The sequence below is a fragment of the Mariniflexile ostreae genome (genome assembly GCF_042427585.1).
In the GTDB taxonomy this organism is placed as follows: domain Bacteria; phylum Bacteroidota; class Bacteroidia; order Flavobacteriales; family Flavobacteriaceae; genus Pseudalgibacter; species Pseudalgibacter ostreae.
The window spans coordinates 115,343-173,013 of record NZ_JBHMFC010000103.1 but is presented as its reverse complement, the minus strand read 5'-3'; the positions used below and the strand labels follow the sequence as shown (position 1 = coordinate 173,013).

The 57,671-nt window shown below is 34.4% G+C and carries 51 protein-coding genes (2 of these 51 running past the window's edge); 24 read left to right on the top strand and 27 right to left on the bottom strand.

From position 1 onward, the window contains the following. From creD to ACFFU9_RS14860, 8 genes are all read right to left on the bottom strand, one after another. On the bottom strand, positions 1 to 1,271 hold the 5' portion of the coding sequence (gene creD / locus ACFFU9_RS14895; protein WP_379862275.1) for a cell envelope integrity protein CreD. 103 nt of this gene lie to the left of the window's left edge; 1,271 of the gene's 1,374 nt are visible here — the first part of the coding sequence; its start codon is at positions 1,269 to 1,271; its stop codon lies beyond the left edge, outside the window. Between the two features lie 101 nt (positions 1,272 to 1,372). Next, positions 1,373 to 1,666 carry a winged helix-turn-helix domain-containing protein gene (locus tag ACFFU9_RS14890; protein WP_379862274.1) on the bottom strand — a complete coding sequence of 98 codons (294 nt, stop codon included), beginning with the start codon at positions 1,664 to 1,666 and terminating at the stop codon, positions 1,373 to 1,375. A 58-nt stretch (positions 1,667 to 1,724) separates the two neighbouring features. Continuing rightward, positions 1,725 to 2,336, bottom strand: a complete 612-nt coding sequence (locus ACFFU9_RS14885) for a hypothetical protein (RefSeq protein WP_379862273.1) — start codon at positions 2,334 to 2,336, stop codon at positions 1,725 to 1,727. Between the two features lie 243 nt (positions 2,337 to 2,579). Continuing rightward, entirely contained in the window at positions 2,580 to 4,139 is a 1,560-nt protein-coding gene (locus ACFFU9_RS14880; protein WP_379862272.1) for a PepSY-associated TM helix domain-containing protein, read from the bottom strand. 2 nt (positions 4,140 to 4,141) lie between these two features. Then, positions 4,142 to 4,441: a hypothetical protein gene (locus ACFFU9_RS14875; RefSeq protein WP_379862271.1), complete on the bottom strand. Its 300-nt coding sequence runs from the start codon at positions 4,439 to 4,441 to the stop codon at positions 4,142 to 4,144. 12 nt (positions 4,442 to 4,453) lie between these two features. Next, positions 4,454 to 4,786, bottom strand: coding sequence for a hypothetical protein (locus ACFFU9_RS14870; protein ID WP_379862270.1), 333 nt, complete (start codon positions 4,784 to 4,786; stop codon positions 4,454 to 4,456). Positions 4,787 to 4,790: 4 nt separating this feature from the next. Beyond that, positions 4,791 to 5,507 (bottom strand): DUF4198 domain-containing protein, encoded by a 717-nt coding sequence (locus ACFFU9_RS14865; protein WP_379862269.1) that lies wholly within the window; start codon positions 5,505 to 5,507, stop codon positions 4,791 to 4,793. Between the two features lie 104 nt (positions 5,508 to 5,611). Continuing rightward, positions 5,612 to 7,951, bottom strand: coding sequence for a TonB-dependent siderophore receptor (locus tag ACFFU9_RS14860; protein WP_379862268.1), 2,340 nt, complete (start codon positions 7,949 to 7,951; stop codon positions 5,612 to 5,614). A gap of 78 nt (positions 7,952 to 8,029) precedes the next feature. Here ACFFU9_RS14860 and ACFFU9_RS14855 point away from each other — a divergent pair, with 78 nt between their 5' ends. Next, the gene (locus tag ACFFU9_RS14855; RefSeq protein WP_379862267.1) at positions 8,030 to 9,019 is read left to right on the top strand and encodes a helix-turn-helix transcriptional regulator; all 990 of its coding nucleotides are present in this window, start codon (positions 8,030 to 8,032) and stop codon (positions 9,017 to 9,019) included. A gap of 135 nt (positions 9,020 to 9,154) precedes the next feature. Here the strand turns inward: ACFFU9_RS14855 and ACFFU9_RS14850 are convergent, their stop codons facing one another. Then, positions 9,155 to 10,015: a hypothetical protein gene (locus tag ACFFU9_RS14850; protein ID WP_379862266.1), complete on the bottom strand. Its 861-nt coding sequence runs from the start codon at positions 10,013 to 10,015 to the stop codon at positions 9,155 to 9,157. Between the two features lie 88 nt (positions 10,016 to 10,103). Beyond that, the gene (gene kdsA / locus ACFFU9_RS14845) at positions 10,104 to 10,922 is read right to left on the bottom strand and encodes a 3-deoxy-8-phosphooctulonate synthase (protein WP_379862265.1); all 819 of its coding nucleotides are present in this window, start codon (positions 10,920 to 10,922) and stop codon (positions 10,104 to 10,106) included. Between the two features lie 332 nt (positions 10,923 to 11,254). Here kdsA and typA point away from each other — a divergent pair, with 332 nt between their 5' ends. The 5 genes from typA (at position 11,255) to ACFFU9_RS14820 (ending at position 18,549) form a co-directional block, all read left to right on the top strand. Beyond that, positions 11,255 to 13,054, top strand: coding sequence for a translational GTPase TypA (gene typA, locus ACFFU9_RS14840; protein ID WP_379862264.1), 1,800 nt, complete (start codon positions 11,255 to 11,257; stop codon positions 13,052 to 13,054). 305 nt (positions 13,055 to 13,359) lie between these two features. Beyond that, positions 13,360 to 14,664 carry an O-antigen translocase gene (locus ACFFU9_RS14835; RefSeq protein ID WP_379862263.1) on the top strand — a complete coding sequence of 435 codons (1,305 nt, stop codon included), beginning with the start codon at positions 13,360 to 13,362 and terminating at the stop codon, positions 14,662 to 14,664. Next, entirely contained in the window at positions 14,664 to 15,965 is a 1,302-nt protein-coding gene (locus ACFFU9_RS14830; RefSeq protein ID WP_379862262.1) for an O-antigen translocase, read from the top strand. The genes ACFFU9_RS14835 and ACFFU9_RS14830 overlap by 1 nt, the downstream gene beginning before the upstream one ends. Then, a complete protein-coding gene (locus ACFFU9_RS14825) occupies positions 15,958 to 17,475 on the top strand; it encodes a phosphoethanolamine transferase (RefSeq protein WP_379862261.1) in 1,518 nt (505 codons plus the stop codon). Before ACFFU9_RS14830 ends, ACFFU9_RS14825 begins: the two co-directional genes overlap by 8 nt. 6 nt (positions 17,476 to 17,481) lie before the next feature. Next, positions 17,482 to 18,549: a glycosyltransferase gene (locus ACFFU9_RS14820; protein WP_379862260.1), complete on the top strand. Its 1,068-nt coding sequence runs from the start codon at positions 17,482 to 17,484 to the stop codon at positions 18,547 to 18,549. On the opposite strand, the gene ACFFU9_RS14815 is transcribed toward ACFFU9_RS14820, so the two are convergent. From ACFFU9_RS14815 to ACFFU9_RS14800, 4 genes are all read right to left on the bottom strand, one after another. Beyond that, entirely contained in the window at positions 18,516 to 19,430 is a 915-nt protein-coding gene (locus tag ACFFU9_RS14815) for a glycosyltransferase family 2 protein (protein ID WP_379862259.1), read from the bottom strand. The genes ACFFU9_RS14820 and ACFFU9_RS14815 overlap by 34 nt on opposite strands. Next, the gene (locus ACFFU9_RS14810) at positions 19,431 to 20,282 is read right to left on the bottom strand and encodes a glycosyltransferase family 2 protein (protein ID WP_379862258.1); all 852 of its coding nucleotides are present in this window, start codon (positions 20,280 to 20,282) and stop codon (positions 19,431 to 19,433) included. Continuing rightward, complete coding sequence (locus ACFFU9_RS14805; RefSeq protein ID WP_379862257.1) at positions 20,282 to 20,905, bottom strand: class I SAM-dependent methyltransferase; 624 nt, start codon at positions 20,903 to 20,905, stop codon at positions 20,282 to 20,284. The genes ACFFU9_RS14810 and ACFFU9_RS14805 overlap by 1 nt, the downstream gene beginning before the upstream one ends. 116 nt (positions 20,906 to 21,021) lie before the next feature. Beyond that, positions 21,022 to 21,705 (bottom strand): cell division ATP-binding protein FtsE, encoded by a 684-nt coding sequence (locus tag ACFFU9_RS14800; protein WP_379862256.1) that lies wholly within the window; start codon positions 21,703 to 21,705, stop codon positions 21,022 to 21,024. Positions 21,706 to 21,914: 209 nt separating this feature from the next. Here ACFFU9_RS14800 and ACFFU9_RS14795 point away from each other — a divergent pair, with 209 nt between their 5' ends. Next, positions 21,915 to 24,932: a tetratricopeptide repeat protein gene (locus tag ACFFU9_RS14795; RefSeq protein ID WP_379862255.1), complete on the top strand. Its 3,018-nt coding sequence runs from the start codon at positions 21,915 to 21,917 to the stop codon at positions 24,930 to 24,932. 118 nt (positions 24,933 to 25,050) lie between these two features. After that, entirely contained in the window at positions 25,051 to 26,778 is a 1,728-nt protein-coding gene (locus ACFFU9_RS14790; RefSeq protein ID WP_379862254.1) for a TonB-dependent receptor, read from the top strand. A gap of 40 nt (positions 26,779 to 26,818) precedes the next feature. On the opposite strand, the gene ACFFU9_RS14785 is transcribed toward ACFFU9_RS14790, so the two are convergent. The 3 genes from ACFFU9_RS14785 to ACFFU9_RS14775 form a co-directional block, all read right to left on the bottom strand. Beyond that, on the bottom strand, positions 26,819 to 27,610 hold the full coding sequence (locus tag ACFFU9_RS14785; protein WP_379862253.1) for a class I SAM-dependent methyltransferase: 792 nt from the start codon (positions 27,608 to 27,610) through the stop codon (positions 26,819 to 26,821). A gap of 400 nt (positions 27,611 to 28,010) precedes the next feature. Continuing rightward, positions 28,011 to 29,075, bottom strand: a complete 1,065-nt coding sequence (locus ACFFU9_RS14780) for a serine hydrolase domain-containing protein (protein ID WP_379862252.1) — start codon at positions 29,073 to 29,075, stop codon at positions 28,011 to 28,013. Positions 29,076 to 29,203: 128 nt separating this feature from the next. Continuing rightward, positions 29,204 to 30,466 (bottom strand): exo-beta-N-acetylmuramidase NamZ family protein, encoded by a 1,263-nt coding sequence (locus tag ACFFU9_RS14775; protein ID WP_379862251.1) that lies wholly within the window; start codon positions 30,464 to 30,466, stop codon positions 29,204 to 29,206. A gap of 8 nt (positions 30,467 to 30,474) precedes the next feature. Between ACFFU9_RS14775 and ACFFU9_RS14770 the strand changes: the two genes are divergently transcribed. Continuing rightward, positions 30,475 to 31,710, top strand: coding sequence for an ABC transporter permease (locus tag ACFFU9_RS14770; RefSeq protein WP_379862250.1), 1,236 nt, complete (start codon positions 30,475 to 30,477; stop codon positions 31,708 to 31,710). Between the two features lie 214 nt (positions 31,711 to 31,924). Here the strand turns inward: ACFFU9_RS14770 and ACFFU9_RS14765 are convergent, their stop codons facing one another. The 4 genes from ACFFU9_RS14765 to ACFFU9_RS14750 form a co-directional block, all read right to left on the bottom strand. Beyond that, positions 31,925 to 32,698: an O-methyltransferase gene (locus ACFFU9_RS14765; protein WP_379862249.1), complete on the bottom strand. Its 774-nt coding sequence runs from the start codon at positions 32,696 to 32,698 to the stop codon at positions 31,925 to 31,927. A 103-nt stretch (positions 32,699 to 32,801) separates the two neighbouring features. After that, a complete protein-coding gene (locus tag ACFFU9_RS14760; protein WP_379862248.1) occupies positions 32,802 to 34,664 on the bottom strand; it encodes an ABC-F family ATP-binding cassette domain-containing protein in 1,863 nt (620 codons plus the stop codon). Between the two features lie 224 nt (positions 34,665 to 34,888). Continuing rightward, a complete protein-coding gene (locus ACFFU9_RS14755; protein WP_379862247.1) occupies positions 34,889 to 36,067 on the bottom strand; it encodes a lipoprotein N-acyltransferase Lnb domain-containing protein in 1,179 nt (392 codons plus the stop codon). 6 nt (positions 36,068 to 36,073) lie between these two features. After that, positions 36,074 to 37,141 carry a putative type IX sorting system protein PorV2 gene (locus tag ACFFU9_RS14750; protein ID WP_446685836.1) on the bottom strand — a complete coding sequence of 356 codons (1,068 nt, stop codon included), beginning with the start codon at positions 37,139 to 37,141 and terminating at the stop codon, positions 36,074 to 36,076. 126 nt (positions 37,142 to 37,267) lie between these two features. Here ACFFU9_RS14750 and ACFFU9_RS14745 point away from each other — a divergent pair, with 126 nt between their 5' ends. After that, on the top strand, positions 37,268 to 38,005 hold the full coding sequence (locus ACFFU9_RS14745; protein WP_379862245.1) for a CDP-alcohol phosphatidyltransferase family protein: 738 nt from the start codon (positions 37,268 to 37,270) through the stop codon (positions 38,003 to 38,005). Between the two features lie 12 nt (positions 38,006 to 38,017). Beyond that, positions 38,018 to 38,893: a DUF808 domain-containing protein gene (locus ACFFU9_RS14740; protein WP_379862244.1), complete on the top strand. Its 876-nt coding sequence runs from the start codon at positions 38,018 to 38,020 to the stop codon at positions 38,891 to 38,893. A gap of 1,408 nt (positions 38,894 to 40,301) precedes the next feature. Here the strand turns inward: ACFFU9_RS14740 and lptB are convergent. From lptB to ACFFU9_RS14725, 3 genes are read right to left on the bottom strand one after another with little or no spacing between them, the layout of a single operon-like run. Continuing rightward, positions 40,302 to 41,042: an LPS export ABC transporter ATP-binding protein gene (gene lptB, locus ACFFU9_RS14735; protein WP_379862243.1), complete on the bottom strand. Its 741-nt coding sequence runs from the start codon at positions 41,040 to 41,042 to the stop codon at positions 40,302 to 40,304. 59 nt (positions 41,043 to 41,101) lie between these two features. Then, complete coding sequence (gene tatC, locus ACFFU9_RS14730; protein WP_379862242.1) at positions 41,102 to 41,941, bottom strand: twin-arginine translocase subunit TatC; 840 nt, start codon at positions 41,939 to 41,941, stop codon at positions 41,102 to 41,104. Beyond that, the gene (locus tag ACFFU9_RS14725; RefSeq protein WP_379862362.1) at positions 41,941 to 42,858 is read right to left on the bottom strand and encodes a KpsF/GutQ family sugar-phosphate isomerase; all 918 of its coding nucleotides are present in this window, start codon (positions 42,856 to 42,858) and stop codon (positions 41,941 to 41,943) included. Before ACFFU9_RS14725 ends, tatC begins: the two co-directional genes overlap by 1 nt. A gap of 250 nt (positions 42,859 to 43,108) precedes the next feature. Here ACFFU9_RS14725 and recQ point away from each other — a divergent pair, with 250 nt between their 5' ends. The 3 genes from recQ (at position 43,109) to ACFFU9_RS14710 (ending at position 47,033) form a co-directional block, all read left to right on the top strand. Further along, positions 43,109 to 45,313, top strand: a complete 2,205-nt coding sequence (gene recQ, locus ACFFU9_RS14720; RefSeq protein WP_379862241.1) for a DNA helicase RecQ — start codon at positions 43,109 to 43,111, stop codon at positions 45,311 to 45,313. A gap of 100 nt (positions 45,314 to 45,413) precedes the next feature. Further along, entirely contained in the window at positions 45,414 to 46,346 is a 933-nt protein-coding gene (locus ACFFU9_RS14715) for a peptidylprolyl isomerase (protein WP_379862240.1), read from the top strand. Between the two features lie 264 nt (positions 46,347 to 46,610). Beyond that, positions 46,611 to 47,033, top strand: coding sequence for a hypothetical protein (locus ACFFU9_RS14710; RefSeq protein ID WP_379862239.1), 423 nt, complete (start codon positions 46,611 to 46,613; stop codon positions 47,031 to 47,033). A gap of 40 nt (positions 47,034 to 47,073) precedes the next feature. Here ACFFU9_RS14710 and ACFFU9_RS14705 read toward each other — a convergent pair whose 3' ends face one another. After that, positions 47,074 to 47,628: a thioredoxin family protein gene (locus ACFFU9_RS14705; RefSeq protein WP_379862238.1), complete on the bottom strand. Its 555-nt coding sequence runs from the start codon at positions 47,626 to 47,628 to the stop codon at positions 47,074 to 47,076. A 46-nt stretch (positions 47,629 to 47,674) separates the two neighbouring features. Here ACFFU9_RS14705 and ACFFU9_RS14700 point away from each other — a divergent pair, with 46 nt between their 5' ends. Beyond that, positions 47,675 to 48,010: a tRNA-binding protein gene (locus tag ACFFU9_RS14700; RefSeq protein ID WP_379862237.1), complete on the top strand. Its 336-nt coding sequence runs from the start codon at positions 47,675 to 47,677 to the stop codon at positions 48,008 to 48,010. A gap of 64 nt (positions 48,011 to 48,074) precedes the next feature. On the opposite strand, the gene ACFFU9_RS14695 is transcribed toward ACFFU9_RS14700, so the two are convergent. Both ACFFU9_RS14695 and ACFFU9_RS14690 read right to left on the bottom strand, forming a co-directional pair. After that, complete coding sequence (locus tag ACFFU9_RS14695) at positions 48,075 to 48,464, bottom strand: PUR family DNA/RNA-binding protein (RefSeq protein ID WP_379862236.1); 390 nt, start codon at positions 48,462 to 48,464, stop codon at positions 48,075 to 48,077. Positions 48,465 to 48,595: 131 nt separating this feature from the next. Continuing rightward, complete coding sequence (locus ACFFU9_RS14690; RefSeq protein WP_379862235.1) at positions 48,596 to 50,359, bottom strand: ABC transporter ATP-binding protein; 1,764 nt, start codon at positions 50,357 to 50,359, stop codon at positions 48,596 to 48,598. Positions 50,360 to 50,596: 237 nt separating this feature from the next. On the opposite strand from ACFFU9_RS14690, the gene nusB reads away from it, so the two are divergent. The 9 genes from nusB to def all read left to right on the top strand — a co-directional run. After that, a complete protein-coding gene (gene nusB / locus ACFFU9_RS14685; RefSeq protein WP_379862234.1) occupies positions 50,597 to 51,541 on the top strand; it encodes a transcription antitermination factor NusB in 945 nt (314 codons plus the stop codon). 160 nt (positions 51,542 to 51,701) lie between these two features. After that, positions 51,702 to 52,157 (top strand): DUF1573 domain-containing protein, encoded by a 456-nt coding sequence (locus ACFFU9_RS14680; RefSeq protein WP_379862233.1) that lies wholly within the window; start codon positions 51,702 to 51,704, stop codon positions 52,155 to 52,157. A 46-nt stretch (positions 52,158 to 52,203) separates the two neighbouring features. Then, a complete protein-coding gene (gene yajC / locus ACFFU9_RS14675; protein WP_379862232.1) occupies positions 52,204 to 52,488 on the top strand; it encodes a preprotein translocase subunit YajC in 285 nt (94 codons plus the stop codon). A gap of 465 nt (positions 52,489 to 52,953) precedes the next feature. Next, positions 52,954 to 53,322 (top strand): GNAT family N-acetyltransferase, encoded by a 369-nt coding sequence (locus tag ACFFU9_RS14670; RefSeq protein ID WP_379862231.1) that lies wholly within the window; start codon positions 52,954 to 52,956, stop codon positions 53,320 to 53,322. A 293-nt stretch (positions 53,323 to 53,615) separates the two neighbouring features. Then, positions 53,616 to 54,419 carry a pyrroline-5-carboxylate reductase gene (proC, locus tag ACFFU9_RS14665; protein WP_379862230.1) on the top strand — a complete coding sequence of 268 codons (804 nt, stop codon included), beginning with the start codon at positions 53,616 to 53,618 and terminating at the stop codon, positions 54,417 to 54,419. Positions 54,420 to 54,423: 4 nt separating this feature from the next. Continuing rightward, positions 54,424 to 55,194, top strand: coding sequence for a glutamate 5-kinase (proB, locus tag ACFFU9_RS14660; protein ID WP_379862229.1), 771 nt, complete (start codon positions 54,424 to 54,426; stop codon positions 55,192 to 55,194). Between the two features lie 15 nt (positions 55,195 to 55,209). Continuing rightward, positions 55,210 to 56,409, top strand: coding sequence for a glutamate-5-semialdehyde dehydrogenase (locus ACFFU9_RS14655; protein WP_379862228.1), 1,200 nt, complete (start codon positions 55,210 to 55,212; stop codon positions 56,407 to 56,409). Positions 56,410 to 56,634: 225 nt separating this feature from the next. Further along, complete coding sequence (ruvX, locus tag ACFFU9_RS14650) at positions 56,635 to 57,045, top strand: Holliday junction resolvase RuvX (protein WP_379862361.1); 411 nt, start codon at positions 56,635 to 56,637, stop codon at positions 57,043 to 57,045. Between the two features lie 73 nt (positions 57,046 to 57,118). Beyond that, positions 57,119 to 57,671, top strand: the 5' portion of a protein-coding gene (def, locus tag ACFFU9_RS14645) for a peptide deformylase (protein ID WP_379862227.1). The gene runs 38 nt beyond the window's last position; 553 of the gene's 591 nt are visible here — the first part of the coding sequence; the start codon lies at positions 57,119 to 57,121; the stop codon falls past the right edge of the window.

Here is a 57,671-nt window from a genome sequence, read left to right as displayed (position 1 = left end):
ATAATAACATAAATAAAAGTGTAGAGTGCCGAGAGTGATGCACCTATAAATAAGGGGAACTTAAAAGTTTTTAGTATGGATTTAGAATACAGGGTGATGAGCGTAATTACCGAAACGCTGGCAATGAGATAGGCTTTTAGAAAGTTGCTGTGTTCTGAAATGGAAACTAAAAGGGTGTAAAACATGGTAAGGGCCACTCCAATCATTAAATATTGAAAGGGGTGGATGTTTATTTTGCTAAGGGTTTGGATTAGGAAAAATATTAAAAAGGTTAGGGCAATTACCAAGAAACCATATTTTGCAGAACGTTCACTTTTTTGATACTCGTCTACCATTACCATAAATTTTGTTCCAAAAGCAAAGGGCTTAAGGTTGGGTACGGTATTTAAATGCTGTTGAGAAAAGGCGCGGTTAACATGCAGGATTTTCCAGTCGGCTTTAAAACCGTCTTTAGATATGGTTTTGGTATCATCATTGGGTAAATAATTGCCCATAAAGCTTGGGTCTGCCCAATTGGATGCCATATGCATGGTGGTGGTTTTTCCTATGGGGATGAGTTCTATTTGTTGGCTACCGTTAAAAGCGATAGATATGTTGAATGCTGCATTTTTGTGGGCTGAAAGGTCTTCGGTTTTTATAAAGCTAGTTTCTAGCACATCCAGATAATCATTGCTGGTATTGGACTCGTTAAAGTTGGTTTGAAATGCATAATGGTTGTTATTAAGCATTAAAACCAAATGGCTTTTAATGCCTTTTATATTGGAGGTTTTAATAATAACAGTGGTCTGGTCCCAAAGCATATCTTGGTGCTTGATTCCTTTTGCGCTTAAATCTGTTGGGATATAATGTCCGGAAAAATCCATGATAGTTGAAAAAACAGCAGATTCGAAATTACCTCGATTTAAAGTTTTTGAATTTACGTTTACATGAGCCTGAAGCAGTTCTGGGAAAATGTAGGCATGTGCAATTTGGGTTTCTGTTTGGGTAAAATAAGTTTTTGTTTTTTCATTGTAGGTTTTGGTTTCGAGATATGTTTTATACGGAATTTTTAATATGGGGCCGTAAACGAGTACGTGGTTGCCCCATTTTTCGTTAATTTCATTGGCAACATCGGTTTGTCTGTAAGTACGTTCTTTTATTAACCTGTTGATATACGATAGCGGAATGAGTAAGATGATTGCTAAAAAGCCTACCATAAGCATACGGGCTGTGATAGAGGTTTTTAACCAGTTTGAGAATTTGTTTGTCTGTGGTTTGTGCTGTATGTCCATGTGTGTTTTTTTTGTAAAGTACTTTGTTTTTCAAAGTAGATGGATGAAAAAGATTTATTGTGGTTTCGAGGTCTCTCGATAATTATCGGGAGGAACCCAAATTAGTGTTTGTTAATTAATTTTTCCAGGGCTTCGATATGCTTTTTAAATTCCAGTTCTCCTAATGTTGTGGTGCTATAGCGTGTGTTGGGCTTTCGTCCAATAAATTGTTTTTCAACTTTAATATATGCGACATTTTCCAGTGCTTTAGTATGGCTTGCCAAATTGCCATCTGTGGCTCCTAATAAGTCTTTAAGCATATTAAAATCGGCATATTCATTTACCATTAGAATAGACATGATACCTAGTCTAATGCGATGATCGAATGCTTTATTTATATTAGTTAAAATGCCCAATTTTTAAATGTAAGTAGTCATTAATATTTTTTTTGGTTATAAGTGGTTTTGCGATAGCCTAGTTTTTAACATCGTACTTAAAATGCATCCAAGTGCCGTAAATAATGTGCATAATACCAAAACCTAAAACCCAAAGCCAAAACCCGTATCCTGGAAGTAGAGTAGCGATTAGCCCTAGAGTAATTTCAATACACCCTAAATACCGTATATCGCCTATACTGTATTTAGAAGCATTTATTAATGCTAGACCATAAAAAACAAGCATTAAACCCCCAGTTTGCCCATACTTACCATGGCTTAAAATAATTAAAATATAGAGGCCGCCAGCTACCAAAGGGATTAAAAAATTGATGATTAGGCGTTTAGATGTGCTGTCCCACATTTTCATGCCATTTTTATTTGCTTTTTGGATGGTTAAAGTAACAGCTGTTAAAATACTTAACAAAGCAACACCTGCTAAAACCAGCATGACGAGCCTAAATATGCGTCCGTCTAAAATTAAAGTACCATTGCTATAAGTGTTTACAAGCCAGTAAACTACAGCTGCACCTATTAAGGCATAAGTACCCGCTAATATTCCTGATAACCCACTTAATGAAATAAAGCGGGAAGATTTGTTCATGAGCGTTTTAATCTCATTGATGTCTTTTAAATAATCTTTTGCATCCATATTAAAGTACTTTGAAATGCAAAGTAAATAAATTTATTTTAACTCTGCATCATCATAAACGATAAAATTTTATTTATCTGGAACATGGTGCAAACTATAAAAGCATGATTAAAGCACAATACTATTAAGAACATAGAAAGTATTAAACCTGTAATGCCTTTACAGCTTATCTAATTTGAGAAGTTAAAAGCAGGGGGCTTAAATGATGAAGGAATATAGAGATTGCAGTGTTTTTAATGCTATTTATAGCTGTTTTCGTACTTCTGTTTTTTTGTTTAATTTAAAATAAACACATAAAGTGGTTATTGCGAATACCAACCAAAAAGCATCTATAAAAAAGATTTGAAATTGCGTATTTAGAAACGCGTTCCAAATCCAGTTGTTAGTAGTCCATCCATTAGCAATGGGTACCAATATACCTAAAATACTACCAGAGAGCAGGGTGTACTTATTTATAAAGTTCAAGTCTTTTTTTATGGTAAAAAAGATAGAAAGGCATAACCATCCTATAAAATAAAACCGATAAATAAAAGATTGGCTTACGGGCTGTAACACTTTTACAGCAATAAATGCAGCAGCTGTAATGGGATACATGCTTAAACAGATAGCTAAATATACACGAACGACCCTTTGGTTAAAACGTCTTTTCTTTTCGGGCATGTTTTTTTTATCGCGGGCCACGAGCCAAATCATAACGCCAGATAGAATAACAAAACAGGAGATGAGGCCCAGTAAAAAACTGATTATTTTTAAAGGATAGCCGCCATAATCTCCAAAATGTAAGCGGTAAAGCGTGTTTTTTACAACATCTAAATAGGAAGTATTTTGAATAGGGTCTTTCTGGAACACTAATGCCCCAGTAGCCACTTTATAGATAGCTTCGCCAACACCTGTAAACTTATTTTTATATGCTACATGTCCGCTAATCGAAACATGCATATTGGCATCTCCGTAGTTAAAAACATGCATCTCTGTGACTTTAAAATCGTCCCAAAGGACTTTGGTTTTTTCAACATAAGCATTGGCATTAAAATATGTGGTTAATGGGCTGGAATCTAGTTTGTAGTTGGGGTGGCTATATTCTAGGTCGTCATAAAATTTAGCTTTATTGCCATCATATAAAATTAAGATGTTTGGTCCTACGAACAATAGGTTTATCATAAAAAAGGCGCCTGTTACGGCATACACAAACTGAAAAGGCAACCCCAGCATACCCAGTGCGGTATGGGCATCGGTCCAGAGTGTTTTTAACTTTGTAAACGGACGAAAAATAAAAAAGTTGGATACAATTTTTTTCCAATGGACCAAAACCCCTGTCATAATCGCAAATAGAAAAAAGAAGGCCACCAAACCTGATAAATAATAGCCGACAGGGTAGGGGATTTGTGCGAAAAAATGCAATCGGTATAAAAATTCACCTAAAGAATAGGAGTCTGAGTAGGACTGTTGCGCATAATTTTCCGTATCTAAATAGAAAAACTTAGAAGTTTTAGCACCATCTTGTGCAAGGCTGTCTTTTGAAGCACTTATAGTTATGCCCACACGGCGTTCTTGATAGTTCTTTTTGATTTCAATATCTCTACCATATAAAATGTATTGGGTATGTAATGAATCTAAAGCGGTATTAAAATCCATTTGGATAGCATCGGTAACGGCAACAGATTCGTTGCGTTCCCAGTTTACGATCTCATCTCTAAAAAACGAAAACGAACCAGCAAAAAAAATCACATAAAGTGCAACACTTATAACAATACCACTAACGGTGTGGGTGTGAAAAAGGATGTTGTACGTTCTGTTTTTCATGATTAAAGCGGTATAGGATGATACATTTTACTGAAATAGATAAAAATTGAAAACAAAAGGCTTAAGCCTAGGTAAATAGCCCAAATTCGCCATCCATCTTTTGCCAAAAAAGCTACAATCATTAAAACGGCCCAAAGTATAAAACCTGTAAATGTTGCCGTAATGATAACATAAATATGGTTTACCCAATACGATAATGCCATATGACTAGTTAAGCTTACTAAAAAGCCCCCCAAGAAACCCGCAGATATCTTAGCAAAACGTTGATTAGTAGAGGTTAAATATTTTGGGTTAGCAGGCATCTTGTTTGATTTTTAAAAAATGAAAACCTCTATATAAACTACCAACACAAATAAAATACCTAAAGGGGTTGGCTTTAATAGTTTTAATGGATTTAAAATTACGATTAAGCTTCCAAGGGTCATTAAGTATATGAAAAACACGAGAAGACCAGCACCAAAACCAAACGTGATGTAACTGAGTACTATAGTGATAAGGAATAAGCTTAAGGCTAGTTTTTTTCCTTTTTCAGGATGCTTGTCTGTCCAAGTTTCAAAACCAAAGTGGCTATAGGTAACCGTTTTTTTAGAACTACAATACGCCACATAAAACGCCATAAAAAGTATTAAAAATGTTATTGAAATCATACAACTATAAAATAGAGTAGGTTGCACAGTGCCAAATAAACTCATAAGGCTCGTCTTTATATATGCCTGGAACGTCTTCTTTAATAGTGGTTTCTATAATGTATTTGGTTTCCCATGGCAACAGGAAAGCTACCATGCCGTTGTGATCGGTTTTTAATGTTTTGGTCCATAGATCAGATACAAAAACCTTCAATTCGTTTTCGGCAAGTGGTTCGTTTTTGTATAACACCTGAAGGTTTATCCCTTCTTTATTTCTAGAGATTTCTTTCACGAGAAGGCCATCGGCGTTTATAGCAGCGGTTTCATTTAGTGGTTTTCCAACTTGTACCTTTGTAGTAGCATGATAGTGAGTTTTAAAAATACCAAAATCATATTTGGTATAATCGATCACATCAATGGCATCGTTATTTAAGGCAATGGTGTAAGTGCCGTTAGTTTTTGGGGTGAATGTTGCCACATAATAATCTGCTTTTGCCTGTGTTTCTAGTGCCGTTTTATTTCCTTTGCTATCAATAAGCCAAAGCTTAAAGTTTTTTACTTTGGGGAACGCTTCACCCTGTACTTGTTCTATAGCGCCATAGGTATATTCTCCAAAATAAATGTTTACATGATGTTCTAAGCCTATTGTGCCTACTGGCTTTGTTTCGATCCATAAATAATGAGCAAAGGATTGAACGGTTGCACAAATGGTAAATACGAGTGTTAAGATGGTTTTTTTCATTTTTTTTGTGTTTAAATTGATAAAAAACAGCCCTCTCTATTACAAGAGGACTGCCAAAACTAAATAAAACAGAATATGGTCTTATTAAACGACTTGTTATGTTTTTAAAAAGTGTAGGTCATTGTAACCCGACCATTGATGCCAGGCTCGGATTGCCAGTATATATAGCTACCATAATTTGAGCCTGAGTACAGGTATTCGTCAAGAATGTTGTTCACGTTTAGTTGAATACGAAGCGTGTCGTTTCTCCAAGAGAGTCCGCCATCCAACCTAAAGTAATCTGGTAAATCGGTTTGGTTGTCTGCCCCCCAAGACCACGCAGAGCGATCTATTTGATACTGATAACCTATAGAAGCGCCAAAACCTTTTAATTTGGAGCTGTTGGGGATCTTGTAGTTTAGCCAACCGTTTGTAAGATGTTTGGCATGGCCTGCTATTTTTTTTCCAATATTTGCAGGGTTGGTGTCTTTTGTAATTTCTACAGTGGTGTTCGCATAGTTGAATACAACGTTTAATTGAGGTGTGATTTCTCCTTGTAAATCAAACTCAATCCCTTTGGACTGTATTTCCCCCAGTTGAATAGAGAAATTCGTGTTTGCCGGATCGGTTACCAATACATTTTCTTTGGTAATTTGATACACGCCTAACGCTGTTTTTAATCGACCATCCAATAAGGCTGTTTTAATACCACCTTCCACATCATGGGCTTCAACAGGGTCAAAATAGGCTCCAGATTCGCTAAGTCCTGTTTGTCCTAAAAACGATTGGTCGTACAAGGCATAAGCGGTTAAATTTGGAAGAATATCGGCACTTAAACCAAATCTTGGTGTAAATTTTTTGTCGGTTGTCGTTTTGCCAATAGTAGCCAGTTCGGTGTGTCTGGCAGCAAGTGTTAGTCTAATCTTGTTTTGCATAACACCTATTTCATCTTGAGCATAAAACGCCCTAACGGTAAAGCCTCTATTGTAAACGTTTGCTCTGCTTTTTACATCGCTAGAACGGTCGAATACTGGGGTCTCGGTTTGGCCATAAACGGGATTAAAGATATTAAAGGGCTCTAGCGTGTCTATCGCTACAGATTGATTAAAATCGGCCCAATACTCTTTTTGGCTGTAATCAAATCCACCTAAAATCTTATGGCTAATACCTAAGGTTTGAAAGTTTCCGAATACGTAGGTTTGAAAATATTGTCCTAGAGACAATGCATCCCAAACGCTTATGTACCGATGGGCGTCGCCATTATCTGCAATATCCTGAAGCCATATCGAGTTCCCTTCTTGTTCATATCTTAAATATGCGAATTGGGTTTCAAAGCCCCAGTTCTCCGAAAAATCATGTTTTAAATTGGTGAATAAGGTGAGTTCTTGTATGTCGGTTGCAGGATAATTGGTGTCTGTATATTTGAAATCACGATCTAAGCTTCCATAACCGCCTTCGGTTGGAGCAAATACATAGGCGCTACCCAAATAACTTTCGGCTTGTTGTATATTAAGCTCTGTTGTTATGGCAGTTTTATCTGAAACCATATAAGTTAGGGCAGGAGCAATGCCATAGCGCTCGCCCACCTCATTCCTTCTATGGGTGTCTGCCGTTTGGTACATGCCATTAAAACGATATAATAGCTTCCCGTTATCTGTTAATTTCCCCCCTAGGTCTACGGTACCGCGATAAGAATCGAAACTACCACCAGCGAGAGATACTTGGGCCACTTTATGGTCCGTTGGTTTTTTAGTAACCACATTGTAGAAACCACCAGGTTCGCCAGCAGACATCATAAAGCCAGCAGGCCCTTTTACAAATTCAATACGCTCTACGGTATTCATATCTTCAGAAAGTGGCCCCCAGGCATCCTGTACATTTACACCATTTTTAAAGGCAGGTAACCTAAAACCTCGCATGTTTACCCGTGCAAAATGCCCCCAATGTTCTAGCATGGTAACGCCACTTACATTGCGAATGGCACCATCCATAATATTCGTTACCTGTTGGTCTATTAATAGGTCCCTGCTAATAACCTGGATGTTTTGGGGCAATTTAACAAGTTCGGTTTTTAAACGCAAAAAGGTAGAGGGCTGTCGTTGTGTGTATTTATTAAGTCTGGAGCCATTAACCAGAACCTCTTCCAGCTGTGCTTCGTCTTCCCATAACGTTATGGTTGGTATGTTTATAGTTTCATTGTTCTGTATGCTTATTGAAATTTCTTGAGTTTTGTAACCCACATAAGACACATGAAGAAGGTAGGTGTTGGGCTTTATGTTTTTTAAAATGTAATGTCCCGAGCTATTTGTAAAACTGCCATGCGCCGTGTTTTTTAAAGAAACGTTTACAAATTCTAAAGGCGTTCCTTGGCTGGAAATCACATTACCCTTAAGTGCCCCTTTTTGTCCGAACATGAAAGACGAAAAAAAGAGAATGGTTGTTAGGATAATTAATTTTTTTATCATTGTTTTGTTATTTGTAATTGGTCTAAATAAATATAACTGCAAAAGTAGTCTCTGTTTTACAATAAATAATGACGTGATTTGGAAAATAAAAGACGTGAAATAGAAAGTTTTAAAGAGGTCGATTTAAGAAAAAAAAACCTGAGTTTAGAATTGTATTTAAGTAGGGAAGTAAGGCGTTGTGAGCATTGTGGATTAATAAAAGTTGATTATCAGGTGCTTCCCGAGTACGGTAAAGGAACGATTACAACGTTTTATTTGGATGGCGTTATGATTACCGTTAATGATTTTATTTTTCATCAAAATTTTATTTTTCATAAAGCTTTAACTATTCAAGCATTGTATTTGTCTTTTATGCTTAAAGGTGAAATGCTTATTAAGTTTCATAATACAAGCGAAGAGGTTGCTTATGAAGAAAGCGACTCTTTTATGGCTTATATCGAAGCCTTTGATAGTGTACTTAAAATTTATGGAAATACAGCTTTTAAGGAGGTTAATCTTATTATTACCAGCGATTTTTTAAAAAAATATGGTTTAAACGAAGCGGCATCATTTAAAAAGCTAACAGATCAAAATCTTATTTTGCCCATAGGGGATACGATGTTTCCTGTAGTTGGTGCTTTGGAATTAGATTATGGAAAAGGTTTGGTACAACGTCTTTTTTTAGAAGCCAAGGTATTGGAGATTGTTGCGATGCAATTGGAGAACTATAAAAAGCCACCTCTAAGTAATATGAGGCTTTCCATTTCGAAACCTATAAAAAAGTTATATCATTTAAAGCAATTTTTAAAAGACAATTTAGATAAAAATTACTCACAACATGAATTGGCAGAAAAAATAGGGTTAAGTGAGTATATTTTAAAATTAGAGTTTAAACGCCTATTCAACTGTACGGTAAATCAGTACTATTATTCAGAAAAAATGGAGAAGGCCAAATACTTGTTACAACATACAGATTGGCCTATTTATCAAATAGCAGAAGCTGTAGGGTATAAAAACGCAACACATTTTAGTGCGGCATTTAAACGATTCTACAAGGATACGCCTAAAGCCTGTAGAGTTAACGTCTGATTTCTAGTATTACTAAAATTCGATTATTAGGGAGGTAGCCCTGCTATACGAATGTGTTTTACGAGTTTCTTTTAACCTTTTAATTATGGATTAAAACCGGTTAAGTGTTGGGGGCTTGTAGTGGTCACGTACTCTTTATATGTTAAAAATACCACCAAATTCTATCACTCTTTCTAAAAAGAAGAAATGCTGTGAAGCACTATCAGCCTTACTGTTTGTGGTTTTTATGTTAGGCATGTTAATAAAACCGCCCTTCATATTGAGCTGCATAAAAAAGTGTTTAAAAAAAGTAAGATTCAAACCCGCATTCAAAGACACGCCGTAACCCGATAGATGAAATTCATCATACCTATCTTTTTGCATTAAGGTGGTGTTGGTTTTGGGAAGTAAAAAGCCGCCACCAATACCCTCAGTAAGGTTTAATTGAAATTTATCTGTATTTCGGATATTGAAAATAGAGGAGATATCATCAAATCTCGACACATCTAAATAAACATAATTCAAACCATCGGTATGTTCAAAAAGGAGAAAGTCTTCATTAATAAAGATGGTGTCATCAGTATACATTCCATTATAAATAGCTCCAGCATCAGTAGCATTAAGATTGATATTTCCATTAATATGAACGGTTTGTAATTGGCTTACCACATACTTCATATGGTCCAGTCCTATGGCTATTTTATAGTGATCGGATATGAAATAACCAATCTTAAAATTGGTTTGCGGAATAGTAAGCCTTTCTGGGTTTATATAATCGATATGCCATCCTTTGGGCTTGTCATGGGCCTTTACGTTGAGAAGCCTAAAGTTATAGTCGCTGCCTTTAAAATCTATATTGGATTTTGAAAAAGAGGCTCTGTTTCCACCCCAACTAACACTAAATTTGCCTTTATTGGAAGCCGTGTACTTTAGGGCTTCTTGTTCTTGACCAAAGCTCTGTAAGCCTAATAAAACAGTGATACAAAACAGGGTCTGTTTTGCTATAGTAATCTTCATTAAACAAGTATTAAATGTCTTTAAAACGGAATTATTACGTTATAGCCAGATCATTTTAAGGACATCAGGTTTACCGAAAAGGTTAGCCCTATAAGGCGATTATGGTTTTTCTAATAGCAACCAAATTTGTTAAAAGTTTTTCCAAATTATCCAAATGTAGCATGTTGGCACCATCACTTTTAGCATTTGCAGGATCGAAATGGGTTTCAATAAAAAGGCCATCCACGTTATTAACAATACCGGCACGAGCAATGGTTTCGATCATATCGGGTCTGCCACCAGTTACACCAATGCTTTGGTTAGGTTGCTGTAACGAGTGCGTGACATCTAAAATTGTAGGTGCGTATTGGCGCATGGTAGGGATGCCGCGAAAATCTACAATCATGTCCTGGTAGCCAAACATGGTGCCCCTATCGGTAATCCAGGCCTTGTTATTTCCTGCATCTTTTACCTTTTGCACAGCGTGTTTCATGGCTTCAGGGCTCATAAACTGTCCTTTTTTTAAATTTATTATTTTTCCCGTTTTAGCGGCAGCCACCACCAAATCGGTTTGACGAACCAGAAATGCAGGAATTTGTAATACATCAACATACTCTGCCGCTAGTGCCGCATCCGATATTTCATGGATATCGGTAACAGTAGGAACATCAAAAGTATCGGATACTTTTTTTAGGATTTTTAAAGCTTTTTCATCCCCTATACCAGTGAAACTATCCACTCTACTTCGGTTTGCTTTTTTAAAACTGCCCTTAAATATAAAAGGTATTTCTAATTTGTTAGTGATACCGATTACTTTCTCTGCGATTCGAAGGGCCATATCTTCACCTTCAATGGCGCAAGGACCACATAAAAGAAAAAAGTTATTGGAAGTACTATGTTTTATTTTTGGAATATCCTGAAGCGTCATAAGTTCGAAAATTTAAGCTGCAAAGTTACGAATTTAATACCTGAATGATCTTCTAAATAATATCACATAATTAGTAACAATTTGTTAATAATAAAGAAATCCATTGTGTAGATATCCGTTAAACGTAATAAAAAACAAATTTGATAACGATTTCTATTTAAATGTTGAAAAGCCGAATTGTATCACGTTGTTTTTATTTATAAAACGAAAACAATACGGTTAATGTGTTGTTTAATAGTTTATTATGGCTATAATTGAACTTAAGAATAAAAAAAAAACTATGTTTTTTAAAATATACGTACATTTGCACGCTAAAAAACAAAGCACCATATATGGCTAATATTAAAAACATTGCAATTATTGCTCACGTAGATCACGGTAAAACTACTTTGGTCGACAAGATTATGTACCACTGTCATTTATTCCGTGAAAACGAGAATACGGGCGACTTGATACTTGACAATAATGATTTGGAGCGTGAACGAGGCATTACAATAACATCAAAGAATGTTTCCGTTATATATAAGGATACCAAAATAAATATTATTGATACCCCTGGTCACGCCGATTTTGGAGGAGAAGTAGAGCGTGTTTTAAACATGGCAGATGGCGTTCTGTTACTAGTAGACGCTTTTGAAGGGCCTATGCCACAAACGCGTTTTGTATTACAAAAAGCGATTGATTTAGGTTTAAAACCTTGCGTTGTTATCAATAAAGTTGATAAAGAAAACTGTACACCAGAGGAAGTACATGAAAAGGTTTTTGATTTGATGTTTGAGTTGGGCGCAGAAGAGTGGCAGCTGGATTTTCCAGCCGTTTATGGATCTGCGAAAAACAATTGGATGAGTGAAGATTGGAAAAAACCAACCCAAAACCTAGAGCCTTTATTGGACATGGTGATTGAACATATTCCAGCACCAAAAATTGAGGAGGGTACTACCCAAATGCTAATTACATCTTTAGATTTTTCTTCTTTTACAGGTCGTATCGCGATTGGGCGTTTAACGCGTGGAGAACTAAAAGTTGGACAAAACATTTCCTTAGTAAAAAGAGATGGAAGCATTGTAAAATCTAAAATAAAAGAACTTCATACTTTTGAAGGAGTAGGACGTAAAAAAGTTGAAGAAATACAAACAGGTGATATCTGTGCGATTGTTGGATTGGAAGGTTTTGAAATTGGTGATACCGTTGCCGATTGGGAAAATCCAGAAGGTTTAAAAACCATAGCTATTGATGAGCCAACCATGAGTATGTTGTTTACAATTAATGATTCGCCTTTCTTTGGTAAAGATGGTAAATTCGTAACATCTCGACATATTAAAGATCGTTTGGCCAAAGAGTTGGAAAAAAACTTAGCACTTCGTGTTGGAGAGACCGGAAGTGCAGATAAATTCATGGTTTTTGGTCGTGGTGTATTGCATTTATCTGTTTTAATAGAAACCATGCGTCGTGAAGGTTATGAATTACAAATAGGGCAGCCACAAGTAATCATTAAAGAAATTGATGGTGTTAAATGTGAACCTATAGAAGAATTAAGAATCGATCTTCCAGAAAGTGTATCGGGTAGAGCTGTAGAGTTTGTAACCTTACGTAAAGGTGAAATGCTTTCTATGGAAGCAAAAGGAGACCGTATGGTGATCGAGTTTATGATTCCTTCTCGTGGTATTATCGGCTTACGTAATCAACTATTAACCGCAACTGCGGGTGAAGCCATTATGGCGCACCGTTTTAAAGAATATCAGCCATTAAAAGGAGATATTCCTGGCCGTGTATCGGGGTCTTTAGTTTCTATGGAAAATGGTACAGCCATTCCTTATTCTATAGATAAGCTACAAGATAGAGGTAAGTTTTTTATAGAACCAGGTGAAAGTATTTATGAGGGTCAGGTTATTGGCGAGAATTCTCGTCAAGATGATATGGCTGTCAATATTACTAAAATGAAAAAGCAAAGTAACGTGCGCTCTTCTGGAGCCGATGATAAAGCTAAAATTGTACCTGCTATTAAGTTTTCTTTAGAAGAAGCTTTGGAGTATATCCAAAAAGATGAATACGTAGAAGTGACACCAAAACATTTGCGTATACGTAAAATTCACTTAACAGAGGTAGAACGTAAGCGAAACAAATCAAATTAAGAGGTTTTGTTTATGAGTTTTTATAGAACCAATAAAAAGGTTTTCTAAAATATATAAATTATTATTAAAATAACAAATAGTAAACTCTTTTAGGGTTTACTATTTGTGTTTTAAGCATATTTGTTATTAATTAAACAATTTTGGTCTGTACCTATACCTATCTTGATTATGTTTTAGCAATCTATTTTAATAAGATTATAAAATCTTCATGCGTTTAATAGTTTGTAAATGTGTGATGATGTGTATATTTGATGGGTTTTCAAAATGATAAATAGTGTTCAGCATAAAAGCATTAACTTCTACTATTGAAAAAGCTATTAAATTATATCAATAACCATGTGTTGGTTAAATTGGCATCCTTAAAAATGGCAGCTGTTATAATACGGATCATTGGTGGTTTATTAACATCAAAAGCCATTGCTGTTTTAATTGGTGCAGAGGGTATGGCGCTTATAGGTAACCTGCGTAACTTCACAAAAGCTTTTCAAGCTATAACAGTACTTGGCCTATATGAGGTCTCTGTAAAACATATAGCCTCCTTTAAGGACGATTTAGTAAAGCTAAGTAAGACAGTGTCCACGATTTTTTATGTCGGATTTATGTCTACCGTTCTACTTTCTATCTTTTGTTATTTTGGAGCTACGCTTATCAACGATATTATTTTTCCAACGTATAACGATTATGCACATATTATAAGGATTTTTGCTATTGCGCTTCCTTTTTATGCTTTGAATATGTTTTCGTTTTCAATAATGAATGGTTTTTCAAAGTATAAAACCCTGATTATTATCAATATTATTGGTCAGATATTAGGGGTGTCGATTACTCTACTTCTTATTTATCAGAATAAAATTGAAGGTGCGTTAGTTTCCGTTGTAATTGCAGAGGCTTTAATGTTTTTAATTACTTTAATAGGCATTATAAATAGACGCAGCTTGATACCATTAATAAAAGTGTCTAGAATTAGCTGGGGCTATTTAAAAAGCATGAAGACCTACTCTGTAATGGCGCTTTTTTCGGCCGTTATACTGCCTTTAGTGGCCTTGGCCATACGGTCTTATATAATTGAAAATGTAGGGTATAAAGATGCTGGTTTTTGGGAGGCGATGACTCGAATATCCCATTACTATTTAATGTTGGTAACCGCTTTAATTGCACTTTATATTTTACCTCGCTTTACAGAGATTGAAACGGTACAAGAATTTAAAAAAGAGGTGTTTGGTTTTTATAAAACCGTAATTCCTTTTTTTGCAATGGGTCTGGTTATTATTTATTTATTAAAATCTTTTATAGTACCTGTTGTGTTTTCAAGTGAATTTCAACCTGTTGAAGCGTTATTCTTTTGGCAACTTTTAGGCGATTTTGTTAAGATATTGTCCTTAGTGATCGCGTATCAGTTTTTGGCTAAAAAAATGTTTTGGCATTATGTGGTTACCGAAATATTTTTAGTTATTATTTTATACTTAACCAGTATTTTCTTTATTGATTTGTATGGAGTAGAAGGGGCGGTTATGGGGCATTTTGTGAGTTACTTGATGTATTTTGCGGTTATATTGCTCATTTTTGGAAGTTCACTATTTGGGGTAGATGTTAATAAGAATCGGGAGTGATGTTAAAAACATGGTTTAACAAGCTATTTCAGAATCCGTTATTGAAAATCTTTTCTTATAATGGTGTTGTCGTTTTTGTTAAGCTCTTCACTTCATTTGCTGTTTCTAAAGTAAGTGCCATATATCTAGGCCCTTCGGGCTATGCTATTGTAGGAAATTTTAAAAATTTATTGCAAAGTATTTTAGGGATTACTTCCAGTGGTTTTGAAAGTGGGGTTATTAGATATATAGCCGAGAACAAACAAGATGAGAAACGATTAAATACTGTGGTTTCCTCGGTTATCGCACTTAGTATGACCTTGTCTTTAGTTGTAGCGTTGATCTTGATTGTTTTTGCAAGTCCATTGGCAGATATGGTTCTAAAAGATCAATCGTTAGCTTTTGTCTTTAGATATTTGGCTTTGTTAATACCGCTTATCTCTTTAAGTTTTTTGTTTATCTACATTCTTAATGGATTACAAAAATTTAAAGCGTACACGTTACTTATCACTATAAGTAATATTTTAAATGCCATTGCATCTTTTTTGTTGATTTACTTTTACACTTTAGAAGGGGCGTTAATGGCCAGTATTTTGGTGCCCGTTTTAACACTTGGGGCTAGCGTTTTTATAACGGAGATAAGGCTGGTTTTAAAAAGAGCCATATTTAACATCAAAGTTATTTCTTTAAGTTTTTTAAAATCGATATCTACTTATCTTGTAATGGCAATTTACTCAACCATATTAATAAGTCTCAGTTACTTGTTAATAAGAAATAGGGTGATCTCCAGCTTGGATATGCATACGGCAGGATTATGGGAAGCCATGAATAAACTGTCCACTTTTTATATGATGTTTTTTTCATCTTTGTTAACCTTATACTTGTTACCCCAATTGGCTTTAAACACATCGATTAAGGGGTATAACAAGATAATGAAAACCTATTTTAAATATTTAATCCCTTTTATGCTGGTATTATTTATAGGCATTTATTTTTCTAGAATACTATTGATAAAACTGTTTTTAACAGATCAATTTAAAAGTATAGAGCACTTTTTCTATTTGCAATTAACGGGAGATTTCGTTAAGGTTGTGGCATTCTCACTGGCTTATCAGTTTCATGCAAAAAAAATGACCATTTCTTATTTTATATCCGATGCGATACTTTATTTGTCTTTTTATGGGTTTAGTGTCTACTTAATCAATAGTTTTCAACTCTATGGCGTCTTTTATGCCTATGTGGTAAGTACCATATTATATCTAACTTCCGTATCTCTATTTGTGTTTTTAAAACGGACAAAATATTTAAAATCAGATGTTTAAAAACTACATTGTTTTCTGTCTTCCACTTGTATTTAAGTACTTGTTTATATTATTATTTAGTAATTTATATCTTGTTGAAATAGGAGATGTTGCAGAAGACGTTTTTTTTACAGTTGCCATAATATTGCTTCTGGCGCTCTTTATAAAGCCGTTTTTTAGACACGCCATATTTCTGCTTTTTACACTTTACTTTGTCTTGGAAACAGCTTCTTATTTAGCTGTTTCGTCAAATTTTTCATCTTCTTTTATGTATTTGCTTATTGAGTCGAACCCTCAAGAGTTAAGGGAGTTTGGGGGAGCTTATATAAGTGTTCCTATCTTGATTTTTATCGTTTTAGCTGTTTTTTGGTATAGTATTGTAGAAAAGAATCGATTGTGTTTTAATTTACAAAAATATTGGGGTGTTCTTATTTTAAGTTTCTTAGGGCTTATTGGTGTTTTAAAGTTTACAGGCCTTATCGAGAACAATGCTTATCATAATGTGGTTAGAGGCTTATATGGTTATTATCAGTTACAAAATGATTTTAATTTAAACCAGTTAATTGATAAGAACAAATTGGAATTAATTAAGGATAATGATGCATTGGTTATAATATTAGGGGAGTCCACAGTAAGGGATCATATGGGGTTATATGGTTATTCAAGAAAAACAACGCCAAGTCTGAGTAATTTTAAAGATAGTCTGTATGTTTATAAGGATGTGATATCGACAGACATCATCACCACCAAATCGCTTCCTAAAATTTTAACATCATTATCAAACGGTTACACAGGTGAAACGCAAACAAATATTATCGATGTTTTTAAAGGAGCTGGTTATAAAACTTACTGGTTATCAAACCAAAGACCTATTGGGTATTTTGATAATCGAATAAGTGAAATAGCTTCAAAATCTGATTTTTTAAAGTTTTTTAATTTTACAGATGAGGTGAATACTTTGAGTTATGATGAAGTGCTTCTACCTATGTATAAGGCAGTTTTAGAGGAACCTGGAAAAAAAGTTGTTTTTTTAAGACTTATAGGAACTCATTTTGATTACCAGAATAGATATCCGCTTAATTTTGAAAAATTTAAAAGTGATGGCTCATCAAATAAACAAACTATAATTGATCATTATGATAACGCTGTGCTTTACAACGATTTTGTCGTAAACTCTATGTTAGAAACCTTGAAAAATATAAGGGGTAAAAATGCATTAGTCTATTTATCAGATCATGGCGAAAATGTGTTTGGAGAAGGCCATTTTTTTGGAAGAACTGAGGCTAATTTGAAGAAAAATATGTTCAATATCCCTTTTTTGTTTTGGAAATCAAATAGTTTCGAGTTGCCTGATGATTTTGAATATGAATCTAACAGGAAATTTATGGCAGACCACTTCTATGAAAGTGTAGCACATTTATTGGGAGTGAAATATAAAGATATGGATTTTAATAAAAGTATATTTAGTAAAAATTATAAAGAGCGAAAAAGAATTGTTGTAAATGGATTAGATTATGATAAACACTTTTAGGTCGTTATGAAAAAATACATATGCTTATTAACAGATAGTCTTGATTCTGGGGGTGCCGAAAAAATGGCAGCAAACATGTCTATTTCATTAACTGGTAAAGGATATGATGTTGTCGTGGTATCGATGATAGATGCCATAGCCTATTCTTTTAAAGGCACCTTGTATAACTTTGGAAAAGTAAAAAAGGAATGTAATACGCTGCAAGCTTTTTTAAAGTTCAGACAGTTTTTCAAGACGCAAAATTTTGATGTGGTTATAGACCATAGAGTACGGAATCATTTTATTAAAGAGCTTTTGTTTTCTAAAGTTATTTTTAATAGAAGTAAGGTCATTTATTGTGTGCATTCTTACTGCCTCGATTTATACTTTCCAGCAGTTCGTTTTCCACAATTTGTAAAATTTACTTTGGTTAAAAACCGGAAGATTGTTTCTGTAAGCAAAACTATTAAAAAGCGTATAGACCAAAGTTTAAGGATGGAGAATCAAGTGATTTATAATTATACTTTAAGAAGGGCTTCAACTCAAGAGCTTAAAAGTGAGTCTGATTTTATTATGGCGGTGGGACGGCTAGTGGAGGTAAAACAATTCGATGTTTTGATCAAGAGCTATAAAACCTCCAAATTACCAGAAAAAAACATTAAGCTTTTTATTTTTGGACAAGGTGAACAGTATGAATCATTAACGAAATTAATTCAAGATCTAAATTTAAGTGAACATGTTGTATTAAAGGGTTTTAAAAGTAATATTGATACCTATATTAAAAAAGCAAAAGCTTTGGTCATGTCTAGTAAATCGGAAGGCTTCCCCATGGTACTGATAGAAGCTTTAGCATTAAAAACACCCCTTATATCTTTTGATTGTAAAAGTGGTCCTAATGAAATTATAGTCCATGGAGAAAATGGGTTATTAGTAGAAGATCAAAATGAGGAGGCTTTAACCGATGCTTTAAATAAATTGATACTGGATGAGGCCTTCTACAATAGTATCAAAGAAAATCTTGAAAAAGATTTAAATGTTTTTTCTGAAGAAAAAATAATGACTCATTGGATAAACCTTTTAAATAACCAATTATAAAAGGTTTTTGAAATATAAAACAAATCTGTAGGTAAATAGTATTTTATTTTTTGAATTGCTGTTAGATTTTTAACTAATATTTTGTTTTTATATAAAGCAACTTGATTGTAGTTTCTTTCCATTTTAAAAAGAACAACCCATTTAAAATGAACAAAATCAATATATTTTTTTAAATATAAGTTGGTGTTGTTCTGTAAGTTTATTTCATAATCAGGTATAACACGTTTTATAATTTTATTAGGCTTCGTCATCTGGTTTGGATGTTGCAGATAAAAGACTTTTTGTTTTTTGGAATAAACCAATTTATATTTTGAAAAACACCTAATGCTAAAGTCTTCTTCTTCACCAAAGTTTATATTTTCATCAAAATAACCAATAGTATTAAATACTGACTTATGAAAGACTATTGAACTATAAGAGAATAGGTTTTTGGCTAACTCAAAATAGTTGAAAATCAATGCAATGTCATTTCTATTAAAGTTTACTGAAGTGTTTAACTCAGGAAGATTTTTTTTGAACCACAGCGTGTTCCTTGTGGCAAATATACAGGCGTCTTTATAGTTAGTAATCATAAAGTGCATATATTCTAAATAGTCATGAACCCATAAGTCATCAGCATCTAATAGTGCAATATAATTAGATTTAACTTTTTTTATACCGGCATTTCTAGCCGCAGAAAGTCCTTGGTTTTTTTGGCTATAAATACTAATCCGTGAATCTTGGAATGCGTTTACTTTTTGCAAACTATTATCGGTACTCCCATCATTGATTATAATTATTTCGAAATCCTTAAAGGTTTGATTTATTACGCTGTTTAGCGTAGCTACAATATAGTGTTGTTTATTATAAAGCGGTATTACAACAGAAAAAAAAGGAAACATTTAATTATGTTTTAGAGAGCAAAAGTAGCCTATTCTATATAAATCGAAAAGCACTATAGAAGGGTAGAATGAATTGAAATTTTTTAGAAGAAAAGGTTTTACTAATGTAAAGCATCTATACGTTATATAATCCAACTTTAATGTTTTAAGAACTCGGTAAACTTTATAGATTTTTTGCTTTCTAGGGTTAAGTTTTTTCGAATGTATCAAAAATAATAAATTTTCAAGAGCTTGATCTGTTTTTTCTATAAATGTGGAAGCATCATCATCCGCACTATGAATTACAGGATTGTCAAAAAATAATATTGGTATTTTTTTCTCTAATAAAATATCAAAAAAAAGCACATCTTCATATCCATACTTTTTTAAGGATTCATCAAATAAGTTTATAATAAAAAGTTTTTTTTTAATCATAAAATTTGATGAGCATAACGTTTTAAACTCTCTTTTTTTTGTGTATAACCATCTTAACTTATATGGTTTTTTAGGTGATTTTTTAAGATATGTCATACCACCAGACATTATTTTTTCTTTATCAATAGCTATATAGTTTTTTATAAAGTCATCTGATTTAGGAAACGTTCCAGCATCGATAAACAGCAAATATTCGTATTGCGCATCTTTACCTAGTAAGTTTCTAATGGCGCTTCTTCCAAGGTTATACGGCAATGCTTTAAAAGTAGTATGTTTTAATGAACTTATTGTTTTGTTTATTGCATTTAAAGGCGACTTCGAACCATCATCATACACTAATATTTCAAACGCGATATCACATGATGTACATTGTTTGTGCAGTTCTTTTACCAGCAATGTAATGTTATAGTTGTACGTTGGTATTAATACAGAAAGCATTATTTAGTAGCTATTAAAATCGTTTCGGGAGATTGGAGTCCCAAATAAAAATCGTCCTTTTGTGCAGGATACGTTTTGACCGATACTTTAAAACCATGATGTTCTAATCTGTTTTTTAAACCATCCACTGAATAAATCCTAACGTGGTCGTGTTGCCCAAAATGTTTCAACCTTTCTTCAGGTGAGGTGATGGCATCATCCTCATAAGTATCTCCTGCTTTAAATGGCGTTTGTATATAAAGTGTTCCTTTAGGTTTTAAAACCCTGTGAAGTTCTGCCATGGCTTTTTTGTCCTCTTTAATATGCTCTAAGATATGATAACAAATAATAGTATCAAACTTATTGTCTACTTGGTTAATGTTGGTAATGTCAAATTTATAATCAGCTAGAAATTCATTTTCAAAATCCGTGCTGAAATATTTAAGGTTCTTTTTGATTTTTAATTTACGATAAATACTTCGAGAAGGTGAGAAATGTAGCATAGTTCCTGTAAAATCGTTATTGGAATGCAATAAGCTCCAAAGCCGCCTATTTCGCGATAGACTTCCGCAAGACGGGCAAATTAGACTTTCATTATTCAATGAGATAAAGGTTCTTGTTTTTTTTGAGCAAATGTTGCACATCTGGTTTTTGCCTATATAAAACAAGCTATAAAACCATCTAAAAAACAACTCATTTTTAAATAGAATTTTTTTAGGAACGATTGCCTTTATGTTTTTTTTTATCGCATGATACATAATCAACCTTTACGCTGCACCACCTCATAAACCTGGTTTTCATCACACTTAAGCGTTTTGCTAGGGTACTTTATTAAAAGAGCGTAATCGTGTGTAGCCATTAAAATGGTATTGCCGTTTTTGTTTATCTGTTGTAGCACTTCCATAACCTCTATACTGGTTTGCGGATCAAGGTTTCCGGTAGGCTCATCGGCAAGGATCAGTTCGGGGTCGTTAAGCAAAGCTCTTGCAATGGCAATACGTTGTTGTTCGCCTCCCGATAGTTCGTGTGGATATTTAAAACCCTTGGTTTTCATACCTACCTTGGTTAACACGCTTTCTACTCGGGCATTCATTTCTTTTTTGTCTTTCCAGCCAGTAGCTTCTAGTACAAAAAGTAAGTTATTATTTATAGTTCTGTCAATCAGTAATTTAAAATCTTGAAACACAATGCCAAGCTTTCGTCTTAAAAACGGAATGTCTTTTTCTTTTAAAGTTTTCAAATCATAATCTACAATATGCCCTTCGCCCTGGGTCAATGGTAAGTCACCATACAAAATCTTCATTAAACTACTTTTTCCAGAGCCTGTTTTTCCTATTAAATATACAAAATCACCTTTGTTAACTTCAATATTAACATTGGAGAGCACCAAACTGTCGCCTTGATAAATAGAGGCATCTTTTAATTGTAAAATAGGAGTCGACATAAATTAGAATACGTTTTTAAGTGTTGTAAAAGTATTGTTTAAAAGTTAAAAGTAAAAGTTAAGCGTTAAAAGTTTTTTATGGTTTGCTTTTTCTTTGGTTTTATTTTTTAAATTTTTAATAACCTTGTTTATAATTATAATAGGATTGTTGCGTTATAAGATTTAGTTTGAATTACCTTTGATTTTTTAAAATTAAAAACAAATCATTTATGATTTTCAAAAATATAATTTATTTCTTGTTAGTAGTGGGTTTTAGTACCCCAGTTTTAGCACAGCAATCTGCCACTTATACGAATGATTTAGTAGACTACCAGCGGGCATTGTCTTTATATAACAATCAGCAATACAGGGCATCTCAAACCTTGTTTGCTAAGGTTAAAAAAACAGCCAAAGAAGATGTTCTGTTATCAGATTGCGATTATTATATAGCCAATTGTGCGGTAAGATTGAATCAACAAAATGCAGATAAGTTGGTTACGGATTTTGTGGAAAATTACCCCACAAGTACTAAAAGGAATACGGCCTATGTAGATGTGGCAGATTACTATTTTGCCAATGGAAAATATGCCTATGCAAGAAAGTGGTATGACAAGGTAGACGATAGTGCTTTAAACAGAAACGAACTTAATAAATTTTATTTCAATAACGGATACTCGGCATTTTCAACCAAACAGTATGATGTTGCTAAAAAGTATTTAAGTCGGGTTGAAAGAACCAAAGAGTACGGGCCACAAGCTAAATATTATATTGGTTTTATGGCTTATGAAGGCGATGATTATAATGCGGCAAATGCTTATTTTGAGCAAGTAAACGATCAAGAGCGCTATAAAGAGAAACTGTCTTATTATCAAGCCGATTTAAATTTTAAACTCGGTAAATTTGAAAAAGCCATCGAACTGGCTAAAGCGCGATTAAACACCAGGGATCCTAACGAGATATCCGAACTTTCGAAAATCATTGGAGAGAGTTATTTTAATTTAAATCAGTATGCAGAAGCCATTCCGTATTTAACCAAGTATAAAGGTAAAAAAGGAAAGTGGAACAATACCGATTTTTACCAATTAGGCTATGCGTACTACAAACAGGGGGATTATGAAAAAGCCATATCAGAATTCAATAAAATTATTGGAGGAAATGATGCAACAGCCCAAAATGCTTATTACCACTTAGGGGAGAGCTATATAAATTCTGGAAAAAAGCAAGAAGCTTTAAATGCGTTTAGAAATGCATCTCAAATGGATTTCGATTTGAAAATTCAAGAAGATGCTTGGTTGAATTATGCTAAAATTAGTTATGAAATCGGGAATCCATATCAATCTGTTCCTCAGGTTTTAACCTCGTATTTAGAAAAATACGCTAATAGTAGTTATAAAAATGAAGTTGAAACGCTTTTAATAGACTCTTATATCACATCAAAAAACTACAAAGAAGCTTTAAGACTTTTAGAAGGGAAAAATAGTTTCGAGAATAAAGTGGCTTATCAAAAAGTGACCTTTTATAGAGGTTTGGAGCTTTATAATGAAAATAACTTTCATGAAGCTGCAGACTTGTTTAATAAGTCCTTAAAAGAATCAAAAGACCCAAAATTTACTACCAGAGCGATTTTTTGGAAAGCAGAAAGCGATTATAACCAAGGCAATTATGGAGAGGCTTTAATTGGTTTTAAACAATTTCAGCAACAAGCTTCAGCTGCTGTAACTCCAGAATTTGAAAATATAGATTATAATATAGCTTACACTTACTTTAAGCAGAAAAACTATTCAAAAGCCATAGAGCATTTTAATCAGTTTATAAAAAATAAAAAGGCAGAAGGCGTAAGGTTGAATGATGCTTATTTACGTTTGGCCGATGCGAATTTTGTAATCAGCGATTATAAAAACGCCATCACAGCTTATGAGAGTGCTATTAAAGTGGGCGAAATTGATGCCGATTATGCGTTTTTCCAAAAGGCCATAAGTGTTGGGTATTTGGGAAGTGGATCTAAAAAAATATCGGAACTGGAACAATTTATCATAAAATATCCAAAATCTAAACTCCGGGATGATGCTATGTATGAGTTGGCAAATTCTTATGTAAAAGAAAACAACAGCCAAAAAGCCTTGCAAATGTACGACCGGTTGAATGCCGAATACAAAATGAGTTCTTTTGTGCAAAAATCTTTACTGCGCCAAGGGTTAGTGTATTATAATAACAGTAATAATGAGCAGGCTCTAATAAAGTTTAAAAAGGTGGCTAGCGATTATGGGGGAACTCCAGAAGCTGCACAAGCGGTATCTACAGCACGATTGATTTATATTGATTTAGGCAGGGTTAATGAATATGCTTCTTGGGTTAAAACCTTGGATTACGTAGATGTAACCGATGCCGATTTAGACAATGCAACCTATGAAGCGGCAGAAAAACAATATTTAGATAACAATACGGATAAGGCCATTACTCAGTTTAATGGTTATTTGAGCCAGTTTGCAAATGGCCTTCATAAATTGTCTGCCCATTTTTATCTAGCAAAAATGTATAGCAAAAAAGGCTTGAGTGGAAATGCAGCACCACACTATAAGTATGTGGTAGAAGCTTCTAGAAATGAATTTACCGAGGAAGCCTTATTAAACTTAACGCAATACCATTTGGTCAATAAAGAGTGGGCCACAGTCGTTTCGCTTTTAAAACGATTGGAAGAAGAGGCTAATTTTCCGCAGAATGTATTATTTGCACAGTCTAACTTAATGAAAGCCCATTATCAATTAGATAATTATAATGAGGCGGTAGCTTACGCAGAAAAAGTACTGGCTCATTCTAAAGTTGATAATAAAATAAAAAGCGATGCCAATATTATTATTGCGCGTTCTGCTATGAAAACCAAAAATGAAGAAAAGGCCAGAAAAGCTTATGTGGAAGTTGAAAAAACAGCCACGGGTGAAACTGCTGCAGAAGCCTTGTATTTTGATGCCTATTTTAAAAATAAGGACAGCAAATTTGAAGCTTCTAATATATCTGTACAGAAACTAGCAAAAGACTATTCTGGTTATAAATATTATAGCGCTAAAGGCTTGGTGCTAATGGCCAAGAATTTTTATGCACTTAAAGATGCGTTTCAAGCGACTTATATTTTAGAAAGCGTTATGGATAATTTTAAGGAATTTGACGAGGTTGTTGCCGAAGCTAAAGCAGAGTTGGGCAAAATTAAAGCTCAAGAAGCTAAAACAAACGCCTCTATTAGAGAAGAGTAATAAAAAACAAAGACGCTGGTGTAGTTAAAAGCATTATGCTTAAGGCTTTCCACAGCTTTTATAGCCAAAGTGTTTTCAATAATTAGAAAAAAAAAATCGTAAATCAAAAATATTAAATATGCGCAAGCACATAAAACATATCCTATTAGCCGTTTTTGCATTATGCGTAACCCAATCTTTTTCTCAAGAAAGAAATAGTGATACCATTAGAACGGGTGTTATTAACGTGGTTAAACCTTATGCGCCTACTATTTCCGACGCTTTTAAAGTCAAGGAAGTTCCATCGCTGGAAGATGAAGATACAGAACATAAAAAAGAGATAACATATAACATCTTTTCGTTTCCTGTAGCGTCTACGTTTACTCCTGCTAAAGGTAAAGCAGCAACAGTAGAAAAAGCAGCACCTGTAAAATTATTCGATAATTATGCCACCTTGGGCGTAGGAACATATACCAGTATTTTAGGGGAAGTCTATTTGAATCATGCCATTAATAGAAGTGAAAGTATTGGCGGTTATGTGAGCCACCATTCCTCTCAAGGGGGTATTGAAGATTTGGCTTTCGACGATAATTTTTCAAATTCAAAACTGAACGTCAATTACGCTACAAGATTACGCGATCTATCTTGGAATATTGAAGGAGGCTTACACCATCAAATGTACAATTGGTATGGTGTTCCACAATCTCAAATTGCTGCAGCACAGACCAATGGCATTAATACAGATCATACCTATTACGGCGCACACCTTGGTGGCGATATTAATTTTGAAAACACTTATATAAACGCTCTAAGCGTATTGTATAGGCACTTTGGCGATAACCAAGAGTCTGGAGAAAATAGAATCTCTATAAAGGGTGTTGTAGATATTCCTATTCGTGATGAAGAACTATCTACGGAGCTTACTATCGATTTTTTAAATGGTGGTTTTGAGAAAGGATATGGTTCTGCAACGGCGTTAAACTATGGTAATTTTCAAATTGGGCTTTCATCAACTTATGAACTCAAACAAGACGATTTAACAGTAAACCTCGGAGCCTCTGTTTTTTATTTAAAAGATACAGAAGCGAGTGATAGTAAATTGTTTCTTTACCCGAATGTTACCGCATCTTATAGATTAGTAAATGAAATTTTAATTGCTTACGGCGGTATACAAGGGGATTTAATTCAAAATTCGTATTATGATTTTGCTTCCGAAAACCCATTTGTGTCCCCAACGTTGTTTGTGGTACCCACAGACCGACTTTACAACGCTTATGTAGGCTTAAAAGGAAAAGTGTCTAGTGCGGTGAGTTATAATATAAGCGCACATTATATCTCTGATAGAAATAAAGCTTTATTTAAGAATAATGAAATAACTTTAACGGCTCAGGATTATACCTATGGAAATTCCTTCGGAATGGTTTATGACGATGTAAAGACTTTTAGTGCAGCGGGAGAGTTAAATGTAGATGTTAATAGAAATTTTTCTTTAGGATTAAAAGGGGAATATTTTGGGTATACTTCGGATAGTGAAACCGAAGCTTGGAATTTACCAGAATTTGAAGGTTCTTTATTTATGGATTACCAAATAAGTAAAAAATGGTTTGCTGGTGCCAATTTATTTTTTGTGGGCGAGCGCAAGGATCAGTATTTCCTAAATGATGGGTTTAGTGTTGCGCCACCAACTACCGTAACCTTGGAGAGCTATTTTGATGCGAATGCACATGTAGGCTATAATATTAATGAGCAATTTTCTATTTTTGCTAAATCGAATAATATCGCTAATAACGCCTATCAACGCTGGCAAAATTTTCCGGTACAAAGCATTCAGTTTTTAGCGGGTGCCACGTATAAATTTGATTTTTAATACTTGTTGGTGTTTGCCTCAAGCTTTAAATAAAAAACTATTACATACCTCGTGCCGTTGTGCGGGGTATTTTGTTTTTCAAACTTAGCTCCACACTATAAAAACCAGATGGTGCTTGGTTTTTTTTTGTTTCTGCAAGAACAAGTCTAGCCAAATAATCGAAATGATCGCCTTCTAAAACCAATTCACAATGTAAGCCTATTGTCTCGCAAGCTAGTTTTAGAGTGTCAAAATCTAAATACAACCACTTCATCGGGTTTTCTTCTTCTCCTTTGTAAAACAAGAAGTAATCCAGTTCGCCGTAATAGTTAGCATTGGCATCCATCCAAAAACCGCCATCTTCATCTTCATACATGTATTTGATGTCGGAAGAATCGATTAAAATCTGTCCGCCCGAATTCAACAAGCTTTTTAAATGTTTTAAATAGATAGAAATTTGTGAGAGCTCTTGAAAGATTCCAGTACCATTCATCAATAACAAAATAGTGTCGAAGGTTTCTGTTTCGTTTAAAATGGCTTCAACTTTAGTATGGGATACGCCGCGTTTTGTAGCAACTTCAATAGCGCCTTTAGAAATATCGATAGCTTTTACTTTTAATCCTTGCTTTTGTAAATACAAGCTATGGCTTCCTGCCCCACAACCTACATCTAAAACAGAACCTTTTGCTAATTTTAAAGCTTTTTTTTCAAGCTTGGGCATGGTTTTAAAATCGCGAAATAAATAGGGCAGGGGCAAGATATCGTCATCGGATATGTTGGTAGCTGTAACCAGGTCTTCTGTGTAATTTCCGTTTTGATAGTCGCGCAATGCGTTTCCGAAAAGGTCTTTCATGTTTGTGCTATTTTAAATAACATTTCGTGGTGTGTAATCTATTGGTTTCCATTTTTAAGACAACATATGTTATGCTTTATCCACTATAACGAAAATGATTCGAGTGCCGTTAAAAACAGGCTTTATAAGCGCAGCAAAGATACACATAACGAAGCTGAAAAATATTTTCCAGATTTAAAAAAGAAACCCATCAAAATTTTTAAATCAGGTCTTATAAGAACGGTTCAGTTTTGAGTATAGATGAAAGCTGCTTATGTTTAGTAGCTACAATAAAGCCAATACGCATACATTTTAGATTGCAGGGGTTGGTTTGCAAGTTCGCTTTGGAAAAGCTTTTTATTGATTCCTATTTAAAGCGGATAAAAACTAATCGGGTATAAGAGGAGGTTTTTTGCGCGTTCTAATCTATAAAGATGCCCTCCAGTTCATTGCCAAATTCATGCATGCTTACACCTGTAAGATTAGTTAAAACTGTAATAACAAGGTCTTCTTTAGGATATATTAATAGAATGCTAGAAGCGCCCACACCGCCGCCCGTATGAAAGAATTTGGGGGTCCCTTTTTTTGTCTTTCTTACAGAAAAGCCAATGCCATATCCCGTGCGACGGCCCGAATTTAGTCTTTGGGAAGTTGTGATTTCCGACAAAGATGCTTCTGAAATTATTTTTGGAGAAATCAATTCGTGGCCAAATTTTGTGATGTCCTCAGATGTGGATAAAAAACCGCCGCCAGCAAGCTTATACTCATTAGAAACTGGTGTGGAAAAAACGCGTTCCCTTTTATAGAATTTGGTTCTATTGGGTATTTCCGAATCTGAGGCATCTGGCATGGTGTTAAGCATGTGTAAAGGTTTTAAAACCGTTTCGTTTACTAAATTGTTAAAGCCCTTATGGGATGCTTTTTGCATGATATTACTCAGTAAAACATAACCTAAAGAGTTGTATAGGTATTGGCTTGAGGGCTCAAAGACTAGCGGGTCGTTTTTAAATAAATCTAAGCCTTGTGTTATGGTCATTTTTTTATTTAAAACAAATTCATTCCCTTTATAGCTCCTAATCCCTGCCAAATGTCCGCCCAGTTCCCTAACGGTAAAATCATATTTTTTCTTCGGATAATTGGGAAGATACTCGTAAATGCTTTTATCTAAATCGATTTGATGGTTATCTACTAGTTTTGCGAGCGTTACAGCAGTAATGGATTTGGATATACTCGCAATTCTGAAAAGGGTTTCGTTGGGTTTTACCTTTACTTTAAGTTTGCGATTGGCATATCCAAAACCTTCAGACCAAATAAGGTTGCCGTGTTCTGATACCGAAATGGCCATGCCTTGGATTTTATTGGTTTTTTGAAACTTTTTAGCAAGTTTTCTAGCGATTTTAATTTTCTCCTCTACCAAAGGTACCGGATTTTGGCTAAAACCTATATATGCAAGCAACAGTATGAGGGTAGTGATGATGCGTTTCATTGGGATGTGAAAACTTTGGGATGTATTTCTGGGACTTTGGTAATGTTTCAGTTTTTATGGTTTTTTTAAAGTAAGTATTTAAAGTTTAAAACGAAAAGAACATGTTATTATTTTATATATAAACGCGTTTATTTATAAATAAGATAAGGACTGCGCATCTTTTTAAAAGTGTCTAAGTCTTTTTGCCAAGTGGCTTTAATTTGAATGTCGGTGAGTCCTTTTTCTATTTGTTCTTGCAGTTTTTTTGTACCCGCAAGTTTTGTAAAAAAACTATTAAAGAATTCAGTTTTGTTCTCTGTGTTTTTATAAGCTTCGATAAGCCAATTCAAATGGAGTGCGTTTAAGGTTTTAGAAGTAGTTAAATCTTCACCATAACAAACTTTATTCTCGTGTTTTGGGTGTTTAGCTCCTTCATTGGATTGTGGTGTGAATTTAAAAGGATAAATGTTTGGGTTTAAAAATGGGCTACCATATATTTGGAATTGTGTATTTGTACCACGGCCCGCATTTATGTTGGTGCCTTCAAATAAACAGATACTAGGGTAGAGGTTGATGGCTTTGGCGTTTGGTAAATTCGGACTTGGTTTTATAGGCAAATCATATTCTACATTACGATTGTAGTTTTTAACAGGAATTACGGTAATCGCACATGGCTTGCCGTTTGTTAGCCATTTTTCACCATTTATCATTTGTGCATATTCACCAATGGTCATGCCATGTACTACAGGAATTGGGTGCATGCCCACAAAGCTTTTATGTGCAGACTCTAAAACAGGGCCATCTATATAATGGCCATTAGGGTTTGGCCTGTCTAAAATTAGAACAGGAATGTTGTTTTCCGCACAAGCCTCCATAACATAATGTAAACTGGAAATATAGGTGTAAAACCGTGCGCCTACATCTTGAATATCAAAAATGAGCAAATCTATGTCATTAAGCTGCTCTTTAGAAGGTTTTTTATTAGTGCCATAAAGCGAGATTAAGGGTAAGCCTGTTTTGGTATCAATACCGTCTTTTATAACTTCGCCAGCATCGGCAGTACCCCTAAAGCCATGTTCGGGTGCAAAAACCTTGGTAACATTTACTTGCAACGCTAATAAGGAGTCGACTAAGTGGGTATAGTGGCCATCATTTTTAAAAATAACAGAGGTTTGGTTTGCTACAATGCCTATTTTTTTTTCTTTTAAAAGCGGAAGATAATGCTCGGTTTGATTACTGCCTACAATAATTTTTTTATTGTGTTTGTTGGGTAATGGAGTAGGAGCACTTACTTTTATAGCATCTTGATTATGAATCGGAAGTCTTCCGTCTTTTTCAGTAGAATTACTTCTACAAGAAATCATAACCAGAACCGAGAATAAAACAGTATTTTTGAAAACATTAAATCGCATAAGTAAATTTGAATTACGAGTTTTTTATAGCAAAACGCATTATTGGTAGTAAAGCGTATAAAAGTAGTGTATCGGCACCAATAATAAAAATTGGAATTGCTGCTATCGCCATTGGTATTGTCGTGATGATGATCGCTATAGCCACAGGTATTGGTCTGCAACAAAAAATAAGAGATAAAGTGGTGGCCTTTAACGGGCACGTAACCATTACTAATTACGATAGCAATGCTTCGCAAGAAAGCATCGTGCCTATATCTAGCAATCAAGAATTTTATCCAGAATTTAAGACGGTAGAAGGGATTAAGCATATCCAGGCCGTAGCGACCAAATTTGGAGTGATTCGAACGGAAACTGATTTTGAAGGCGCCGTTTTAAAAGGTGTGGGTGGTGACTATAATTGGGACTATTTTAAGGAGTTTCTACTAGAAGGTAGAGTTCCAAACTATGAGGGTGCGCGGAATGAAGAGGTTTTGATTTCGCAATATTTGGCCAATAGGTTGAAGTTTAAATTGCAGGATAAATTGCAAATGGTTTTTGCTAAAGAGGACCCCAATAAAATGCCGAATATAATTACTTACACTATTGTTGGTATTTATAGTTCGGGGTATCAAGATTTTGATGCTACTTATTTAATTGGTGATATCAGGCATTTACAGCGTATTAATGGTTGGAAACCTGATCAAGTGGGGAACTTTGAAGTGTTTATTGATAATTATAATGATTTGGATCAAAAAGGGGTGGAGATTTTTAAAAACACTCCTTCTACTTTAAACTCCCAAACGATTACAGAAAAATATTACTCCGTTTTTGAGTGGATTAAAATTTTTGACAATAATATTTATGGTATTATCGGCATTATGATATTGGTAGCAGGTATTAATATGGTGACTGCTCTATTGGTGCTTATTTTGGAACGTACGCAAATGATTGGCATTTTAAAAGCCTTAGGAAGCAATAATTGGAGCATTCGTAAATTGTTTCTGTATAATGCTGCGTATTTAATTATCCTGGGTTTGTTTTGGGGGAATGTTATAGGTTTAAGCTTACTGTTTGCGCAAAAGTTTTTAAAACTGATTCCGTTAGATCCTAGTGTGTATTATGTAACGGAAGCACCGGTTTATATCAATTTAGGCTATATTTTGGCTTTAAATATAGGGACGCTTGTGCTGTGTTTGGTAATGCTTTTGGTGCCTTCTTATATTATTACAAAAATATCACCGGTAAAAGCTATGCGGTTTGATTAGTTTTTTGGTGCGATTATCATAAACACGTCATTATAAAGAGATGCTTCTCTTCGTTCTGTATGACATAGAAATGTAATACTTTTTTCAACTTCACTGGTCATTTCGACGATAGGAGCAACCTAAACAGTTTTTGTTATTATCATAAATAGGTTATTATAAAGGGACGCCTCGTCGTTCATGCTTCACGCTGTCGGCATGGTGAAGAGCGGGTTTTTTACACCCGAATTACAAAGTCTTCTTTGCGCTGTTCTTTCCTAAAAAAAACGATTCCCCAATAAAACGTATCAATGGTCACGCTAACATCTGGGTGTTTTTTTATGGTGTTCCATGCTTTTGTCATGTTTTTAGACCAATGGATATCATCAAATATAAAAACGGAATCATTATGTGCCGTTTTCAAAAGGGTTTCAAAATAAAATAAAGTTGCTTCTTTAGCGTGGTTACCATCAAAAAAGATAAAATCGTAAGAGTTTGCAGTTAGGGCTTGAATTTCATCATTAAAATCACCATTGATAATAGCTGCATTTTTTATCTGATGTTTTTCAAAATGTTTTTTAGAGAAATTAGAAATCTGTGGGCAGCCTTCAATAGTCGAGATCTGGGATTCTGGATTCCCTAAGCTTAGCGCATGTGTAGCAATACCCAACGAAGTGCCTAGCTCGAGTATGGTTTTAGGTTTAAAATAAACCGCTAAGCGATATAAGAGCTTTGCCCTTTTTAACGATGTGCCAGCATGTTTGGCCATGTTTGATATGCTACGGGTCTCATCTTTCATCTGTTGTGAGCCAGCGCCTAAATCTGTAACTCTAATGTTGGTGTTGTTTTTTAGAAGCGCATTTTTATAATCTAGAATATTTTTATAGCTCTCGTAATGTTTTTTATCATAAAAACATTTGGTAACCAAATTAAAAACAAAAGGGGAGTGTACCCCATGATGGTTGGTCGATTTTAATAAAAACCTGATGTATTGTGAAACTTGAAATAGCATTTTATAAATCAATAAAAGTTATACCACAGAGATTTGTAGTGTTAAAGTACATAATAAAGCCTGTAAAAAGCGATATGAATCTCTGTGACATAGCAATTTAGCCTTATTCTTCCAATTTAGAAGACAGCTCAAACCAGCGTCCTTCTTTTTCTGAAATGGCGTCTATAATTTTTTGCAATTTTTCAGAAAGCTTATTAATTTCGTCTTGCGATAGTTCAGGATTGTTGAACTTGGTTTCCATTTCTTTTTTATCAAAAGCTAAGGAATTTAATTTGCTTTCAATATTCTTAAGCTCTTTTTCTTCATTATAACTAAGCTTTTTGGCTTCTTTTTCTTTCCAAGATTGTTTTTCCTTTTTCTCTTCGGAAACAGGAACAGCATCGGCTTGGCTATCTTCATAAACCCGATAATCTGTATAATTCCCAGGGAAATCTTCAATAACACCATCACCTTTAAATACGAAAAGATGATCGACCACTTTGTCCATAAAATAGCGGTCGTGAGATACAACGAGCACACAGCCTGGAAAATCCAAAAGGAAACTTTCCAATACGTTAAGGGTTACGATATCTAAATCGTTTGTGGGTTCATCCAGAATTAAAAAATTGGGATTCTGAATTAAAACGGTACATAAATACAAACGTTTGCGTTCGCCACCACTCAGTTTTTCTACAAAGTCATATTGTTTTTTGCGGCTAAACAAAAAGCGTTCTAAAAGTTGTTGTGCGCTAATTTGCCGTCCTTTTTTTAAAGGTATAAAATCCCCAAATTCCCGAATAACATCAATCACTTTTTGCTGTGGCTTTATTTTAATGCCATCTTGGGTATAATATCCGAATTTAATGGTTTCACCCACCGTTACCTTACCAGAATCTGCTGCTGCCGTTTCGGTTAAAATATTTAAGAACGTGGTTTTTCCCGTTCCATTTTTACCAATAATCCCGGCACGCTCTCCTTTTATAAAATTATAGTCAAACCCATCTAAAATCACCTTGTCTTTAAATGATTTTGATACTTTATGAAATTCTACAACCTTACTTCCCATTCGTTCCATATTGAGTTCTAGCTGAACCTCATGGTCGTTTCTGCGTTGATGGGCGCGGTGTTTGATATCTTGAAAATCATCAATACGAGATTTAGATTTTGTGGTTCGGGCTTTGGGCTGGCGGCGCATCCAATCCAATTCTTTTTTAAAGAGTTGCTTGGCCTTACCCGTTTCTACAGCTTCTTGTTCAATTCGGGCATCCCGTTTTTCAAGGTAGTAGGAATAGTTTCCTTTATAACTATAAAGTTGCCCTTCGTCCAGTTCAATAATTTCGTTACATACACGTTCTAGAAAATAGCGGTCGTGCGTTACCATAAAAAGGGTAATGTTTTCTTTAGCAAAGAAAGCCTCTAGCCACTCAATCATTTCTAGATCCAAATGGTTGGTGGGCTCGTCTAGAATAAGAAGGTCTGGTTTGTTTATAAGCGCATTGGCTAATGCCAGACGTTTTTTCTGGCCTCCAGAAAGCGTTCCTACTTTTTGGTGCAGCGTTTCTAATTTTAATTTAAAAAGAATTTGCTTGTAAAGCGTTTCAAAATCCCAAGCCTGATAACGCTCCATGGCTTCAAAAGCTTTTTGGTAAGCATCGGCATCTTCAGGGTCTAAAAGGGCTTTGTCGTAGTTCGAAATCACCTTTAAAATGGGATTGTCGCTTGCGAAAATAGTTTCTTCTACCGTTAAATCTGGGTCAAATTTAGGGTCTTGTGATAAAAACGAGACCTTGATGCCTTTTCGGAAAATAACATTTCCAGTGTCGGCAGTATCATCGCCAGATAGGATGTTTAAAATAGAGGTTTTTCCCGTGCCGTTCTTTGCAACAAAAGCAATTTTTTGGTCTTTGTGCACACTAAAGGAAAGGTCTTCAAAAAGCGTAAGCTCTCCGTAAGACTTCGATATGTTTTCAACAGTTAAATAGTTCAATTCTAATATTTTTTACAAATAACGGACAAATAACGACAAAAAACGACTGGAGTTTTATTATTCCTTCTTAACAACTTTATTTGTGAGAAATAAAGACCTCAAATGATAAAACCATCACTTGTAGTCTTCATCTTAATGCAAAAAAACACAATGCTATTGGTTTTAGAAATAAAGGTATAAAGTACACAAGTCTAAAGAATGTAAAATAATGAGCTTATATTCTGCTATAATTTATACCAGCCTAAATAACGTATTAAAAAAACATACCTAGCGAAAAGTGCAATTAAAAAGGGAATCAAACCAATTGCAAAAACTTGTACCCCAATACTCCAGTGCAAAGTTAAAAGGCATAACAAAATAACTAAAAATTTAAGGTATTTAATAAACCAAGGACTCGTTTTTTCTTTAAATAATTGTCCCATAACAAAAAGGTTAGGTAGGAAAGCCCAAAGTAAATTGTAGTTTTGATGGGTTGCACTATGATCTGTTGCAAACCAAAGCCATACTACCATAATACCCACAAGCCCAGTAAAAGTAAATAAAGTAGTATCCAACCAAACGGATCGCTTATTGTTTTTGAAATCTTTATAAGTAATGAAAACAATTAAAAATCCTAAAACCCCCATAATCATTAAAGGACTTGTTAAGAAATTAGTAGCTGCTGGTGTGTCCAGTTGCTTGAAAATAACACGACTGTTTTTAACTAATTTTTTATCGGAACCCGCTATAGTCGCTTCTTCAAAAAAAGCATGGATGTTTTTAGGCAAAAACATATGGTCTTGAGGGGGTGCTATCTTATCGATAACAGAACCCAAAGCTAGGTCGATACCAAATGCACCCCAAGTATTTCTTTTAACGTTTTCATGAATCAGGATTCTAAAAGTTTTGGTCTCAAAATTTTGCGGCTCATGAAAAACAACAGTATTATTTAATACGTCTTGAAGAACATCTTTAATTTTTGTAGCACAATTATCATAAAAGAAATCATAGAGATATCTTTGGTTCTCTGGTTTCATGTTGGTTAAAAGATAATCGAAAAGGGCTTGTTTTTCAGAAGTGGATAAATTTAAATCTTGTTCTTCTATCGTTCGATTTTGAGCAATATAACTTTCTAAAAAGTCCTCATAATAATTTAGTCCGATTAGATAGTCCAATTTTCCTTGAGCAAATTTTAAATAAAAATTTTCGGCCTCAAAATCATAAACACCGTAATTAAAAACTAGATCGATCCCTTTTGTTTTGTCCTTAACTCTAAAGCCACTATGGCCAAACGCATCATTTAATAGTGTTCCTGGGCCAATGGTAAGTACGCTTATTTCTGCTTCTGGAGAAAGCATACGCTCTTGAGCAGATACAAATGTTATAAAAATAAAAAATAAAACGAAAAAACTGTTTTTAAACATAATGGGTTATCTAAAATTACCAAAATCAATTTTTAAAGAAAATACGTTGGAATATAAGGCTACACTTTGGTCGCCAATATCGGTAAAGGCATAATCAACTTGAATGCCATAGTATTTAAAACCTAAACCAAAACTAGGCTGAAAACGTAATTGTGTTTTATCAAATACGGTTTCATTCTGAAAATTACCCATACCTGCACGTAGAAAAACCATGTCTACATAACCAAACTCGAAGCCTAAAGCAGGGTTAATACTAGCAAACGACGTCGATATAATATCATTGGTTTCAGCAAAGCGCATATTCAAATTTACAGACGATAAAAGGGTGTAATCGTAATTAAAATCTATTAATTTTGAAATGCCCAATTGTAATTTCGGGATGGTAATTTCAGTGGTTTCTGGTAGCGCTTGATTTTGACCTTCAATGGCATTTTGTATTTTTGAGAATGCTTTTTTATCAATACTCCAAGCATTAAACGTAGTGGTGATATCGCGAGCCATTATACCAAACTCCCAATTATTGCGACTTTTAAATTGCGCCCCCAAATCAAACCCAAATCCCCAAGAAGATGCAAAATCGCCGATAATACGACGAATTACCTTGGCATTTACTCCCATATTAAGACCTTGAACAGGTAAACGTCTTGCATAAGAAAACGTTAAGCCGTAATCTGCTGTTGAAAATAAACTAATTCTGTCGTAATTTATATGGCCTTGGTCATCGATAAGCTGTGTGGTATCTAAAATATCATCTACTGCAAACCGAATTAAAGACACGCCAAAAACACTTTCTCTATCTAAAGGCATGGCGTAGGCGATATAGTCGTAATTCGCAATATTAGCAAAATAACTAGAGTGCATAAGGGCTAATTGATTGTCTTTTAGTTGGGTTAGGCCAGCTGGATTCCAGTACCCAGAATTTACGTTTGAGGTATGGGCCGTTACGGCACTGCTCATGCCCAATGCAGCAGCATCAACACCAATATTCATAAACTCGTTAGAGTATTTTCTAACGCTTTGTCCAGAAACCTGCGAAGACATGATTATTATAATAAGTATTAAAAATACTCTCAACTGCAATTTTTTACAAAGATGCATATAATTTATAAACCTATAAACTTCAAATTCTAATAGATATTGTTTTATACTTGTTTTAGACGGTAATTGTTTCTTATTTTTACAAACAACAAATGTTATACTATGAAAAAATACATTCCTAATGCCATTACTTTATTAAACTTACTTAGTGGAAGTATTGCCGCTATTTTTGCAGTAAACGGTCATTTTGTTTCTGCGGCGCTTTTTGTTTTTTTAGGAATATTTTTTGATTTTTTTGATGGTCTTGTTGCTCGAAAATTGAATGTTCAAAGTGCTTTAGGTCTGCAATTGGATTCCTTGGCCGACGTCGTAACAAGCGGTTTGGTTCCGGGTATTGTCATGTATAAACTATTGGCACTAACCACAGATGCGCCTGATGTAACAAGCGATTGGAATGTGGATAGCTTTAAATTGAATATCATGTTGTTTCCTATAATAGGATTGTTGATAACCCTGGCGTCTGCATACCGTTTGGCTAAGTTTAATATAGATGAAGATCAGCAAAGTTACTTTAAAGGCTTGCCTACACCTGCAAATGCCTTGCTTATTGTTTCGTTACCTCTTATTATCGAGTTTCAAAATAGTGACGCTATGAATGCCATAATTTTAAACAAATGGTTTTTAATAGTAGTAACGCTTTTTAGTTGTTATATTTTAAATTCCAATATCAAATTATTCGCTTTAAAATTTGAAACCTATGGTTTTAAAGCCAATGCTACACGGTATATCTTTATAATTTTGAGTGTGATTCTTTTAATCATTTTGCAGTTTGCAGCTATCCCGGTAATTATTCTATTCTATATCATTTTATCTGCTTTAGATAACGCCAGTATAAAATAAACGATACAGAATATGGCTTCAGGAATTTTTACCTTACTGGATGATATTGCAGCAATTATGGATGATGTTGTGGTTATGAGTAAAATCACTACCAAAAAAACAGCAGGGATCTTAGGGGATGACTTAGCTGTAAATGCCGAAAAAGCTACTGGTTTTGTGGCGTCTAGAGAGTTGCCTGTTTTGTGGGCTATTACCAAGGGGTCTGGACTTAATAAGTTGATTATCTTACCTATCGCTTTTGTTTTAAGTGCGTTTGCTCCATGGGCAATTACGGTTGCTCTGATATTTGGAGGTGTGTATTTGGCTTTTGAAGGGACAGAAAAAGTATATGAGTTTTTTGTACCACATCACCCTAAGAAAGCGGTAGTTGTTGAAAATAATGTTTCAGAAAAGGAGCAATTGCAAGCAGAGAAGGTTAAAATTAAATCGGCAATCTTTACAGATTTTATATTGTCTGTAGAAATTGTAATCATTGCTTTGGGAACCGTTTTAGGGCAGCCGCTTTTATTTCAAGTACTGGTTGTTTCTATAGTGTCTATTATCGCTACAATTGGAGTGTATGGCATTGTAGCGCTTATAGTTAGGATGGACGATTTAGGATATAAATTGGTGCGTCTTAGTAAGAAAGAAAAAAGCATTTCAAAGTATTTAGGCAACTTTTTAATTCGGGCACTGCCTATTATTATAAAAAGCTTGTCTATAATAGGAACGATTGCTTTATTACTAGTTTCAGGTGGTATATTTGTACATAATGTAGATTTTTTACATCATTTTTTAGAGTTTTTGCCCTCCATTTTGCAAGAATTTGTAGTTGGTTTAGTGGTAGGGGCTTTAGCACTAATTGTTGTGGGGGGCTTAAAAAAGGCTCTATCGATGTTTAAAAAGTAACATATGCTTTTCCAAGCCATTTAAAAAAACGCTGTTATCTTCTTAAAACAATCAAAAAAACAAAAATGAGTTGCTCTTACTTCTGCAGATTTCATAGATTATCGCAGCGAATAAGTTGAGTTTATTCACTTTTTTTTCCTAACAATTATAAAAACCCCTTATATCAGCGTTATCAACGGGAGAAAAAAAAAGGTTTTTTCCCGCAGATTTATTGGATTACCGCAGAAAAAGAGTTGGGGTCAATGCTTTATTTTATTTAAATTTTAAAAAAAGGTATTTGTATAGATGTTTTCTTAAACTATTATAAAAATCCACTAACATCAGCGTTATTAGCGTCATCAGCGGGAGTAAAAGAAAGGAGTTGTTCCCGCAGATTTCTTGGATTACCGCAGAGAAAGAGTTGGGGTCAATGCTTTATTTTATTTAAATTTTAAAAAAAGGTATTTGTATAGATGTTTTCTTAAACTATTATAAAAATCCACTAACATCAGCGTTATTAGCGTCATCAACGGGAGTAAAAAAAAGGTTTTTTCCCGCAGATTTATTGGATTACCGCAGAAAAAGAGTTGGGGTCAATGCTTTATTTTATTTAAATTTTAAAAAAAGGTATTTGTATAGATGTTTTCTTAAACTATTATATAAATCCACTAACATCAGCGTTATTAGCGTCATCAGCGGGAATAAAAGAAAGGAGTTGTTCCCGCAGATTTCTTGGATTACCGCAGAGAAAGAGTTGGGGTCAATGCTTTATTTTATTTAAATTTTAAAAAAAGGTATTTGTATAGATGTTTTCTTAAACTATTATATAAATCCACTAACATCAGCGTTATTAGCGTCATCAACGGGAGTAAAAAAAAGGTTTTTTCCCGCAGATTTATTGGATTACCGCAGAAAAAGAGTTGGGGTCAATGCTTTATTTTATTTAAATTTTAAAAAAAGGTATTTGTATAGATGTTTTCTTAAACTATTATAAAAATCCACTAACATCAGCGTTATTAGCGTCATCAGCGGGAATAAAAGAAAGGAGTTGTTCCCGCAGATTTCTTGGATTACCGCAGAGAAAGAGTTGGGGTCAATGCTTTATTTTTATTTAAATTTTAAAAAAGGGTGTTCGTATAGATGTTTTCTTAACAATTATAAAAATTTACTAACATCAGCGTTATTAGCGTCATCAGCGGGAATAAAAGAAAGGAGTTGTTCCCACAGATTTCAGGGATTACCCCAGAAAATGGTTTGGGGTCAATGCTTTATTTTTATTTAAATATTTTAAAAGGGTATTTGTATAGATGTTTTCTTAAACTATTATAAAAATTCACTAACATCAGCGTTATTAGCGTCATCAGCGGGAGTAAAAAAGAAAGGGTTTTCCCGTAGATTTCTTGGATTACCGTAGAATAGAAGTTGAGTATTATTCTCTAATCTTCTTTTTACGCAGCTCAAAGTTTTGTCCTAAATATACCTTACGGACCATTTCATCATTTGCCAACTCTTCTGGTTCTCCTGCTTTTAAAATACTGCCCTCGAACATCAAATAGGTTCTATCAGTAATCGCTAAGGTTTCTTGAACGTTGTGGTCGGTAATTAAGATACCTATGTTTTTTTTAGTTAATTGCGCCACAATACGCTGAATGTCTTCTACAGCCACAGGGTCTACACCAGCAAAAGGTTCATCTAAGAGAATAAAATTGGGGTCGGTAGCCAAAGCACGCGCTATCTCGGTACGTCTACGCTCTCCTCCTGATAATAAATCACCTCTACTTTTTCTAATATGCCCTAAGCCAAACTCGTCAATTAAACTCTCCATCTTGTCATGTTGCTCTTTTTTGCTAAGCTTGGTAAGCTGTAAAACACTTAAGATATTGTCTTCAATGCTTAATTTTCTAAAAACCGATGCTTCCTGTGCCAAATAACCAATACCATGCTGGGCACGTTTATACATGGGGTATTTGGTTATTTCGGTTTGGTCTAAAAAAATATGTCCGCCATTGGGTTTTATCAACCCTACGATCATATAAAAAGAAGTCGTTTTTCCAGCACCGTTCGGCCCTAAAAGCCCAACAATTTCACCTTGGTTTACTTCTAGTGAAACATTTTTTACTACTTTTCGTCCGCTGTAGGACTTCATTAAATTTTCGGCTCTTAGAATCATAGTTACTTACTGAATGCTAAAAATAGTAAAATCATATCACTATTGGTAGCACGATGCTTTTAATATTTTTTTAAATTATTTTGTTTTCGTTCTCTTCGCTTTTGATTTCGAACCACAATTTTAGCAATATAGATGCTTATTTGATATAAAATTAAAATAGGAATGGCTACAATAACTTGGCTAGCGATGTCTGGTGGGGTAATGATAGCAGATAAGATAAGAACGCCTACCAAAGCATATTTTCGATATTTGATTAATATTTCTGGGGTTACCAAGCCTATTTTGGTTAAAAAATAAATAACAATAGGCAATTCAAAAACCAACCCAGAAGCCAATACAGAAGCCCTAATAAGTCCGATATAACTGTTCAAATCAAAATCATTATGAACTTTCGGATCGACTTGATAAGAACCCAAAAAGTTAATGGAAAGTGGACAGATAATATAATAGCCAAAAAGAACCCCTAGGAAAAACAATATGGAAGATACAATGATAAAGCCCCGAGAGTGTTGGCGTTCATTAACGTGCATAGCAGGACTTATAAATTTCCAAAATTCATAGATAATATATGGGAATGCTATAATAAAACCGGCTGTAATGGCCGTCCAGATATGTGCCGAAAATTGGCCGGCCATAGTTCTGCTCTGAATTCTAAACGGAAGCTCTGAAAAACAGAAACTCTCTTCCATACCAATATATTTAGAAATACTACAGAGAAATTCGTAAGTAATAAAATCTGCTCTCGATGGTCCAAAAATAAGAGTTCCAAAAATAAAGCTCTTTGCTAAAAATGCTACTGTAGCTGTTATAACTACAGCTAAAACAGCTCTGATTAAATGCCAACGCAAATCTTCAAGATGATCTAAAAAAGACATCTCATTAATATTCTTTTTTGCCATTATATAATGCCTTCTTTTATCAAATCATGTAAATGAACAACACCTGCATATTTTCCATTGTCTTCAACCAATAGTTGCGAAATCTCGTAGGTTTCCATAACCTCCATAGCATCAATGGCCATAGCATCTGTACTAATACGCCGTGGATTTTTGCTCATGATATCCTTAGCGGTCAATTTTGAGAAATCATCTACTTTGCTAAGCATTCTACGTAAATCACCATCGGTAATAATTCCCGTTATTTTTTTGTTTTCAACAACTGCGGTTACCCCTAACATTTTTTCAGAAATTTCAATAATAACGTCCCTAATGCTGGTGCCTTCGCTCACTTGTGGCTTCTGGTTTACCGAGGATAAATCTAAAACCCTTAAATACAACTTTTTTCCAAGAGCGCCACCAGGATGGTACTTGGCAAAATCGCTGCTTGAAAATCCACGGAGTTCCAGTAAACAAACGGCAAGCGCATCACCCACAACCAATTGTGCCGTGGTACTTGTTGTGGGAGCCAAGTTGTTCGGACATGCTTCTTTTTCAACGTAAGTGTTTAAAACAAAATCTGCTTGTTGGCCCAAAAAAGACTCTTTATTGCCAGTAATGGCTATAATTTTATTTTTAGCTCTTTTAATTAAGGGTATAAGAACTTTTATTTCTGGAGTATTTCCACTTTTAGAGATGCAAATTACAATATCTTCTTTAAGTATAGTCCCTAAATCACCATGAATAGCATCGGCTGCATGCATAAAAATAGCAGGTGTGCCTGTGGAATTTAAAGTGGCTACAATTTTTGAAGCAATTATAGCGCTTTTACCAATTCCTGATATGATAATACGGCCTTTGCTCTTGTAAATAAGGTTTACGGCATCTGCAAAATCATCATCTACTAGGTTAACTAAATTTAAAATGGCATCACTCTCCATTCTAATGGTTTGTTTAGCAGTATTAATGATGGAATTCTTACTGTTCAAAATATAATGATTTTTTATAGTTGATGCTTTTAAAGATTTTGTTATCTTTAAGGTTGTTCAAAAGAAATAATATTCTAATTGAAATTTCGTTACAAAACTAACGAAAAAAATAAGAGTGAAATCTAATTACACTATTAATTTAATTCGTAAAATTATAGATTTATAGTGGATTTTGTCAGGTAATTAATCATTAAAATAATTCATGTTAGTAGCTAAAAGTGATTTGCATTCTGCATTAAAAAAATATTTTGGTTTTGGTAAGTTTAAAGGGCTGCAAGAAGCGGTTATAGAAAGTATTTTATCAAAAAAACATACGTTTGTGATCATGCCCACAGGAGGCGGTAAGTCACTATGTTATCAATTGCCAGCTTTAATGCAAGAAGGTACCGCTATTGTGGTATCGCCTTTAATAGCCTTAATGAAAAATCAAGTAGATGCTATTAGGGGGATTTCAAATGAGGAAGGGATTGCGCATGTTTTAAATTCTTCATTAAATAAAACAGAAGTGAAACGTGTTAAGGAAGATATCGTAAATGGGGTTACCAAATTACTATATGTTGCGCCCGAGTCTTTAACTAAAGAGGAAAATGTAGAGTTTCTGCGCTCTGTTAAAGTCTCGTTTATGGCGATTGATGAAGCCCACTGTATTAGTGAGTGGGGGCACGATTTTAGACCTGAATATCGCAACTTAAAACATATTATAGGGCGCATTGGTGACAATATTCCAATTATTGGGCTTACAGCAACGGCAACACCTAAAGTGCAAGAGGATATTATAAAAAACCTGGGTATCCATAATGCTAAAACCTTTAAGGCGTCTTTTAATAGACCAAACTTGTATTATGAGATACGTCCAAAAACAAAAACAGTAGATGCCGATATTATTCGGTTTATAAAACAAAATGAAGGTAAATCGGGGATTGTTTATTGTTTAAGCAGAAAACGTGTAGAGGAACTGTCGCAGGTTTTACAAGTGAATGGTATCAATGCCGTGCCTTATCATGCGGGATTAGATGCCAAAACCCGCTCCAGCCATCAAGATAAATTCTTAATGGAGGATGTAGAGGTTGTAGTGGCTACCATTGCCTTTGGTATGGGAATAGATAAACCCGATGTTAGGTTTGTAATCCATCATGATATTCCTAAGAGTATTGAAAGCTACTACCAAGAAACGGGACGCGCAGGACGTGATGGTGGCGAAGGGCATTGTTTGGCTTTTTATGCTTATAAGGATATAGAAAAACTTGAAAAATTTATGTCGGGCAAACCCGTTGCCGAACAGGAAATAGGCCATGCGCTATTGCAAGAGGTTGTTGCCTATGCAGAGACCTCCATCTCCAGACGAAAATTTATTCTCCATTATTTTGGAGAGGAATTTGACAATGCAACCGGGGAGGGCGGCAATATGGATGATAATGTTAGATATCCTAAAAAACAGGTAGAAGCAAAAACAGATGTCAAGTTGTTGTTAGATATTATAGCAAAAACACATGAGAAATATAAGTCGAAAGACTTGGTTAACGTGCTTATAGGAAAAGAAAATGCATTAATAAATTCCCATAAAACCAACGACCAGCCCTTTTTTGGAAAAGGTAAGGGTAAAGATAATAAGCATTGGATGGCCTTGTTAAGACAAGTACTGGTTTCAGGATATCTAAAAAAAGATATTGAGACGTATGGGGTGATTAAATTAACAGATTCAGGAAAAGATTTTATTAAAAGTCCTAAGTCTTTTATGATGACCGAAGACCATATTTTTGAAGGGGCTCAAGAAGATGGAAGTGTTATAACATCGCAAAAAATAGGTGGCGCAGTTGCAGACGAACTTTTAATGAGCATGCTTAAAGATTTACGTAAAAAGAATGCCAAGAAACTGGATGTGCCTCCTTTTGTTATTTTTCAAGACCCATCTTTAGAAGATATGGCTTTAAAATACCCCGTTAATTTAATGGAATTAGGAAACGTACATGGGGTAGGAGACGGGAAAGCAAAAAAATATGGAAAAGATTTTGTGGAGCTTATCGCTAATTATGTTGAAGAACACGACATTATAAGACCAGATGATTTGGTAGTAAAATCTACCGGAACGAACTCTGCAAACAAACTTTACATCATACAAAATATAGATAGAAAATTACCTTTAGATGATATTGCGTCTTCAAAGGGTATGACTATGGAGGAGTTTATAAAAGAAATGGAGGTTATTGTATATTCAGGTACAAAATTGAATATCGATTACTGGCTTCAAGATATTTTGGATGAGGATCAACAAGAAGAAATACATGAGTATTTTATGGAGTCGGAAACGGATAAGATTGATGCAGCTATAGAAGAGTTTGACGGCGATTATGAAGAAGAAGAACTTCGTTTGTATCGTATTAAATTTATTAGCGAGGTGGCTAATTAGATATAGGAGGGGGCGCATGTTCTGGTATTCTTCATGGATAACTTATTTAACTTCAGGCCAACTTTCCTATCTTTGCATCTTTTAAACAAAACAAAGTATCATGAAAGACGGATTATACGCAAAATTTAATACTTCAAAAGGCGAAATTTTAGTCGCTTTAGAATACAAAAAAACACCGGGAACGGTAGGTAATTTTGTAGCTTTAGCTGAAGGAAACCTAGAGAATTCAGTAAAACCACAAGGAACACCTTATTATGATGGCTTAAAGTTCCATAGAGTTATTGCAGATTTTATGGTTCAAGCTGGATGCCCGCAAGGTACCGGTACGGGAGGTCCTGGTTATCAATTTGAAGATGAATTTCACCCAGACTTAAAGCATGATGCTCCAGGGGTTTTATCTATGGCAAATGCAGGCCCTGGCACTAATGGTAGTCAGTTTTTTATAACCCATATTGAAACGGCTTGGTTAGACAATAAGCATACTGTTTTTGGTAAAGTTGTAGAAGGACAAGAGGTTGTAAACGCTATAGCTCAAGGAGATAAAATAGAGCGTTTGGAAATTTTACGCGTAGGGGATGATGCAGAAAGCTTTAATGCTATAGAAGCGTTTAGGACTTTTGAAGGTTCTAGAGAAAAAAGATTGGCGGAGGCTAAAGCAGCAGCCGAAGCGGAATTGGATAAAATAGCCGCGGGATTTAATAAAACAGAAAGTGGCCTGCGCTATCAAATTCTTCAAAAAGGAAATGGTGTTAATGCAGAAAAAGGAAAAACAGTCTCTGTGCATTATAAAGGCCAATTGGCAGACGGTACTGTTTTTGACTCTTCGTATAAACGTAATGAGCCTATAGATTTTCCATTAGGGATGGGACAGGTTATTTCGGGATGGGATGAAGGCATTCAACTATTAAAAGTAGGAGACAAAGCACGCTTTGTTATTCCTAGCCATTTAGGCTATGGCAGTAGGGGAGCTGGTGGTGTTATTCCAGCAGATGCTACCTTGATTTTTGATGTAGAACTAATGGATGTAAAGTAAGCAGTGAACAACTTTTTTGAAAAAAAAGTTTGTGAATCGCTTATGCTGAGCAACGCCGAAGCATCTTTATCTGTGATGAGTATTAGAACAACTTTTTGAAAAAAAAGTTTGTGAATCGCTTATGCTGAGCAAGTGTCGAAGCATCTTATAAAATAAAAAGAGACTGGTTTATAAAAATCAGTCTTTTTTGTTTTATTTTCGTTTGTCCTTAACAGAATATTGAAGATTTGATAATAATTTAAAAAAAACACATATTTTTGTACCGTGAAAAGTATTAAAGAAACAGCTATATATGCCGAAGTTCTAAAAGAGTTTAACTATTCTTTTGGCAATGTTTTTATTTTTGATGGTTTTGTGGTTTCTGAAATCAAACAAGGGATTAGTTTTAGCTGGGAACATCATGGAAAGTATATTAGTGAGGACCTATGCAGACATTTTAGCACAAACGGGAATAATGTTATTTATATTTCAAACCGTATTAATTCATACTCCGTAATAGCTTTAGATTGGAATACCTTTTTTGAAAACAAATACACGCTTGGCGCCTATTATGTGGTAGGAATGAACAGGCTTAATCAATTAAACGTGTTTGTTGAACAGCTTTTTTTTAAAAAGCGAATCAGAAATTTTAATTGTATTTACTCGGCTATTAATGAAGCTAAAATTAATACACTTAACTTTGCTTAGCAGAAAATAACGTTTTAAGTAGAGAACTGTCTGGCCTTAATTATTTCCATTTAATATTACATCCTATACTGGGCTTTTGAATGCGTGTATTTTCTTTAATATTTATCAAACAATCTAACGCATATTTTAAATCTGCTCCTGTAACAGGCGCTTTGTTACCTGGTCTAGAATCATCCATTTGACCTCGATACACCAACTCTAAATCTTTATCAAACACATAAAAATCGGGTGTGCAAGCCGCATCATAGGCTCTGGCTACCTCTTGTGTTTCGTCATATAAATATGGGAACGTATAGCCTTCAAGTTGGGCTTGTTTTTTCATGTTTTCCGGACTGTCTTGAGGATAATTAACAACATCGTTACTGGAAATAGCAATAAAATGAATGTCTAACTTGGTGTACTCATTTGCTATCTTCACCAATTCATCGTTTATATGGAGTACAAAAGGGCAATGGTTGCATATAAACATAATAACGGTTCCGCATGCTCCTTTTATATTCTTCAAATTTAAAAATGTATCGCTAACCGTGTCGAGCAACTCGAAATGGGGAGCCTTGGTTCCTAACGGAAGCATGTTTGAAGACGTATCTGCCATAATTAAAAGTTTATTCAAAGTTCGGGATAATTTGTATTTTTAAAAAATGAACCAGCCAATAACTTTTGAGGATTTTAATAAAGTAGATTTAAGAATTGGAACTATTGTTGCAGTTCGAGATTTTCCTGAAGCCAGACAGCCCGCTTATCAGCTTACTATCGATTTTGGTAAGCTAGGAACCAAAAAAACATCTGCACAAATAACAAGGCTTTATAAAAAGGAAGATTTGCTCCAAAAACAAATAGTAGCTGTTGTTAATTTTCCAAAAAAGCAAATTGCCAATATTATGAGTGAGTGTTTGCTTTTAGGAGCGGTAAATGGCAAGGACATTATATTGCTAGAGCCTGAAGAAAAAGTTTTAAACGGAACTGTTTTTGGGTAAATGCTTAAAAAAAAACCGCTAAACTCAAAAGATTAGCGGTTTGTAATTAAATGTTGTGGATGTTTTAAATATCATCGAAATCGATATCTGTAAAGCTTTCAGTAGATTTTACTTCATTGGCTTCTGTAGTGATAAAATCTTCACCATCATATTCTTTCTTAAAATCTTTTTGATGGCGCTCGCTTATTACCTCATCACCTTTTTGATCGATAATATAATTTGTCATTTCAGATAAAATCTCCCTAAATTCAGCGAAATCTTCTTTATAAATGTAAATTTTATGTTTTTTATAATGAAAAGATCCATCATCATTTGTGAATTTTTTACTCTCCGTAATGGTTAAATAATAATCCTCAGCTTTCGTGGCTCTAACATCGAAGAAGTATGTACGTCTTCCTGCTCTTAATACTTTAGAAAAAATCTCCTCTTTCTCCATCATGTCATGTGTACCCATATAGTCGTTATAAAATTGTCATTATGTTCTTCAAAAATCTAAAAAAAACATGTATTAAGCAACAAAAAATTAAGTTTCTTTTAATTTTAATGGATTAGAGGGCTAAAAAAGGGAACTCATTTTTTTTAAAATTAAGAATTACCCTCGGTATTTTCACTTAATTGTTTCATATAGAGGTGTTTGTAATAACCATCTTTACTAATAAGTGTTTCGTGTGTTCCTTCTTGTATAAGTTTACCATCTTCTAAAACAATGATTTTATCGGCATTTTTTGCCGACGACACTCGGTGGCTTACAATAATCGTCGTTTTTCCTTCTGTAATCTTCATCAGGTTTTTTAGTATCTTCTCCTCAGTTTCTGTATCTACGGCCGATAGGCAATCATCAAATAATAAGATTTCTGGCGATTTTATAATAGCACGAGCAATAGAAATGCGCTGCTTTTGGCCCCCAGATAATGTAATGCCTCTTTCGCCCAGAATGGTATCGTATTTTTTATTGAATTTTATAATATTTTTATGCACTTGAGCATTTTTTGCAGCTTCTATAACGTCTTCATCTGTGGCATTTTCTTTTCCAAACTTGATATTGCTTTTTATGCTGTCGGAAAATAAAAAAGCTTCTTGCGGCACATAGCCTACGCTATTTCTTAAATCGGATAGGTTATGTTGGTCTATTTTGGTATCATCAATTAAAATAGTGCCCTCATTAATGTCGTATAGTCTTCCGATTAAATCGAGAATTGTCGATTTTCCAGAGCCTGTTTTTCCTAAAATGGCCAATGTTTCACCTTGATTGATGTGAAAGCTTACATCATGTAAGGCTTGTATGTTGGTATCGTCATAGGTAAAGGACACGTTTTTAAATGTAATGTTGCCGTAAATTGCTGTATGGGTATCTACCGTGTTTTTTATTTCGGGTTCTAGTTTTAAAAACTCATTGATGCGCCTTTGCGATGCTTCTGCTTGTTGCACAATAGAGGTCACCCAACCCACGGTTGCTACAGGCCAAGTAAGCATGTTTACATATATGATAAATTCGGCAATAGTACCTAAACTTTCAATTTCACCATTTATATATTGTTTTCCGCCCACATAAATTACCAAAAGATTACTAGCGCCAATAAGAAGTACCATCATCGGGAAAAAAAAGGCTTGAACCCGCACTAAGCTAAGCTGTGTTTGTTTGCTCTCGTCTGCCAATCTATTGAAGTTTGAAGCCGTTTGGGGCTCGATACCATAGGCTTTTATAACAGAAATGCCACTAAATGTTTCTTGTGTAAATGTGGATAATTTAGAAAGGTACTGTTGTACAATAGTACTGCGTTTATGAATTTCCTTGCTTAATTTATAAATAGCGACCGATAAAATAGGCAAGGGGATAATGGTATATAAGGTTAATGTTGGCGCTTCATTAAACATATAGATAAGTGCAATTACAAACAGGGTAACAGTATTGATGCTGTACATAATTGCCGGACCTGCGTACATACGAACGCGTCCCACATCTTCACTAATACGGTTCATTAAATCGCCTGTCCTGTTTTTTTTATAGAAATTAAGGGAAAGCTTTTGGTACTGTCCGTATATTTCATTTTTTAAATCGTATTCAATATACCGCGAGACGTTAATAATGGTTTGGCGCATTAAAAAGGTGAAAATGCCCGCTATAATGGCAGCGCCTATTATGATTAGGATGGCATGGGCCAATTCTGAGTGAAAAGCATCTTCAGAAATAGTGCCCGCCATGCGCTTTTCTATTACGGCAAAAATTTCTTTTATATACCGAGGTGTAAAAAGCAAAAAAATTCGGGCAATGATTGTAATGACAATGCCAACTAGAAGATGTTTTTTGTATTTTAGAAAATATTTATTAAGATGCTGTAATTCTTTCATTTACAGGTTTTGTTGTGGTTTTGTAAAGCTAAGGATGCTTTTGTTTTAATTACGCAAAGATAAAGTAATATTAATAAAAAACGGATTTCTTAGTGATGCTCACTGTTAAATATAGTGTAAATTAAAAAGTATAATTAATCGGATATTATGAAGTAAATCATTTAAAATAATATTATTTTTGCCAACTGAAAATGGTTAAGATTCTTTCCATTAATTAAATTAAAGTTCTTTGTAAGTATGTTAAACAGAAGACATATTCGAGTAAAAGCAATGCAAACTCTTTATGCCTTTAGAGGTAGTGAAAGTGATGATTTTAGTAAAGACCAAAAGTTTTTATTATTCAGCATTGATAATATGTACAATTTATATTTGCTTTTATTATCCTTGTTGATTGAGGTTCAGAAACGAGCTGAAGATGATTTAAAGAAAAAGCAAAACAAACATTTAGCAACCCTTGAAGATAAGGATCCTAATCGGAAATTTGTAAACAATCAAGTCTTACATCTTATTAAGGAAAGTGTGCCTCTTAAAAACGCACTTGAAAATTACAAAATCGATTATTGGGATTTCGATAGCGAATATGTTGAAATCATATTTAAAGCTATTGTTTCAAGTGACCTGTATGCGGAATACATGGAAACAAGAGTGTCTGATTTTAAAGAAGATAAGAACTTTATTGTAGATGTTTTTAAAGATATTATCGCGCCCAACGATAAACTTTATGATTATATTGAAGATAAAAACATTACTTGGCTCGACGATTTGCCCACGGTTAACACAACCATCTTAAAATTGTTAAGAAAGGTGAAAACTACAGGGTCTGAAGGCCATTTTGTGCCTAGGCTTTATAAAGATGAGGATGATAAGCAGTTTGCTATAGATATTTTTAGAAAAACCCTGTTGAAAAGCTCTGTTTTAAATAAAGAAATTGAATTGAAAACCCAAAACTGGGATTCGGATCGTATCGCAGATGTAGATTTTGTTCTGTTACAAATGGCCATTTGCGAATTGCAACACTTCCCGTCAATTCCTATTAAAGTTACCATGAATGAGTATTTGGAAATAGCTAAAGAGTACTCTACACCTAAAAGCAGTATTTTTATAAATGGTATTTTAGATAAGTTGGTAAAAGAGTACCAAGCAGAAGGGAAATTGAATAAAGTAGGACGTGGACTTATGTAATGTTGTGTTAAGAAAGCTCTAAAAATTTTAAATCGATTAAATAATTACTACTTTCGTAACCCTAATTTAATACGCTATTTTAAAACGATTATAACGTCATCTTTGTGAGTACAAAAATGAGGATTTAAATGGCAACAAAACACAGTAAACCTATAACAACATGAGAAAAGTAATTTTAGGATTAAGTACAATATGCTTAATGGTTTTTACATCTTGTAAAGAAGATGCTTCAAAAAAAATTAATGAAAACAGTGTCACCGAAGCAGCAGAAAGAGATGCCGTTGCTTCTAAATTCCCTGTTTTAGAATTTGAAAAGTCTGAACATGATTTTGGTGAAATAGAAGCGAAAACAGCTGTTGAAACTGTTTTTAATTATAAAAACACAGGCGATGCGCCTTTAATTATTACAGATATTAAAACCACTTGTGGTTGTACGGTTCCTGAAGATTGGAGCAAGGAGCCTTTGGCACCGGGCGAGTCTGCTAAATTTACCGTGAAATTTAATGGTAGTGGGTCTAATAAAGTCTCTAAAACCATTACCGTATCGGCAAATACAGAAAAGGGTAGCGAAATTGTAAAAATATCGGCGTTTGTAAAACCAGACCCTAACGCTTAAGCTGCGTTAGAGTAATTTTAAAAATAATTAGAAAATATTTAAAAGTATGGAAGAGTTAGGTAAGTTTTTGCCGTTTATTTTAATGTTCGTAGTGGTGTATTTCTTTATGATAGCACCTCAAATGAAACGTGCGAAAAAAGAAAAAAAGTTTAACGCCGAATTGAAACGTGGCGATAGAATCATAACCAAAAGTGGTTTGCACGGAAAAATTCTGGAGCTGAACGACAAAGATGGAACTTGTGTTATTGAAACCATGTCCGGAAAATTAAAATTCGACCGTTCTTCTATTTCTATGGAGTTAAGCGCCAAATTGAACGTTACACCTGCTTAAAAGCAACTTATAATACTTATTAAAAAAGCTCCCAAATGGGGGCTTTTTTTCGTTTTAGACCTGGTTCTCGAGCTCTTTAAAAGTTTATTAAGGGACTTTTCTTGCTTAAGGCTCCTGTTTTTTGTATTTTTGCACCATGATTAAAAGGATTCATGACAAGAGAAATTTCAGAATATATAGCTTTAACTTTTTAGTTTTCAGAAATCAATCCGATAAGTTTATCCCTCCTTCACGCTGATAAAAAGAGTTAATCTCTATTCTATTTCATTCTTTTGCTTTGCACAGTGTTATTGAGCGTTAGTTCAATATAAGTGCAAATACGCTTGCTTGAATTAAATTTAGCCTCATTTACTATACCAGACACTTAGAGTGTGTTACTTAAATAATAGAAAATAAATGGTTATAAAAACTTTTGATGCCTTTACAAGGTTGTCGATCAATGATATTAATCGTATAACTCGTTTTTTGTCCGAAAACTCCGGTGAATTTGGAGATGGAAAAAGTGCCGTTAAAAAATCGTTGTTATATGCCTCAAAAGAAATTCCCGGTCTTGGCGGTTTTGTGTTTACCATGGAGCATAAAACAGAGATTGTAGGGGCCTTGGTCGTTAATAAAACAGGCATGAATGAATACATGTCTGAAAATATATTGGTTAATATTGCTGTAAAAAAATCTTACAGAGGCAGAGGTATTGCAAAAGAATTGATAACTTACATGATTAAATATTGTAAAGGAGATATCTCTTTACACATAAATGAAAACAACCCTGTGGTAGAGCTGTTTAAAAACAGAGGGTTTAAGCCTAAAAATATTGAAATGATATTGGAACGTTAGTATTTAATATATAAACAACCCCCTCGATAACCACTTAAACATTACATTAAAATGAAAATTATACAAATAAAAAGAAAGACTACTTACAAAAAACGAAGTTCTAAAAAAATGTTCGAAATTATAACTCGAATCACTTATGTTAAACGTTACATATTTGGCTTACCAATAAAAACCATAAGTAAAACTAAAGAAATGTACTTCCAGGACAAAAAAATCAATAAAGACAAAATGTTATTTGTTTAATATTTTACACAATACTTATTTTAATTTAAATAATCAATACATACATATACATGAAAGTACTAGTAATAGGCGCAGGAAATATGGGGCTTACATACGCTGAAGGAATGTCAAAATCTAAGCGTCTCAATAATGAGAACATCATGGTTTTAGATAAATCAGATGAAAAGTTAAAAGAATTGAACGAAATCTCTTATTTTGATGCCTATAAAGAGCTTGGGGACTGTGTGCCTAAAGCAGATATCATATTTATTGCAGTTAAACCATACCATTCAGAAAGTTTATTTGAAGAAATAAAGCCGCTATTAAATTCAAATCAAATGGCTGTTTCCGTTATGGCAGGAGTCACCATAGAAACCATAAAGGCAGGAACAGGGCTTAGTAAAGTTGTGAGAGCTATGCCTAATTTACCAGCTCAAATAGGCCAAGGGCTTACTTCTTTTATAGCTACGTCTGATGTTTCAAAAGAAGAGGTCGCAACCGTTGAAGACTTGCTTAATACCACAGGAAAATCCATTCAAGTAGAAAGTGAACGTTTTATCGATGCCTCTACTGGAATTTCTGGGAGCGGACCAGCTTATGTGTTTTATTTTATGCAAAGTATGATGGAAGCCGCGGAAAAAATGGGGTTTTCAAAAAACGATGCTACACTTTTGGTAAGCCAAACGTTTAAAGGTGCTGTAGAACTTTTCAACCAATCAGATCTTACGCCTCAATCTTGGATGGAGCGAGTTGCCTCAAAAGGAGGGACTACGCAGGCTGCTTTAGATTCCATGGATAATAACAAAGTAAATGCATTAATTCAAGAAGCTGCATACGCTGCCTTTAATAGAGCCGTAGAACTAGGAAAACAATAACAACATGTATAAAGAAAGAGTAGTTATAAAAGTAGGTACAAATGTTATGACCAATAGGGATAACAGAATTGTAAGACCTGTGCTAAGACGTTTGGTAAAGCAAATTGCAGAACTTTATGAACGAGATATCATTACCATATTGGTGTCCTCTGGGTCTGTTATTGCAGGAAGAGAGGTGCTGGGAGAGTCTTCAATAGAAAACGATACCCAAAGGCGCCAAGTATATTCTGCTATAGGACAACCTAGAATGATGCGTCTATATTATAATATATTTAACGACTATGGCATGAAATGTGCCCAGGTATTGCCAACAAAAAGAGATTTTAGCCCTGGAGTTCATCGTCAAAACATGATTAACTGTTGTGAAGGCTTATTGTCTGAAGGCGTTATTCCTATCGCTAATGAAGATGATGCCGTATCGGTAACCATGTCTATGTTTTCCGATAATGATGAGTTAGCAAGTTTAATCGCTCAATTGATAAACGCTGATAAACTTATTATATTAACCGATATTGACGGGCTTTACACCGGGCATCCAGATGAAGAAGATAGTGACCTTGTTAAAAATGTTAGTCCAGACGAAAATTTAGATAAGTACATAAAAGAGAATACAAAAAATGAAGGAGAAGGTAGAGGCGGTATGGGCTCTAAATTAGATTATGCTCAAAAGGCGGCCGCAAATAACATCCCTACATATATCGCGAATGGTAAAAAAGACAATTCTATTCTAGATATTTTTGATGGGAAATTTACAGGAACGAAAGTGTCCTATTAATTTAAAAAAACAATAATGAAATTATTATCAGAAGAAATAAAAAATAACGTTCTACAAAGTATGATCGATATTCTTAATAAGAATCATCAGCCTTTGTTAGACGCCAATAAAAAAGATATAGAAGCTTTTACTAAAGATGATCAAGCCATGCTCGATCGTTTAATTATTAACGATCAGAAAATTGATGGTATGGTACAGGCCATTTCAGAAGTTAAAGCGCTAGAAGACCCTGTAAACACTATTATTAGTGATAAAGCATTGGAGAGTGGATTGAAAGTGGTAAATAAAACTGCCCCTTTTGGCACTATCATGATTATTTATGAATCTAGACCCGATGTTACTGTAGAGGCTGCTGTTGTAGCGTTTAAAGCAAACAACAAAATTCTTCTTAAGGGCGGAAAAGAGGCTTTGCATAGCAACAAAGTTTTGGTAGATTTTTGGCACCAAGCTTTAAAGGCAAACAATGTAAGTTCAGATTATATTCAGCTTATGACCCTGAATAGAGAAGACACTCAAGCTTTTCTTAGAAACCCAACAGAACCTCTAGATTTAATAGTGCCAAGAGGTGGAGAACAATTGATAAAATTTGTAAAAGACCATGCTAAATGCGCTGTGTTGGTAAGTGGAAGAGGAAATAACTTTCTATATGTAGACGCTAAAGCCGATTGGGGACAAACCTTAGAGGTTATTTTAAATGCTAAAACAGATAAAATATCGGCTTGTAATGCATTAGACAAAATTCTTATCAGCACTAAAATTCCAGACTATTCTCAAAAACTGAAAGAGCTTCAAAGTCTATTAAAAGACCATAAGGTAACACTATTGGTAGACGATGCCACTAAGAAGGTTTTAAAGGATGAAACCCTTATTGAAGACCATGAGGTGTGGTATGAAGAGTTTCTAGCCTTAAAATGTTGTATTGGTTCTGTAGATACGCTTGAGGAAGCTGTTGATTTGATTAACCTATATTCCGGAGGACATTCGGCCAGTGTCATGACTACAGACGATCATGTGGCCCATGAGTTTATGCAGCAGGTAGATTGTGCCGTTGTTTATAGAAATGCTTCTACACGATTTACTGATGGTGGCCAAATAGGTGTTGGAGCAGAGCTTGCAATTAGTACCGATAAATTACACCATCGAGGCCCTTTAGGGTTAAATGAGTTGGTAACCAATAAATATTATGTTTATGGTGATGGGCATATCCGTAAATAAACGTGTTTACAGCATGTTATAAATTTTTAAACCGGTGTTTTATTTTTAAGACATCGGTTTTTTTTCTTTTTATCTAATCGTTTTAATACCTCTTTAATCTGCTATATGGCACACTTAAAAAGGAAACTGCATTAGAGCTTTAATCCTTTTTAGCTTTCAAGTAAAATCTGTTCTGTTTATTGGCCTTTCAGAGGTTTTAATGTTCTATTTTTGAAAAAAAAACATATGGCTCGTATTTTAGCAATAGATTATGGTATGAAACGAACAGGTATTGCTGTAACCGATACTTTGCAAATTATCGCTTCAGGACTCACAACCGTAAATACCAGTGAACTTATTAGTTTTCTAAAAGCGTATACAAAAGAAGAAGAGGTAGAGCTTTTTGTAATAGGAGAGCCTAAACAGATGGACAATACTGCATCAGAAAGTGAGGCTCTTATCTTGCCATTTATTGTGAAACTGGAAAAGCAGTTTCCTCAAATACCGATAAAGCGTGTAGATGAGCGTTTTACATCTAAAATGGCTTTTCAGACGATGATTGATAGTGGACTCAAAAAGCAACAGCGTAAAAATAAAGCCTTGGTCGATGAAATTAGTGCGACACTTATTTTACAAAGCTACTTGTATTCAAAATAGAAATTTTTAAGCTTAAAATCTTTCCATATATTTTAAGTATTGTATTTTTGCAGTCAACTGTACAATTAATTCCATGATTTTACCAATAGTTGCCTATGGCGACCCTGTTTTAAAGAAAAAAGCATTAGACATTGCAAAAGACTATCCTGCTTTTGATGCGCTTTTATTAAATATGTTCGATACGATGTACAATGCCTTTGGCGTAGGTTTGGCAGCCCCTCAAGTAGGGCTGTCCATTCGTATGTTTGTTATCGATACAGATCCGTTTTCTGAAGATGATACGCTTTCGGAAGAGGAGCAGCATGATTTGAAAAACTTTAGAAGGGTTTTTATTAACCCTAAAATAACTAAGGAAGAAGGGGAGGAGTGGGCCTTCAACGAAGGTTGTTTGAGTATTCCAGATGTAAGAGAAGATGTGTTTAGAAAACCCAAAATCACTATAACCTATTTGGATGAAAATTTTGAGGAACATACCGAGGTTTTTGATGGATTGATAGCACGCGTTATCCAACATGAATATGATCATATTGAAGGCGTATTGTTTACAGACAAACTCTCCAGTCTTAAAAAACGATTAATAAAAGGAAAACTTTCCAATATTTCGAAAGGAAAAATTACGGTGGATT

What these genes read in the sequence shown, in the direction of transcription:
- ACFFU9_RS14885 (WP_379862273.1), bottom strand. Translation starts at nt 2,336, where the DNA reads ATGGATGCAAAAGATTATTTAAAAGACATCAATGAGATTAAAACGCTC.
- ACFFU9_RS14880 (WP_379862272.1), bottom strand. Translation starts at nt 4,139, where the DNA reads ATGAAAAACAGAACGTACAACATCCTTTTTCACACCCACACCGTTAGT.
- ACFFU9_RS14875 (WP_379862271.1), bottom strand. Translation starts at nt 4,441, where the DNA reads ATGCCTGCTAACCCAAAATATTTAACCTCTACTAATCAACGTTTTGCT.
- ACFFU9_RS14870 (WP_379862270.1), bottom strand. Translation starts at nt 4,786, where the DNA reads ATGATTTCAATAACATTTTTAATACTTTTTATGGCGTTTTATGTGGCG.
- ACFFU9_RS14865 (WP_379862269.1), bottom strand. Translation starts at nt 5,507, where the DNA reads ATGAAAAAAACCATCTTAACACTCGTATTTACCATTTGTGCAACCGTT.
- ACFFU9_RS14860 (WP_379862268.1), bottom strand. Translation starts at nt 7,951, where the DNA reads ATGATAAAAAAATTAATTATCCTAACAACCATTCTCTTTTTTTCGTCT.
- ACFFU9_RS14850 (WP_379862266.1), bottom strand. Translation starts at nt 10,015, where the DNA reads ATGAAGATTACTATAGCAAAACAGACCCTGTTTTGTATCACTGTTTTA.
- kdsA (WP_379862265.1), bottom strand. Translation starts at nt 10,922, where the DNA reads ATGACGCTTCAGGATATTCCAAAAATAAAACATAGTACTTCCAATAAC.
- typA (WP_379862264.1), top strand. Translation starts at nt 11,255, where the DNA reads ATGGCTAATATTAAAAACATTGCAATTATTGCTCACGTAGATCACGGT.
- ACFFU9_RS14830 (WP_379862262.1), top strand. Translation starts at nt 14,664, where the DNA reads ATGTTAAAAACATGGTTTAACAAGCTATTTCAGAATCCGTTATTGAAA.
- ACFFU9_RS14825 (WP_379862261.1), top strand. Translation starts at nt 15,958, where the DNA reads ATGTTTAAAAACTACATTGTTTTCTGTCTTCCACTTGTATTTAAGTAC.
- ACFFU9_RS14820 (WP_379862260.1), top strand. Translation starts at nt 17,482, where the DNA reads ATGAAAAAATACATATGCTTATTAACAGATAGTCTTGATTCTGGGGGT.
- ACFFU9_RS14815 (WP_379862259.1), bottom strand. Translation starts at nt 19,430, where the DNA reads ATGTTTCCTTTTTTTTCTGTTGTAATACCGCTTTATAATAAACAACAC.
- ACFFU9_RS14810 (WP_379862258.1), bottom strand. Translation starts at nt 20,282, where the DNA reads ATGCTTTCTGTATTAATACCAACGTACAACTATAACATTACATTGCTG.
- ACFFU9_RS14805 (WP_379862257.1), bottom strand. Translation starts at nt 20,905, where the DNA reads ATGTGCAACATTTGCTCAAAAAAAACAAGAACCTTTATCTCATTGAAT.
- ACFFU9_RS14800 (WP_379862256.1), bottom strand. Translation starts at nt 21,705, where the DNA reads ATGTCGACTCCTATTTTACAATTAAAAGATGCCTCTATTTATCAAGGC.
- ACFFU9_RS14795 (WP_379862255.1), top strand. Translation starts at nt 21,915, where the DNA reads ATGATTTTCAAAAATATAATTTATTTCTTGTTAGTAGTGGGTTTTAGT.
- ACFFU9_RS14790 (WP_379862254.1), top strand. Translation starts at nt 25,051, where the DNA reads ATGCGCAAGCACATAAAACATATCCTATTAGCCGTTTTTGCATTATGC.
- ACFFU9_RS14785 (WP_379862253.1), bottom strand. Translation starts at nt 27,610, where the DNA reads ATGAAAGACCTTTTCGGAAACGCATTGCGCGACTATCAAAACGGAAAT.
- ACFFU9_RS14780 (WP_379862252.1), bottom strand. Translation starts at nt 29,075, where the DNA reads ATGAAACGCATCATCACTACCCTCATACTGTTGCTTGCATATATAGGT.
- ACFFU9_RS14775 (WP_379862251.1), bottom strand. Translation starts at nt 30,466, where the DNA reads ATGCGATTTAATGTTTTCAAAAATACTGTTTTATTCTCGGTTCTGGTT.
- ACFFU9_RS14765 (WP_379862249.1), bottom strand. Translation starts at nt 32,698, where the DNA reads ATGCTATTTCAAGTTTCACAATACATCAGGTTTTTATTAAAATCGACC.
- ACFFU9_RS14755 (WP_379862247.1), bottom strand. Translation starts at nt 36,067, where the DNA reads ATGTTTAAAAACAGTTTTTTCGTTTTATTTTTTATTTTTATAACATTT.
- ACFFU9_RS14745 (WP_379862245.1), top strand. Translation starts at nt 37,268, where the DNA reads ATGAAAAAATACATTCCTAATGCCATTACTTTATTAAACTTACTTAGT.
- ACFFU9_RS14740 (WP_379862244.1), top strand. Translation starts at nt 38,018, where the DNA reads ATGGCTTCAGGAATTTTTACCTTACTGGATGATATTGCAGCAATTATG.
- lptB (WP_379862243.1), bottom strand. Translation starts at nt 41,042, where the DNA reads ATGATTCTAAGAGCCGAAAATTTAATGAAGTCCTACAGCGGACGAAAA.
- tatC (WP_379862242.1), bottom strand. Translation starts at nt 41,941, where the DNA reads ATGGCAAAAAAGAATATTAATGAGATGTCTTTTTTAGATCATCTTGAA.
- ACFFU9_RS14725 (WP_379862362.1), bottom strand. Translation starts at nt 42,858, where the DNA reads ATGGAGAGTGATGCCATTTTAAATTTAGTTAACCTAGTAGATGATGAT.
- recQ (WP_379862241.1), top strand. Translation starts at nt 43,109, where the DNA reads ATGTTAGTAGCTAAAAGTGATTTGCATTCTGCATTAAAAAAATATTTT.
- ACFFU9_RS14715 (WP_379862240.1), top strand. Translation starts at nt 45,414, where the DNA reads ATGAAAGACGGATTATACGCAAAATTTAATACTTCAAAAGGCGAAATT.
- ACFFU9_RS14705 (WP_379862238.1), bottom strand. Translation starts at nt 47,628, where the DNA reads ATGGCAGATACGTCTTCAAACATGCTTCCGTTAGGAACCAAGGCTCCC.
- ACFFU9_RS14700 (WP_379862237.1), top strand. Translation starts at nt 47,675, where the DNA reads ATGAACCAGCCAATAACTTTTGAGGATTTTAATAAAGTAGATTTAAGA.
- ACFFU9_RS14695 (WP_379862236.1), bottom strand. Translation starts at nt 48,464, where the DNA reads ATGGGTACACATGACATGATGGAGAAAGAGGAGATTTTTTCTAAAGTA.
- ACFFU9_RS14690 (WP_379862235.1), bottom strand. Translation starts at nt 50,359, where the DNA reads ATGAAAGAATTACAGCATCTTAATAAATATTTTCTAAAATACAAAAAA.
- nusB (WP_379862234.1), top strand. Translation starts at nt 50,597, where the DNA reads ATGTTAAACAGAAGACATATTCGAGTAAAAGCAATGCAAACTCTTTAT.
- ACFFU9_RS14680 (WP_379862233.1), top strand. Translation starts at nt 51,702, where the DNA reads ATGAGAAAAGTAATTTTAGGATTAAGTACAATATGCTTAATGGTTTTT.
- yajC (WP_379862232.1), top strand. Translation starts at nt 52,204, where the DNA reads ATGGAAGAGTTAGGTAAGTTTTTGCCGTTTATTTTAATGTTCGTAGTG.
- proC (WP_379862230.1), top strand. Translation starts at nt 53,616, where the DNA reads ATGAAAGTACTAGTAATAGGCGCAGGAAATATGGGGCTTACATACGCT.
- proB (WP_379862229.1), top strand. Translation starts at nt 54,424, where the DNA reads ATGTATAAAGAAAGAGTAGTTATAAAAGTAGGTACAAATGTTATGACC.
- ACFFU9_RS14655 (WP_379862228.1), top strand. Translation starts at nt 55,210, where the DNA reads ATGAAATTATTATCAGAAGAAATAAAAAATAACGTTCTACAAAGTATG.
- ruvX (WP_379862361.1), top strand. Translation starts at nt 56,635, where the DNA reads ATGGCTCGTATTTTAGCAATAGATTATGGTATGAAACGAACAGGTATT.